Source organism: Sphingobium sp. FG125, from assembly GCF_057809795.1.
Map to the genome: position 1 here is coordinate 165,120 of NZ_JBMDKQ010000007.1, position 49,389 is coordinate 214,508.

General features: G+C 64.3%; 55 protein-coding genes and 1 tRNA gene (1 of these 56 cut by a window edge). 41 read left to right on the forward strand and 15 right to left on the reverse strand.

Annotation, left to right across the window (positions count from 1 at the left end):
* Positions 1-301: the start of a flagellin N-terminal helical domain-containing protein gene (locus tag ACODSR_RS09110; RefSeq protein WP_489075720.1), read on the reverse strand. 500 nt of this gene lie to the left of the window's left edge; 301 of the gene's 801 nt are visible here — the first part of the coding sequence; it begins with the start codon at positions 299-301; its stop codon lies beyond the left edge, outside the window.
* 334 nt (positions 302-635) lie between these two features.
* On the opposite strand from ACODSR_RS09110, the gene ACODSR_RS09115 reads away from it, so the two are divergent.
* The 26 genes from ACODSR_RS09115 to queE all read left to right on the forward strand — a co-directional run bounded on the left by ACODSR_RS09115 (position 636) and on the right by queE (position 23,761).
* Entirely contained in the window at positions 636-1,895 is a 1,260-nt protein-coding gene (locus ACODSR_RS09115; RefSeq protein WP_489075722.1) for a sigma 54-interacting transcriptional regulator, read from the forward strand.
* 14 nt (positions 1,896-1,909) lie between these two features.
* A complete protein-coding gene (fliE, locus tag ACODSR_RS09120) occupies positions 1,910-2,260 on the forward strand; it encodes a flagellar hook-basal body complex protein FliE (protein WP_489075724.1) in 351 nt (116 codons plus the stop codon).
* Between the two features lie 3 nt (positions 2,261-2,263).
* On the forward strand, positions 2,264-4,009 hold the full coding sequence (gene fliF / locus ACODSR_RS09125; RefSeq protein ID WP_489075726.1) for a flagellar basal-body MS-ring/collar protein FliF: 1,746 nt from the start codon (positions 2,264-2,266) through the stop codon (positions 4,007-4,009).
* Positions 4,002-5,018 carry a flagellar motor switch protein FliG gene (fliG, locus tag ACODSR_RS09130; protein ID WP_006957285.1) on the forward strand — a complete coding sequence of 339 codons (1,017 nt, stop codon included), beginning with the start codon at positions 4,002-4,004 and terminating at the stop codon, positions 5,016-5,018. The genes fliF and fliG overlap by 8 nt, the downstream gene beginning before the upstream one ends.
* Positions 5,005-5,652 (forward strand): FliH/SctL family protein, encoded by a 648-nt coding sequence (locus tag ACODSR_RS09135; protein WP_489075728.1) that lies wholly within the window; start codon positions 5,005-5,007, stop codon positions 5,650-5,652. The genes fliG and ACODSR_RS09135 overlap by 14 nt, the downstream gene beginning before the upstream one ends.
* Positions 5,649-6,977 (forward strand): FliI/YscN family ATPase, encoded by a 1,329-nt coding sequence (locus ACODSR_RS09140; RefSeq protein WP_489075730.1) that lies wholly within the window; start codon positions 5,649-5,651, stop codon positions 6,975-6,977. The genes ACODSR_RS09135 and ACODSR_RS09140 overlap by 4 nt, the downstream gene beginning before the upstream one ends.
* The gene (locus ACODSR_RS09145; RefSeq protein ID WP_489075732.1) at positions 6,974-7,399 is read left to right on the forward strand and encodes a hypothetical protein; all 426 of its coding nucleotides are present in this window, start codon (positions 6,974-6,976) and stop codon (positions 7,397-7,399) included. Before ACODSR_RS09140 ends, ACODSR_RS09145 begins: the two co-directional genes overlap by 4 nt.
* A gap of 1 nt (position 7,400) precedes the next feature.
* Positions 7,401-9,446, forward strand: coding sequence for a flagellar hook-length control protein FliK (locus tag ACODSR_RS09150; RefSeq protein ID WP_489075734.1), 2,046 nt, complete (start codon positions 7,401-7,403; stop codon positions 9,444-9,446).
* 27 nt (positions 9,447-9,473) lie between these two features.
* A complete protein-coding gene (locus ACODSR_RS09155; protein WP_489075736.1) occupies positions 9,474-10,094 on the forward strand; it encodes a flagellar basal body-associated FliL family protein in 621 nt (206 codons plus the stop codon).
* Positions 10,095-10,145: 51 nt separating this feature from the next.
* Positions 10,146-11,030 carry a flagellar motor switch protein FliM gene (locus tag ACODSR_RS09160; RefSeq protein ID WP_489075738.1) on the forward strand — a complete coding sequence of 295 codons (885 nt, stop codon included), beginning with the start codon at positions 10,146-10,148 and terminating at the stop codon, positions 11,028-11,030.
* A complete protein-coding gene (gene fliN / locus ACODSR_RS09165; protein WP_119749112.1) occupies positions 11,027-11,362 on the forward strand; it encodes a flagellar motor switch protein FliN in 336 nt (111 codons plus the stop codon). The genes ACODSR_RS09160 and fliN overlap by 4 nt, the downstream gene beginning before the upstream one ends.
* Positions 11,363-11,447: 85 nt before the next feature.
* Positions 11,448-11,711, forward strand: coding sequence for a FliO/MopB family protein (locus ACODSR_RS09170; RefSeq protein ID WP_489075844.1), 264 nt, complete (start codon positions 11,448-11,450; stop codon positions 11,709-11,711).
* Between the two features lie 31 nt (positions 11,712-11,742).
* Entirely contained in the window at positions 11,743-12,504 is a 762-nt protein-coding gene (gene fliP, locus ACODSR_RS09175) for a flagellar type III secretion system pore protein FliP (RefSeq protein WP_489075846.1), read from the forward strand.
* Positions 12,505-12,638: 134 nt separating this feature from the next.
* Positions 12,639-12,911 carry a flagellar biosynthesis protein FliQ gene (fliQ, locus tag ACODSR_RS09180; RefSeq protein ID WP_489075740.1) on the forward strand — a complete coding sequence of 91 codons (273 nt, stop codon included), beginning with the start codon at positions 12,639-12,641 and terminating at the stop codon, positions 12,909-12,911.
* Positions 12,912-12,921: 10 nt separating this feature from the next.
* Positions 12,922-13,704 (forward strand): flagellar biosynthetic protein FliR, encoded by a 783-nt coding sequence (fliR, locus tag ACODSR_RS09185; RefSeq protein ID WP_489075742.1) that lies wholly within the window; start codon positions 12,922-12,924, stop codon positions 13,702-13,704.
* 3 nt (positions 13,705-13,707) lie between these two features.
* The gene (gene flhB / locus ACODSR_RS09190) at positions 13,708-14,844 is read left to right on the forward strand and encodes a flagellar type III secretion system protein FlhB (protein ID WP_489075744.1); all 1,137 of its coding nucleotides are present in this window, start codon (positions 13,708-13,710) and stop codon (positions 14,842-14,844) included.
* Between the two features lie 8 nt (positions 14,845-14,852).
* Positions 14,853-15,998 (forward strand): glycosyltransferase family 87 protein, encoded by a 1,146-nt coding sequence (locus tag ACODSR_RS09195; protein WP_489075746.1) that lies wholly within the window; start codon positions 14,853-14,855, stop codon positions 15,996-15,998.
* A 56-nt stretch (positions 15,999-16,054) separates the two neighbouring features.
* Positions 16,055-16,513, forward strand: a complete 459-nt coding sequence (locus ACODSR_RS09200; protein WP_489075748.1) for a hypothetical protein — start codon at positions 16,055-16,057, stop codon at positions 16,511-16,513.
* Positions 16,514-16,583: 70 nt separating this feature from the next.
* The gene (gene fliD / locus ACODSR_RS09205; RefSeq protein ID WP_489075750.1) at positions 16,584-17,987 is read left to right on the forward strand and encodes a flagellar filament capping protein FliD; all 1,404 of its coding nucleotides are present in this window, start codon (positions 16,584-16,586) and stop codon (positions 17,985-17,987) included.
* A gap of 17 nt (positions 17,988-18,004) precedes the next feature.
* Positions 18,005-18,400, forward strand: a complete 396-nt coding sequence (locus ACODSR_RS09210) for a flagellar export chaperone FliS (RefSeq protein ID WP_489075752.1) — start codon at positions 18,005-18,007, stop codon at positions 18,398-18,400.
* A gap of 162 nt (positions 18,401-18,562) precedes the next feature.
* The gene (locus ACODSR_RS09215) at positions 18,563-19,759 is read left to right on the forward strand and encodes an aspartate aminotransferase family protein (protein ID WP_489075754.1); all 1,197 of its coding nucleotides are present in this window, start codon (positions 18,563-18,565) and stop codon (positions 19,757-19,759) included.
* A 139-nt stretch (positions 19,760-19,898) separates the two neighbouring features.
* Positions 19,899-20,825, forward strand: coding sequence for an ornithine carbamoyltransferase (gene argF / locus ACODSR_RS09220; protein ID WP_489075756.1), 927 nt, complete (start codon positions 19,899-19,901; stop codon positions 20,823-20,825).
* Positions 20,826-20,907: 82 nt separating this feature from the next.
* The gene (hslO, locus tag ACODSR_RS09225; protein WP_489075848.1) at positions 20,908-21,810 is read left to right on the forward strand and encodes an Hsp33 family molecular chaperone HslO; all 903 of its coding nucleotides are present in this window, start codon (positions 20,908-20,910) and stop codon (positions 21,808-21,810) included.
* A 146-nt stretch (positions 21,811-21,956) separates the two neighbouring features.
* Positions 21,957-22,361 carry a DUF3617 domain-containing protein gene (locus ACODSR_RS09230; protein WP_489075758.1) on the forward strand — a complete coding sequence of 135 codons (405 nt, stop codon included), beginning with the start codon at positions 21,957-21,959 and terminating at the stop codon, positions 22,359-22,361.
* 46 nt (positions 22,362-22,407) lie between these two features.
* Positions 22,408-23,100 (forward strand): 7-cyano-7-deazaguanine synthase QueC, encoded by a 693-nt coding sequence (gene queC, locus ACODSR_RS09235; RefSeq protein WP_489075760.1) that lies wholly within the window; start codon positions 22,408-22,410, stop codon positions 23,098-23,100.
* A gap of 13 nt (positions 23,101-23,113) precedes the next feature.
* Positions 23,114-23,761, forward strand: coding sequence for a 7-carboxy-7-deazaguanine synthase (queE, locus tag ACODSR_RS09240; RefSeq protein WP_489075762.1), 648 nt, complete (start codon positions 23,114-23,116; stop codon positions 23,759-23,761).
* Positions 23,762-23,895: 134 nt separating this feature from the next.
* On the opposite strand, the gene ACODSR_RS09245 is transcribed toward queE, so the two are convergent.
* From ACODSR_RS09245 to lipB, 3 genes are all read right to left on the reverse strand, one after another.
* Complete coding sequence (locus ACODSR_RS09245; protein WP_489075764.1) at positions 23,896-24,591, reverse strand: hypothetical protein; 696 nt, start codon at positions 24,589-24,591, stop codon at positions 23,896-23,898.
* Positions 24,592-24,665: 74 nt separating this feature from the next.
* A complete protein-coding gene (locus tag ACODSR_RS09250) occupies positions 24,666-24,944 on the reverse strand; it encodes a hypothetical protein (protein ID WP_489075766.1) in 279 nt (92 codons plus the stop codon).
* A 49-nt stretch (positions 24,945-24,993) separates the two neighbouring features.
* Positions 24,994-25,689 carry a lipoyl(octanoyl) transferase LipB gene (gene lipB, locus ACODSR_RS09255; protein ID WP_489075768.1) on the reverse strand — a complete coding sequence of 232 codons (696 nt, stop codon included), beginning with the start codon at positions 25,687-25,689 and terminating at the stop codon, positions 24,994-24,996.
* 80 nt (positions 25,690-25,769) lie between these two features.
* On the opposite strand from lipB, the gene ACODSR_RS09260 reads away from it, so the two are divergent.
* On the forward strand, positions 25,770-26,564 hold the full coding sequence (locus ACODSR_RS09260) for a DUF7847 domain-containing protein (protein WP_489075770.1): 795 nt from the start codon (positions 25,770-25,772) through the stop codon (positions 26,562-26,564).
* Here ACODSR_RS09260 and ACODSR_RS09265 read toward each other — a convergent pair.
* Genes ACODSR_RS09265 through ACODSR_RS09275 form a run of 3 tightly spaced genes read right to left on the reverse strand, consistent with a single transcriptional unit; the run spans position 26,546 to position 28,520 of the window.
* A complete protein-coding gene (locus ACODSR_RS09265) occupies positions 26,546-27,145 on the reverse strand; it encodes a GNAT family N-acetyltransferase (RefSeq protein ID WP_489075772.1) in 600 nt (199 codons plus the stop codon). The two genes, ACODSR_RS09260 and ACODSR_RS09265, sit on opposite strands and share 19 nt — an antisense overlap.
* Positions 27,146-27,150: 5 nt before the next feature.
* The gene (gene hemF / locus ACODSR_RS09270; RefSeq protein ID WP_489075774.1) at positions 27,151-28,053 is read right to left on the reverse strand and encodes an oxygen-dependent coproporphyrinogen oxidase; all 903 of its coding nucleotides are present in this window, start codon (positions 28,051-28,053) and stop codon (positions 27,151-27,153) included.
* The gene (locus tag ACODSR_RS09275) at positions 28,050-28,520 is read right to left on the reverse strand and encodes a tRNA (cytidine(34)-2'-O)-methyltransferase (protein ID WP_489075850.1); all 471 of its coding nucleotides are present in this window, start codon (positions 28,518-28,520) and stop codon (positions 28,050-28,052) included. Before ACODSR_RS09275 ends, hemF begins: the two co-directional genes overlap by 4 nt.
* Before the next feature lie 197 nt (positions 28,521-28,717).
* On the opposite strand from ACODSR_RS09275, the gene petA reads away from it, so the two are divergent.
* The 4 genes from petA to ACODSR_RS09295 all read left to right on the forward strand — a co-directional run bounded on the left by petA (position 28,718) and on the right by ACODSR_RS09295 (position 32,066).
* On the forward strand, positions 28,718-29,284 hold the full coding sequence (petA, locus tag ACODSR_RS09280) for a ubiquinol-cytochrome c reductase iron-sulfur subunit (RefSeq protein WP_006957600.1): 567 nt from the start codon (positions 28,718-28,720) through the stop codon (positions 29,282-29,284).
* Positions 29,285-29,295: 11 nt separating this feature from the next.
* Positions 29,296-30,588 (forward strand): cytochrome b, encoded by a 1,293-nt coding sequence (locus ACODSR_RS09285; RefSeq protein WP_489075776.1) that lies wholly within the window; start codon positions 29,296-29,298, stop codon positions 30,586-30,588.
* Between the two features lie 15 nt (positions 30,589-30,603).
* Positions 30,604-31,452, forward strand: a complete 849-nt coding sequence (locus ACODSR_RS09290) for a cytochrome c1 (RefSeq protein WP_489075778.1) — start codon at positions 30,604-30,606, stop codon at positions 31,450-31,452.
* 80 nt (positions 31,453-31,532) lie between these two features.
* On the forward strand, positions 31,533-32,066 hold the full coding sequence (locus tag ACODSR_RS09295) for an adenine phosphoribosyltransferase (RefSeq protein WP_489075780.1): 534 nt from the start codon (positions 31,533-31,535) through the stop codon (positions 32,064-32,066).
* A gap of 17 nt (positions 32,067-32,083) precedes the next feature.
* On the opposite strand, the gene ACODSR_RS09300 is transcribed toward ACODSR_RS09295, so the two are convergent.
* The gene (locus ACODSR_RS09300; RefSeq protein ID WP_489075782.1) at positions 32,084-32,704 is read right to left on the reverse strand and encodes a 5'-methylthioadenosine/S-adenosylhomocysteine nucleosidase; all 621 of its coding nucleotides are present in this window, start codon (positions 32,702-32,704) and stop codon (positions 32,084-32,086) included.
* Between the two features lie 64 nt (positions 32,705-32,768).
* Positions 32,769-32,843 (reverse strand) — tRNA-Val (locus ACODSR_RS09305).
* A 128-nt stretch (positions 32,844-32,971) separates the two neighbouring features.
* Here ACODSR_RS09305 and ACODSR_RS09310 point away from each other — a divergent pair.
* A complete protein-coding gene (locus ACODSR_RS09310; RefSeq protein WP_489075784.1) occupies positions 32,972-34,303 on the forward strand; it encodes a dicarboxylate/amino acid:cation symporter in 1,332 nt (443 codons plus the stop codon).
* Between the two features lie 10 nt (positions 34,304-34,313).
* On the opposite strand, the gene cpdR is transcribed toward ACODSR_RS09310, so the two are convergent.
* Entirely contained in the window at positions 34,314-34,691 is a 378-nt protein-coding gene (gene cpdR, locus ACODSR_RS09315; protein WP_017182848.1) for a cell cycle two-component system response regulator CpdR, read from the reverse strand.
* Positions 34,692-34,833: 142 nt separating this feature from the next.
* On the opposite strand from cpdR, the gene ACODSR_RS09320 reads away from it, so the two are divergent.
* Positions 34,834-35,727 carry an N-formylglutamate amidohydrolase gene (locus ACODSR_RS09320; protein ID WP_489075786.1) on the forward strand — a complete coding sequence of 298 codons (894 nt, stop codon included), beginning with the start codon at positions 34,834-34,836 and terminating at the stop codon, positions 35,725-35,727.
* A gap of 3 nt (positions 35,728-35,730) precedes the next feature.
* Here ACODSR_RS09320 and ACODSR_RS09325 read toward each other — a convergent pair whose 3' ends face one another.
* Both ACODSR_RS09325 and ACODSR_RS09330 read right to left on the reverse strand, forming a co-directional pair.
* On the reverse strand, positions 35,731-37,578 hold the full coding sequence (locus tag ACODSR_RS09325; protein WP_489075788.1) for an acyltransferase family protein: 1,848 nt from the start codon (positions 37,576-37,578) through the stop codon (positions 35,731-35,733).
* Between the two features lie 576 nt (positions 37,579-38,154).
* Complete coding sequence (locus ACODSR_RS09330; protein ID WP_489075790.1) at positions 38,155-39,159, reverse strand: class 1 fructose-bisphosphatase; 1,005 nt, start codon at positions 39,157-39,159, stop codon at positions 38,155-38,157.
* A gap of 219 nt (positions 39,160-39,378) precedes the next feature.
* On the opposite strand from ACODSR_RS09330, the gene ACODSR_RS09335 reads away from it, so the two are divergent.
* The gene (locus ACODSR_RS09335; RefSeq protein ID WP_489075792.1) at positions 39,379-40,164 is read left to right on the forward strand and encodes a TerC family protein; all 786 of its coding nucleotides are present in this window, start codon (positions 39,379-39,381) and stop codon (positions 40,162-40,164) included.
* An 82-nt stretch (positions 40,165-40,246) separates the two neighbouring features.
* Here ACODSR_RS09335 and ACODSR_RS09340 read toward each other — a convergent pair whose 3' ends face one another.
* The 3 genes from ACODSR_RS09340 to rnd all read right to left on the reverse strand — a co-directional run bounded on the left by ACODSR_RS09340 (position 40,247) and on the right by rnd (position 42,329).
* The gene (locus ACODSR_RS09340) at positions 40,247-40,636 is read right to left on the reverse strand and encodes a nuclear transport factor 2 family protein (protein ID WP_489075794.1); all 390 of its coding nucleotides are present in this window, start codon (positions 40,634-40,636) and stop codon (positions 40,247-40,249) included.
* 94 nt (positions 40,637-40,730) lie between these two features.
* Positions 40,731-41,012, reverse strand: a complete 282-nt coding sequence (locus tag ACODSR_RS09345; RefSeq protein WP_489075796.1) for an I78 family peptidase inhibitor — start codon at positions 41,010-41,012, stop codon at positions 40,731-40,733.
* 150 nt (positions 41,013-41,162) lie between these two features.
* The gene (gene rnd, locus ACODSR_RS09350; RefSeq protein ID WP_489075798.1) at positions 41,163-42,329 is read right to left on the reverse strand and encodes a ribonuclease D; all 1,167 of its coding nucleotides are present in this window, start codon (positions 42,327-42,329) and stop codon (positions 41,163-41,165) included.
* Positions 42,330-42,454: 125 nt separating this feature from the next.
* On the opposite strand from rnd, the gene aspS reads away from it, so the two are divergent.
* From aspS to ACODSR_RS09385, 7 genes are all read left to right on the forward strand, one after another.
* Positions 42,455-44,239, forward strand: a complete 1,785-nt coding sequence (gene aspS / locus ACODSR_RS09355) for an aspartate--tRNA ligase (protein ID WP_489075800.1) — start codon at positions 42,455-42,457, stop codon at positions 44,237-44,239.
* A 36-nt stretch (positions 44,240-44,275) separates the two neighbouring features.
* Entirely contained in the window at positions 44,276-44,647 is a 372-nt protein-coding gene (locus ACODSR_RS09360) for a hypothetical protein (RefSeq protein ID WP_489075802.1), read from the forward strand.
* A complete protein-coding gene (locus ACODSR_RS09365; protein WP_489075804.1) occupies positions 44,644-45,027 on the forward strand; it encodes a type II toxin-antitoxin system VapC family toxin in 384 nt (127 codons plus the stop codon). The genes ACODSR_RS09360 and ACODSR_RS09365 overlap by 4 nt, the downstream gene beginning before the upstream one ends.
* Before the next feature lies 1 nt (position 45,028).
* Entirely contained in the window at positions 45,029-45,820 is a 792-nt protein-coding gene (locus tag ACODSR_RS09370) for a polyphosphate kinase 2 family protein (RefSeq protein ID WP_489075806.1), read from the forward strand.
* 84 nt (positions 45,821-45,904) lie between these two features.
* On the forward strand, positions 45,905-47,218 hold the full coding sequence (locus tag ACODSR_RS09375) for a methyl-accepting chemotaxis protein (RefSeq protein ID WP_489075808.1): 1,314 nt from the start codon (positions 45,905-45,907) through the stop codon (positions 47,216-47,218).
* Positions 47,219-47,292: 74 nt separating this feature from the next.
* On the forward strand, positions 47,293-47,478 hold the full coding sequence (locus ACODSR_RS09380; RefSeq protein WP_006957563.1) for a hypothetical protein: 186 nt from the start codon (positions 47,293-47,295) through the stop codon (positions 47,476-47,478).
* 254 nt (positions 47,479-47,732) lie between these two features.
* Positions 47,733-49,337 carry a GMC family oxidoreductase gene (locus tag ACODSR_RS09385; protein ID WP_489075810.1) on the forward strand — a complete coding sequence of 535 codons (1,605 nt, stop codon included), beginning with the start codon at positions 47,733-47,735 and terminating at the stop codon, positions 49,335-49,337.
* Positions 49,338-49,389 lie beyond the last annotated feature (52 nt).

The following is a 49,389-nucleotide window of genomic DNA, read 5'->3' on the forward strand; positions in this document are numbered from 1 at the left end:
CGTTGTTCCGCTGCACGGTCAGTTCACGCATACGCTGCAGCATGTTGCTGACTTCGTTCAGCGCGCCTTCCGCGGTCTGCGCCAGGCTGATGCCGTCATTGGCGTTGCGGATGCCCTGGGTCATGCCCTTGATCTGCGACGTCATGGTCGAAGCGATGGCCAGGCCGGCGGCGTCGTCCTTGGCGCTGTTGATGCGCTTGCCGGTCGACAGGCGTTCCATTGCGGTGCTCAGCGACTTGCTGGCCATCGAGGATGCATTGGCCGAGCGCAGAGCGGCGGTGTTGGTTCCGATAACAGTCATGGTGTTTCCCTTTCCGTGTCAATCAGGTCGCTGCCATCCGTTAGAGCGCTTGCGGCCTCGAAAGGGGATAACGGCGGGGGCTGATGGGCTTTTAGGGGCCATGTCGATTTTTCTGCATTTTTCGTGTTTTGCCCGTCGCTTAACGGCCCTCTACGCGCGCGTGATATATATTAAGTGCGATACGACAGTTGCCGTGGCGGAAAATAATTGCCGGTCGGCGGCAAGTCCTACCGGCAATTAACCAATTGCTAACCATGCTAGCCCACATTGGGACCATCGAAGAAGGCCAGTGAGTACGGGGGTACAAGCTGGCCAGCCATTTGGGGACCAAGTCATGTCATCGCTCGATATGAGCCGAGGCGTTTGTGCGCTCGTTCCAGGGTTGCAGCACTGGCTGGAAAACGCCCTGTTCGCCGTCCGGGTCGTGGACGCCGCTGCACCGCGTGAAAGGGACAGCCGCCGCGTGCTGCTGGCGACCGAGATCGGCCATGCCACCCATCGCGACATCCTCATCACGCTTGTCGACGGCACGCCCTCGCTGGTGGCAGCCGCCAACGGCCTGCCTGCCCGCGTTGCCTTTAGCCTTGAGGATATGGGCTTTGCCTTCGCCCTCATCGCCGAACTGGCCCGCCCCGCCGCCATTCCCGCCGTGGGCGACAGCGCCAGCGCGCGGCTGATGACGCTGGCCGGCCGGGTCGCGCGCAGCGAAGCCACTGTCCTCATTCAGGGCGACACCGGCACCGGCAAGGAAGGCATGGCGCGCTTCCTCCACACCCAGTCGGGCCGCACGTCAGGCGACTTCATTGCCGTCAATTGCGCCGCTCTGCCTGAAACCATGATGGAAGCGATGCTGTTTGGCCATCGCAAGGGCAGCTTTACCGGCGCGGCCAATGCGTCCGAAGGGCTGTTCCTGGCCGCGGACGGCGGCACGCTCTTCCTCGACGAAATCGCCGAACTGCCGATCGCGCTCCAGGCCAAGCTGTTGCGCGCCCTTCAGGAAGGCGAAGTCCTCCCCGTCGGCGCGACCCATGCCGTGCCGGTCAATGTCCGCGTCATCGCCGCCTGCAACCGCGATCTGGCGGTCGAATGTGCCGCCGGGCGGTTCCGCGAGGATCTCTACTGGCGCCTCAATGTCATGCCGCTCGACCTGCGCCCGCTGGCCGAGCGCCCCGGTGACATCGCCGCGATCGCCGCCGCCATGCTGCTGCGCCTGTCGGATATGGGCAAGGACGGCTTTGTCTGGCCGACCGCCGCCGCCCTCGACAAGCTTATCGCCCACGCCTGGCCGGGCAATGCCCGCGAACTGGGCAATGTTCTCCAGCGCGCACTGGTGCTGCGCGATGGCGAACGGATCGATGCGCATGACCTGCATCTGGCGGGCGCGCCCCGGCAGCAGGGCCTGCGCATCGTCTCGCCCGAACCGGCGGAACCTGTCCGCCTGCGCGATGTCGCCCATCACAGCAAATTGGAAGCCATCCGCACTGCCCTGCGCGAAACCGACGGCCACCGCGCCGCCGCCGCGCGCAAGCTCGGCATCTCAGAACGCACGCTGCGCTATCGGCTCGCCGAAATGCGCGAGCTGGCGGCGGCTTGACGGGAGGATAGGGCATGACCGGCATTTCCCCGACCGACAATGTGATGGCGATCCGCAACGCCATCCTGCAAAAAAACGCCGCGCTGCGCGACGTCGCCTCGACCGGATCGGTCGGCGGCGCGAACGCCCCAATCGGTACTGCGCCCGGTGGCTTTACCGAAGCGCTCAACAGCGCCTTGCAACAGGTCAACGGCCTGCAAGGCAAGGCCGGTGAGGCCGCCGCCGCGTTCGAACGGGGCGAAACCACTGACATCGCCGCCGTCATGCTGGCCAAGCAGCAGGCGTCGGTCAGCTTCGAAGCGACCCTTCAGGTCCGCAACAAACTTCTGTCCGCCTACAAGGACATCATGAGCATGCCGGTCTAAACCATGAGCGAGAACGCACTCACCCTTGATGGCGGCGCTGCCGCCCGGCCCGCCCTCCCGACGACGGCTTCCTCCGGCTATGGATCGGCCAAGGGGATCGACGCGCTTCGGGCGCGGATCACCGGCTTCATGAAACAGCCCGCCGTGGCGAAGAGCCTGCCGCTGCTCGGCCTGTTCGGCGTCCTTGCGGTCGCTGGCCTTGCCTGGATGGCGCTGCGCGAACCGCCGCAGCGTGACCTGTTCCGTGGCCTGCCCGATACCGACAAGTCGGCGGTCGCGCAGATCCTCGACCAGAACGGCATCCCCTATGATTTCGACAATAGCGGCGCGATGACCGTGGGGGAGGGCGATTATTTCAAGGCGAAGATGATGCTCGCAGCGCAAGGCCTGCCCAAGAGCGCGCCCGACGGCAATAGCATGATCGACAGCCTGCCCATGGGCGCCAGCCGCGCGGTCGAGGGCGAAAAATTGCGCTCCGCCCGTGAAATGGACCTGGCGCGCACGATCGAGGCGATCGACAGCGTCGAAAATGCCAAGGTCCACTTGGCCGTCGAACCGCCCAGCGTATTCCTGCGCGACCGGGCCAAGCCCACCGCGTCGGTCATGCTGCGCCTCGCCAATGGCCGCACCCTTACCGATGCGCAGGTCAGCGCGATCGTCCATCTTGTCGCCTCGTCAGTCGCGGACCTGTCGCCCGACCAGATTTCGCTGGTCGACCAGAATGGCCGCCTGCTCAGCAAGAATGACAGCGATTCCGGCGATGATCGCCAGCTGGCGATCCAGAACCGGATCGAGGACCGTTATCGCCAGTCGGTCGTCGCGCTGCTGACCCCCATCCTGGGTGCGTCCAACTTCTCGACCGAGGTTCATGCCGAACTCAACTTTGCCGAGCGGCAGGCGACCCGTGAAACCTATCCGCAGGACGAAGCCCGGCTGCGCACCGAACAGGGCACCTGGGCCTCCGACCCGCGTGGTCAGGGCGCTGGTGAAGCATCGGGCATCCCCGGCGCGCTCAGCAATCAGGCACCTGTCAACCCGACCGTGACCCAGACCAATCCCAATGGTCAGGCCGTCCAGCAGGGCCAGACCGCCGCCCAGACCCCCGGCACCCCGCCCAACCCGCTGCTCAAGACCGAAGAAACCTTCAACCGCAGCTTTGAACTGGGCCGTGAAGTGTCCGTGACCAAGGATGCGGTCGGCACCGTCAAGCGCCTCTCGGTCGCCGTCGCGCTGGACAACGCCCCCGATGGCAAGGCGCGCACGCCGCAGGAAATCGCTGCCCTCGAAGCCTTGGTGAAGGGCGCGATCGGCTTCGACCAGGCGCGCGGCGACGTTGTGGCCCTGTCCTCGCGCAGCTTCCTCAAGACCGAAGAACCCAAGCCCCTATGGTATGAGGCCGAATGGGTATCGCCGCTGGTCCGCAACGTCTCCGCCCTGCTCGTCGCCCTGCTCGTCATCTTCGGGATCGGTCGCCCGCTCTTGAAGCGTCGCGCCGCAGCACAGGAGGCGGTCGCTGCCGACACGGCCCAGAATGGCCAGCGCATCGGTCGCGAAATTTCCGGCGAACTCACCAAACAGGCGGTCGAGGCACCCGATCCCAGCCGCCCGATCACGCTCGATATGATCTCCTCCACCTATGACTATGCCCAGCGCGCCGACCTCATTCGCAACTTTGTGAAGCAGGACCCCGACCGCGCCGCCCTGGTCGTCCGCGACCTCCTGAAGGAGGGGAAGAAGGAAAATGCCTGAGATCGTTCCCGGTCGGCCAGAGGCGCTCAAGGGCAGCGCCGCCGCCGCCGTCCTGCTGATGCTGTTCGATGAGGATGAGGCCGCGCAGATTCTGGCGCGTCTGGAACCTGAAGAAGTGCGCCAGCTGGGCTATGCCATGTATGACGTCGCCGATGTCGATCCTGAAGAGGTGAATGAGGCGCTCGACCATTTCGTCAACAAGGCCAAGAAGCGCACCACCATCGGCTATGGCGCGACCCGCCATATTCGCGGCGCGATGACCAAGGCCTTGGGCGAGGAACGGGCCGAAACCATCCTGGCGCGCATCACCCCGCCGACCCGCTCGACCCAGCTGGAAATGCTCAAATGGATGGATGCCAAGGAAATCGCCGCGCTGATCGAGGCGGAGCATCCGCAGATCATGGCGATCGTGCTGGCCCATCTCGAAGCGCCGATTGCCGCCGACGTGCTGCAATTGCTGCCGGTCGAATATCAGGAAGAAATTGTCTATCGCATCGCGACGCTCGGCCCCGTGTCGAATGAGGCGCTGGATGATCTGGAACAGTTGCTGCTGCGCGGCCCGGCCAAGAAGCAGGGCGCAGCATCCCAGCGCGGCGGGACGATCGAGGCCGCGGCGATCATGAACAATGTCCGCAAGGATAATGAGCAGCGGATCATGAAGGCCGTCGCCAAGCGCGACAAGATGATCGCCCAGACCATCGAGGAAGAGATGTTCGTGTTCGATAACCTCATCGACATGGATGAAAAGAATCTCGGCACGCTGATGCGCACCGTCGACAGCGCCGTGCTGGTCGTTGCCTTGAAGGGCGTCAATGACCTGCTCAAGGGCAAGATCTTCAGTTGCATGTCCGCCAGAGCAGCGCAGTCGATCGCCGACGAGATTGAGGAACGCGGCCCGATCCGCCTTGCCGAAGTGATCGACGCACAGAAACTCATCATCGCCACCGCGCGCCGCATGGCCGACGCCGGCACCATCATGCTGGGTGGCAAGGGGAATGACTTTGTCTAAAATCTGGGGTGCAGAGGCAGTGCAGGATGTCGCGCCGGTCTCGATGACGGGCGTGCGCCAGGTGGAAAGCGGCGGCTTTCGCAGCCTCTACACCTCGATCCCCGGTCAGCACACCGCCACGATGCGCCATGGTGTGATCGAGATGGAGGCGGAGGCCGATCCGATGGAGGAGGCCCGGATGGAAGCCTTCACCATGGGCTTTGACGAAGGCTGCCGCATCACCGCCCAGACCCATGCCGATGCGTCGGACGCGCACAATCGCCTCACCCAGGCGCTGGAAATGCTTAGCCCCGCGCCCAGCGGCATGTTGTCCACCATGCTCTCCGCCACCGTTGTCCGTCTGGTCGAACAGATTGTCGGCGAAGTGGAGATCGACATTGAACGGCTGGTGCAGCGCTGCGACACGGTCGCTGCCTTCATCGAGGATAATCAGGGCAAAAGCGCCCTGCATCTCCACCCTGAGGACATCGCCCTGCTGGATGCCGAGACGATCGGCGTCGCGCTGGTCCCCGACAAGGCGATGCATCGCGGCTGCGTGCGGCTCGAAACCGCCGACGGCTGGGTCGAGGATGGCCCGGACGTGCGCCTCGCCCGCCTGCGCGCCTTGATGGACGACATGGAAGGCAAGCCATGATCCGCGCCGCGCTGGCCCAGGCCGAAACCCTGTTCGATCATCTCCAGGTCCAGAACCGTACACCCCGCCGGGTCGGTCGTCTGGTCAGCCATGACGCCGGGATGCTCGAAGTCACCGGCTTTCGTCGCCCGATCGGCTCTGGCGCGCGCGTCATGGCCAGCGACGGGTCGATCTGCCGCGCCGAAGTCGTCGGCTTTCGCGGCGACCGCACCCTGCTGGTCCCGCTCGACGCCGACGCGCCGCTGGAAAATGGCATCCGGGTCGAACCCGATAGCCAGGCGAACATGGTGCAGGTCGGCGAAGGGCTGATCGGCCGCGTGGTCGACGCCATGGGCCAGCCCCTCGACCGCAAGGGACCGATCATCGCGGGCGGCGTCTGGCCATTGAATGGGGTCAAGGGCAATGTCCTTGACCGGGGCCGTGTCACCGAACCCTTCGACCTTGGCGTCCGCGCCGTCAACGCGCTGCTCACCGCCGGGCGCGGCCAGCGTATCGCCATCATCGCCGGGTCCGGCGTCGGTAAATCCGTGCTGATGGGCCAGATGATCGCTGGGGCCGAAGCCGACATCGTCGTCGTCGGCCTGATCGGCGAACGTGGCCGCGAAGTCAGCGATTTCCTCGAAACCAAATTGAAGCACACGATGCACAAGAGCATCGTCGTTGCCGTGCCCGCCGATCATCCCCCGGTGCTGCGCCTGCGCGCTGCCGCGCGCGCCACCGCCATCGCTGAATATTTCCGCGCCCGTGGCAAAAAGGTGCTGCTGCTGATCGACAGCCTGACCCGCTGCGCCCACGCCCAGCGCGAAATTGGTCTGGCCCTTGGCGAACCCCCGGCGATGAAGGGCTATCCGCCCTCCGCCCTGGCTCTTATCCCCCGGCTGGTCGAACGGGCAGGGGTGGACGCCCGCACCGGCGGTTCGATCACGGCGCTCTACACCGTGCTGGCCGATGGCGACGACACCGACGATCCGATCGTCGACGCCGCCCGCGCCATTGTCGACGGCCATTTCGTCCTCTCGCGCCATCTGTCGGAACAGGCGATCTTCCCCGCCATCGACATCAGCAAATCGCTCTCGCGCGTCATGGCCGATGTCGTGCCGGACGAACATCGCATGGCGGCGGCCAATTATCGCCGCCTCTGGGCCGCCTATGAGGAAAATCGCGATCTCATCCTGATGGGCGCCTATCGCCCCGGCAATGATCCGGTGATCGACGAAGCGGTGCAACGTCGTCAGGAAATTCTCGACTTCATCCGGCAGGACCAGAAGAGTCGTATCGACCTCGACACCAGCGCCGCCGCCCTCGTCGCGAGCTTTGGCGCATGAAGGGTCTCGTCTCCCGCCGCCAGCGCGTGCTGCGCGTGCGCCACGTCCAGCACGCCATGGCCGTCGCCGAAACCGCGCGCGCCCGTGATGAGGCCGATGGCCTCGCCCGCAATATCGAGCGCCTCAACAAGGTGCGCGGCGAATTGTTCGAGACGGAGGGGGCCGCCACCGGCGCGTCCTTTGCCGCGATGCAGGAACTCGCCACCCGGCTGGAACAGGCCGGGCGCCAGCTTGACGGCGCGCTTTATGATGCTCGGCGCAAGGTGGAGGCCAAAGAAGGCATGACTCTTGCAGCGAACCGCGAGAAGGAAATCGCCACCCGCCTCAAGGACCGCGCCCGCGCGACCCTGGAGGAGTGGCGCGAAAACAAGCTGGCAGCGCTGCCGCGCTATCGCCGGATGCAGCGGAACGGGGAAGCCTGACATGAATATGATCGCCAGCCTCAAGGCGCTTCTCTTCGCCTCCACGCCACTCGGCACCGGCAAGACTGCCCCCGCCGCGACGCCCGACGGCGCACCTGACTTCTCCGCGATGATGAACGCCGCTACCGTTGTGCCGGTCGTTACGCCGGCCACGCCAACCACATCCCCCGTCGTCGCGGGCGATCCACAAGGCGATGGCACGATGCCCTTGGCAATGCCCGTTGCCGCACCTGATCTGGGCGACAATGCGCCTCTGCCGGATGCGCCTGTCCAGACGGACGGCGAAGCCCTGCCGCTTCCGGTTGCTGCGCCATCCTTCACGCCGCCCCAAAGCGCGCCGATCACCGCCGCGCCAAAGCCGCTTACGCAAAGCCCGCTACCCATCTCGCAGCCCCAGGCCCAGCCGGTGTCGGAGCCAGCCGGGGACGCCGAACCGGCCTGGAGCGCCGAGCCGGCCCGGAACGCTGAACCAACCCAGCCGCTCGCGCAGCGCCCCGACGACCCGCCAGCGGCCATTGGCTCGGTAGCGGAACTTCTCGCCGCGTCGCACATCATCCCTGCTGAGGTGGCAGCAACGCCCGCCCATCCTCTCCCGCCGACCATGACCGATGCAGCGCCCCAACCAGCCCCGGCCCTGCCCGTGGAAAGCGATCCCACGCCCGGCAAACCGGCGTCCAAGGCGCAACATCATGCAACCCCGGCCCAGGTGGCGTCCTCGCCGGTCGCACCCCCCGCGGCATCCGACACGGCTTCCGCGACGGACCCGGAGCCTGCGTCGCCCGACGCCGAACCGGAACGCCCCGAACAGTCCGCCCTTACTCCCCCATCGCCCGCCATGGTGATGACGCCGCTTGCCGCGCCGCCGCCTTCCGTCCCCGAAGAGCAATCGCCAGACGCACCGCGCGTTGCATCCCCCGCTACGGTGCAGACCGTCGCTACAGTGCGGCAATCCTTTGCAAATGCGGACTTGGACCTGACCGCGCCGCCGACTGCACAACCCATTGATATCACCGTCGCGCCAGCCCCGGTCGTCAGCCCCATTCCGACACAAGGCGTACCCGTCGCTGCGGAAGCGGCTGACATCCGGCTTGCGCCAGCCACGGTCGCACCCGCACCAACACAGGCTGCTGCGGTCGCGCCCGCGTTCCAGCCGCTCGGCACCCCGGCAATCGCAACGCCTGCCACTCCGATCGCCCAGCCAGCCCAGCCCGAAGCCGCGCCGGACCCAGCCCCGATCGCAACACCCGTCACTATGTCCAGCTCAGTGTCGGCCAAGGCGGAAGCCCTGTCGCTGCTCCAGTTCGCGCGCCAGCACATGACCCGGCATCCCGCAGCCGCGCCTGTGGCTGAAAGCAGCACGGCCCCCACTGATGCCGTCCTTGCCCCGACAACGGACGCGATTGCCAAAACCGCTGAACCGGTCGCCCCCGCGCCCGTCACGCCAACGCTGACCGCCCAGACTGCCGCCGCCGCGCTCCCCACCGTCAATCTCTCCGCCACCCTCGGCGCGCAGGTTGTCGATATGGGCGTGTCGGGCCAGTGGATTGACGGGCTGGCCCGCGACATTGCCGGCCTGTCCGCCAATGGCGCGCAGGGCCGCTTCCAGATCAGCAGCGACCAGCTCGGCCCGATCGACGTCAATATCCGCCAGGGCATTGATGGCGCCGCGGTCAGCCTCACCGTGTCCAGCGACATGGCCGAAGCTGCGCTGCGTCAGGATAGCGACCGGCTCCGCCTCGACGCGGGCCTGTCGGCGGTCCGCATCAGCGAGGTGAAGATCGAACGCGCCCCGCAGTCGAGCGACGCTGGCCGCTCCGACCAGTCGCCCCAGCAACAGTCCGGCCAGCAGCAATCGGGCCAGCAAAACAGCCAGTCCGCCAACGGGCAGGGCGCGGGGCCGGGCATGGGCCAGTCGCAGCAGCAGGGCCGCTGGCAGCCACGCGAAAATATCGCACTCGCCCATAAAGCGGGTGGTGATCCTGCCGTTCTTAACCATGAGCAGACTGGCGACGCCGCCAGCCAAGCCATCCGCGCGCGCTATGCGTGACCAGCGCTATCCTGGGGGATATGAACGATGAGCGACGAGCCGAAGGCCAAGAAGAAAAAGGGCGGGGGCATGAAAATGATCCTGCTGATCGTCATCGCCATGGTGGTTGGCGGCGCAGGCGCTGCCGGCGGTCTCTATGCCGCTGGTTTCTTCAGCCCCAAGGATGAAGGGCCAAAGGAAGATCCCAACAAGCCCGTGCTGGTGCTGGCCGGCGAAAGCGCCGAGGAGATCGCCAAGGCCCATGCCGTCCCGCATGGCGAAGGCGCAGCGGCGGCCCATGGCGCGCATGGCAAGGGCATAGACCTGCCCGCGCCCGCCAATCCGGCCGCGTATCAGGCAAGCTATTTCCAGCTCCAGACCCCCTTCACGTCGAACATGACCGACACCGACGCCTTCGCCCAGATTTCGGTCGCGGTATCGACCTATTATGACCTGCGCGTCATCGATGCGATCAAGACGCACGAGATGGCGATCCGCAGTCAGGTGCTGATGATGCTCGCCCAGCAGCCGGAAGAGACTTTGTCGACGCCGGAGGGCAAACGGACGCTCCAGGGCAAGATCAAGGTCATTATTAACGATATATTGAAGCAAAAAACGGGTTATGGCGGTGTTGATAACGTTTATTTTACCAATTTCGTTATTCAATAGGCCTGTCTGAAAGGTCGGGAAATCCCCTGACCCGAAGGGCAGGGGACCAAGATGGACGACGTTCAGACCTACGCCTTCGGGCGGGGGGAATCGCAGGCACCAATGATGCTGTCGGGGCTGGACCGGCTGGGCGAAAAGCTTGGCCGGCGCATCCGTGCCTTGGTGGAGCCGATCTGCGGCGTACGCCCGCAGGTGGAAGCGCAGGATGCGCAACTGTTCGACTTTGCCGCCTGGTCGGCACAGGTGCCCGCCTTCACCAGCATTTCCATCTACCGCATGTCCCCGCTCAAGGGGCAGGTGCTGCTGCGCATGGACGCGGCGATGATTTCCACCCTGGTCGACTGTTTCTATGGCGGCATCGGCAATCGCCCTTTGCCGCCGCGCGGCGAATTTACGCCGACCGAGGACCGGCTGATCGCCCGCCTGTCGGAATCCCTCCTCGCCCGCCTGGTCGAAACCTGGGCCGACATATTGCCGCTGGAACCGGCGCTGATCATGCGCGAAACCGGGGTCGGCTTTGCCGCCTCTGCCCAGCCGGGTGACCAGATGGTGGTCCAGCGCTTCATGATCAGCATCACCCGCGATCAGCTTTGGCCGGTCGATCTCGTCTTTCCGCTCGCCGCCTTGCGCGCCGTCGAGCCGCTGATGGGCACCAAACTGCCTGCCGACGATGAACAGAGCGACCCCGTCTGGCAGGCGCGTATCGCCCGCCGGATGCGCGACATTCGCCTGCCCGCCCGCACCGTGCTGGCCCGCCCCAACCTCTCGCTGGCAGAGCTGATGCAGCTCAAGGTCGGCGACGTCATTCCCGTGACCATCGGCCGCAGCCTGCCGCTGATCGTGGGCAACCGCATCGTCGCGCGCGGCAGTATCGGCGAACAGGATGGCCGCGCCGCCTTCCAGATTGAAAAGATTGTACAAGGATCCGACCAATGAGTGACATGAGCGAAGCCCCCCGCATGGAGCGTGGAGAAGATCCGGTCGGGCGGATGACCAACAACCACCAGTTCAAGCTGCTGGCCGACATTCCCGTGCGCATGTCGGTGGAGGTGGGATCGACCTCGCTGCGCCTGGCTGAAGTCATGGACCTGGCCGAAGGCTCGATCGTCGAGCTGGACCGGCAGGCCGACGATCTGCTCGACATCATGGTCAATGGCGCGCTGATCGCCAAGGGTGAGGTCGTGACCGTCAATGGCCGCTATGGCATCCGCATCATCGACATTGCCGCGACCGAAAACCGGCTGGCGGGCATCGAACGACGCGGCTGATCGCACGCATCGGATTTTACGCTTGCCTTAAGGGCCGAAACTGCGGAACGCAGGGCATTAACCATAATCTGCGGGCGGCTTCATGATGGTCTGGTATTTCGTCAAATTGCTGATCCTCCTGCCGCTGGTCGGCGGCATGGCTTTTGGCGCGCTGTGGCTGTGGCGCAAATATCAGCCGGGTATGATCGGCGCGCAGGGTGACCGCTCGCTCAAATTGCTCGAAGCGCTGCCGATGGGCGCATTCGGCAAGCTTGCCGTCGTGGAGTTTGAGGGCAAGAAGATCCTCCTCTCCGTCACCCGCGGCCGCATCGAAAAGATTGCGGAAGGCGACCATGCCCGCCTGCGCTAAACCCAGATCCGTCATTCCTGCCGTCGCGGTAATGGCGATGTTGGTGGTGATGGCGCTTCTCCTTTTCACCGCCCCCGCCTTTGCCCAGACCGCGCCTGCCGCCCCGGTCGATAATGGCGGCGCGCTGAGCGGCGCCATGGGCCAGATTTCGGGCGACGGTCGCTCGCTCTCGCTCTCCCTGCAAATCCTGATCCTCATGAGCCTGCTGACGGTGCTGCCGTCGCTCATCCTCATGATGACCAGCTTCACCCGCATCATCATCGTCCTGTCGCTGCTGCGGCAGGCGCTGGGCCTGCAACAGACTCCGCCCAATCAGGTGTTGCTGGGCCTCTCGCTATTCCTCTCGCTGTTCGTGATGCGGCCCGCCATCGACGAGATCAACAAGCTGGCCTTCGACCCCTATGGCAAGGGCCAGATCACGATCGAGGAAGCGGTTGGCCGGTCGGGCAAGGTGCTGCACGGCTTCATGGCCAAGCAGACCCGCGAAAGCGATCTCAAGCTGTTCGCCGGTCTCGCCGAAGCCCCGCCCTTCCGCACGTCCGCCGACATCCCCTTCACCATCCTGCTGCCCGCCTTCGTCACCAGCGAACTCAAGACCGCCTTCCAGATCGGTTTCATGATCTTCCTCCCCTTCCTCATCATCGACCTTGTCGTCGCCTCCACGCTGATGGCGCTGGGCATGATGATGCTGTCCCCCACCATCATCTCGATGCCGTTCAAGCTGTTGCTGTTCGTGCTGGTCGATGGCTGGGCGCTGACCATGGGGAGTTTGGCGGGGTCGTTCGCGACATGATTTGCGCCATAACCCACCATCCGTTCGGGCTGAGCTTGTCGAAGCCTTCAGCCGAGCGGAGCGAGGCGAGGCCCGCGCCTTCGCTGCGCTCAGGCATACCCTTCGACTTCGCTCAGGGCGAACGGAAGTAGGGCATGGAAAACGCCGATTTCTTCATGGGCCTGGCCCAGCAGGCGCTCTGGATCACCGCGCTTGCTGCGGCGCCCATCCTGCTGCCCGCACTGGTCGCGGGCCTTGTCATCGGCATGGTGCAGGCCGCGACCTCGATCAACGAACAGACGTTGAGCTTCATTCCCAAGATCATCGTCGTGGGCGCTATGCTCGCCCTGTTCGGCGGGTCGATCATGGTGCTGATCGTCGATTTCACCCGCGAGATTTTCGAGCGGATACCGGACTTGTTGCAGTGAGGCAGGGGCAATGATCGCACCGGGCTTCGCCGGGGTAGAGGCCCAGTTGTGGGTCTGGCTGATCGCCATGATCCGCCCCGGCGCGGCCTTCATCGCGGCCCCCGTATTCGGCGCACCCGCCGTGCCGCTGCAACTGCGCCTGATCCTCAGCCTCGCGCTGGGTCTGGCCGCGCTCAACACCGTCACCATCACCCTGCCGCCCGATGGCGTCGCCAGTTTTGAAGGCGTGATGATGGTCGCGGGCGAAGTGCTGGCGGGTCTTGCCATGGGTTTCGCAGTGCAGATCGGTTACGCCGCCGCCTTCGTCGCGGGGGAAACGATCGGCAACGCCATGGGCCTTAATTTCGCGGCGATGGTCGACCCGTCGTCGGGGCAGGGGACGCAGGTAGTGGGGCAATTCCTCTCCATCCTCGCCACCTTCCTGCTGCTTGGTATGGACGGCCATCTGCTGCTCGCCGGGTTTGTGGTCAAAAGCTATCAGGCGCTCCCTCCCGGCGCGGCGATGCTGTCCAACGATACGGTCTGGCATCTGGTCGAATTTGGCGGCGCGCTGCTTGGCGCGGGCGTCACCGTCGCGCTGCCGGTCGGCTTTGCGCTGGTGCTGGTGCAGATCGTCATGGGGATGCTGGCCCGCGCCGCGCCTTCGCTCAACCTGTTTGCGGTCGGCATGCCGATGGCGATGATGGCGGGACTGGTGCTGCTGGCGATTGCCGCGCCGATCATGGGCGAAGGGCTGACTGTCGCGCTCAAGGCGGGGCTGGATCATGCCCAGTCGATCGCGGAAGGACGCTAGACCATGGCGGACAGTCCCGGCGGCGGCGAAAAGACCGAGAAACCGACACCCAAGAAATTGCAGGATGCCGCCAAGAAGGGCGACATCCTCCAGTCGCGCGAACTGGGTACGGCGCTGGTGGTGATGGCTGGCATCGGCTGGCTGGCGGTGGCTGGGCCGTCGCTCATCGACGCTTTGTCCGACATGCTGACCCAGGCGCTGCGCTTCCGGCGCGACGACATCGTCGATTTTTCTCCGGCCGAACGCGGGATGGACCTTGTGACCGGCATCGCCCTGCCGGTGGCGGGCGTGATGCTGGCGACCTTTCTGGCCGCCATCGCCGCGCCCGCCCTGCTGGGATCGCTCGGCTTCCGCCCCGGTGCCTTCGCGCCCAAGGCGTCGAAGATGAACCCCGGCGCGGGTCTCAAAAAGATATTCGGCACCCAGGGCTTGATCGAACTGCTCAAGTCGATCGCCAAGGTCGGGCTGCTCGGCAGCATCGGCGTGTGGATGATCTGGGACCGGCTGACCGCGATCATCGGCCTTGGCAAGCAGGGCATTGCGCCCGCCATGGCGGACCTGGGCAATATGTTCATCCTCACCTGTCTGGTGATGGCGGGCGGCCTGTTCCTGATCGCAGGCATCGATGTCCCGGCGCAGATCATGCAGCGCGCCAAGCGGCTCGGCATGTCCAAGCAGGAAATCAAGGATGAGCATAAGGAAAGCGAAGGCTCGCCCGAACTCAAAGGCCAGATTCGTCGCCGTCAGTTTGAAATGCTCAACGGCTCCACCCGGCAGGCCGTGGCCGAAGCCAGCGTCATCATCACCAACCCGACCCATTTCGCCGTCGCGCTGCGCTACAAGCCCGGCGTGGATGCCGCGCCGGTTGTGGTCGCGCGCGGCAGCGACGCGATCGCCGCCGCCATTCGCGAGCTGGCCGACCAGAATGGCGTGACCGTCCTGCAATATCCCGAACTTGCCCGCGCCATCTACTTCACCTCGCGCGCCGGGCAGATCGTCAATGAAGGCCTCTATATGGCGGTTGCGACCGTGCTGGCCTTCGTGTTCCGGGTCGAAAACCGCATGGCGAGCGAAATGGACCGCCCGTTCATCACCGTCCCCGACGACCTGCGCTTCGACGCGGACGGCAAGAAACGATAACGACCGTCATGGACAGGCTCCGCCTGCTCTGGATTGGCGCTGGCCTGACGCTGCTGATCTTCGTCCCGGCCTATTGCCTCACGCTCACCCTTGGTCCCGGCATCCCGCGCGACGGCACATCTTTGGTGGTCGGGCGCGATTTCCTCAATATCTGGATGTATGGCCGCGCCGCATGGCAAGCCGACCCCGCCCGCTATTACGACATGCCGACATATCTCGCGGCACTTGGCCCCGTCGTCGGCGCTGGCTATCCCGGCCAGCTCTGGTCCTATCCCCCGGTTGCGCTGCTGATCGCCGCGCCGTTCGGCCTGCTCCCCTATCTACCCGCGCTCCTGTTGTGGACCGCGTCTGGCATTGTCGGCTTCGCTGTCGCGTTACGCCTGTGGACCCGCGACTGGCGGATCATCGCGCTGCTTCTGGTTGCGCCCGCTGCGCTGATCGGCATCATGTCGGGCCAGTTCGCCCTGCTTGCCGCCGCCATCCTGCTCACCGTGCTGCGCTGGCGCGAAAGTCGCCCCTGGCTGGCAGGCGCGCTGGTCGGCCTGCTGCTGGTCAAGCCGCAGCTCGCCCTGCTGATCCCGCTGCTGTTCGTCGCGACCGGCAACTGGCGCGCCTTTGCTGCGGCTGCCCTGTCCAGCCTGACGCTGGCGGCGCTGGTTGCGCTGATCTGGGGCATCGACATCTGGCAGGTCTACGTCTCCGCCGGGATTGCCAACCAGTCGCTGGTGCTGAGCGATCCCGATCATCTCGCCGGGCCGTTCATGCCGACACTGTTCATGAACCTGCGCGTTATCGGCGTCCCCATCCCGGTCGCCAGCGCGCTCCAGATGGCGCTGGCGCTGCTTGCCGCTGTGCTGGTCTGGCACCGCTTCCGCCAGCGCCCCGCACTCCACGACCTGCGCGCCAATCTTCTGTTCGTCGCCTGCGCCGTCTCGGCCACCCCCTATATGCTCTCCTATGACACGCTGGCGCTTGCCGCCGTCGCAGTGCTGGCGCTGGCCGCGGGGCAGGGGCGGATCGGTCCTTTGCTCGCCTTCTTCCTGCCCCTGCTTCAGATCGTCGCGGGCATGGCCGGGGTGCCGGGGCCGGGCCTTATCCCCATTCTTCTTGCCCTCCATCTGTCGCGCCAGCAAAAAACCGTCGTGGTGAATTAAAGTTTAGCTGCGCTCGTCCGTACTCTCTTCACGGGGACGCATTATGATGGTGCGTCATGAGCGACTATGGTTCACGCCGCGAAGTATCGCCGATAGACCGGGCAACGCCGCGTGCACTGTCCCCGGTGCAGCCTGTCCCGCCTGCGTCAGGCGGTCGATCGGATCGCGAAGCACCTGGCGCGCGCACCACAGCGCCGCAGATCGACCGTGCGTCGATCGACGAAGATGTCGCCAGCGCCGCTGAATATGCCAAGGTCCATGTCGAGATTGCCGACATATTGGCTGACCTGCGATCGGCGACCAACCCGCCCAGCATCGATGCCGCCGCAGGCGCGATTCAGGCGCTGATGCCGGTGCCGATCATCCTGGTGCCTCTGCCGCCCGCCAGCAAGGAAGCGGTCGAACATGCCGCCGTGGTCGCCCGGCGCATGGTTGAACAGGCGGCTTATGCCCAAATGGCCCAAAGCTCGGTCAATCGCGGCACGGTCGATCAGGTGCTTGCCTCCGCCAACTGACCGCGCGCGCGAAAATCATTCCTAAAGGTCTTGTCGCTAGCGCCGTTCTTTCCTCTGAAGGGACGGCGCAATGGAATCGGTCAGCAGCAATATCACCACCGCGCTCGGCATCGGATCGGGCATCGACACCAGGTCGCTCGTGACGAGCCTGGTCGCCGCTACGCGCGATCCCAAGGAAAAGGTGATCACCGACCGGCAGAGCCTGAACAGCGCGCGGATTTCCGCGCTGGCGTCTGCCTCCAGTTCGCTCGATACCTTCGCTGATGCGTTGACCAGCCTGCTGTCTGGCACCGGCTTTGCCGGCACCCCGGCGTCCAACGACCCCAGCATCGCCTCGGTCAGCCTGCTGCCGGGTGGCGTGCCCAAAGGGTTACCGGCTCAACTCGAAGTGTTGCAACTCGCCTCCGCCCGCACCCTGGCGTCAAACCCGGTATCCGGCGCAACGGCCGCCAGCGCGGTAGGGCAGGGCGAACTGACCCTCACGGTCGGCGGCTCCACCGCAGCCATCACGATTACCGCAACCAACGACAGCTATACGGGCCTGGCCGAAGCGATCAACGCATCGGGCCTTGGCGTCACCGCATCCGTCGTCACGGATACGCAGGGGACGCGGCTGGTGATGAAGGGCGCGACCGGCGCAGCCAATGATTTCTCGCTTACATCGGTCAGCGGTGTCGATCTTGCTGCTTTCGCATGGAATGGCACGGACAGCGCGACCATGGTGTCGAAAGCCACGCCGCAAAATGCGATCATCAAGCTGGACGGGGTGGAACAACATTATGCCAGCAACACCGTGGATACCGCGATCGCCAATCTGCGGATCGACCTGAACAAGGCTGCACCGGGGACCACGGTTACACTGGCGAGTACGGAACCCACGACGTCGCTGCGCGACCTGATGGTCGAATTCGTCAACGCCTATAATACGTTGCTCAAAGGGCTGAACGCCGCAACGAGCACCGGGGCCGATTCATCGTCCGCAGGCGTGCTGAATGGCGAAGCGTCGATCCGCGACATGCGCCGTCAGCTGTCGGCGATGACATCCACGGCGCTGTCGGCCACCGGCGCGTACAAGACGCTGTCGGACATTGGCGTCGCCACCAACCGCGACGGCACGCTCAAGCTGAATACCGATACGCTGGACAAGGCGATCGCAGCCGATCCTGCCGCGATTACCCAGCTGCTCAATCCGGCCGTCTCTTCGGCTACCACGCCGGGGCTTGCAGGCCTGATGGACAGCGTGCGCGATACGATTCAGCAAAATGACGGCACATTCGTGCAGGCGCAGGCCAAATATAAGGCTTTGGCCGAAACGCTGACCGAGCAGCTGGAAAAGCTCGACACGCAAATGGCCAACTACGAAGCGCAGCTGACCAGCGTCTATTCCAAGATGGAAACGCGGCTGACCGCGCTCAAGGCGACACAGAGCTATCTCGATCAGCAGATTGAAATCTGGAACAACAGCGACAATTAACCGGGGACGCGACGACGATGTTCTATAATCAGGGTTATGCAGGCAACACGGCGGCGCGGCGCTATGCGGCGGTCCATTCGGGCAGCCGGACCGAAGGCGCGACCCCCCATGCGCTGGTCAAGATCTTGTTCGACGAACTGCTGATCGCGATGGACGCGGCGGCACTGGCCGAACGCAATGGCGACCGGATGAAAGTGTCCGACAAGCAGGCGCGGGCGATGTCGATCCTCTTCGCGCTCGAATCGAGCCTCGACTTCGACAAGGGTGGCGACATTTCCGTGGGTCTGGCGCAAATCTACCGCGAAGCACGCCGCCTGCTGCTGGTCGGGGCCAAGGAAAGGTCGGCGCAGCCGGTCGATCAGGCGCGCGAACTGGTCGCGGAAATCGCCGACGCCTGGAACCAGATCGGGTAAGGCCACAGCTACCCGAATGGCCTGTGTTGCGGGGTTGCACCCCCAACAGGGCGTCTGTATAGGCGATGCTCGCAAAGGGCGGCCCGGCGGGGGCCGCCTTTTTGCGTTGTACCATCAGTCCTTCGTGCAAGGACGCGCATCAAGCCCAGAAAGGGAAGGCTCATGTCGATTACGCCGCTCATGCCCGTTTACCCCCGGTGCGATGTTCGTCCGGTGCGAGGCGAGGGGTGCCATCTGATCGGTGAGCGCGGCGAGCGCTATCTCGATTTCGCCAGCGGCATCGCGGTGAACCTGCTGGGTCATGGCCATCCCAAGCTGGTGAAGGCGATTGCCGATCAGGCCGCGACGCTGATGCATGTGTCCAACCTCTACGGGATGCCGCTGGGCGAGAAATTCGCACAGAAGCTGGTCGATACGACCTTTGCCGACACGGTGTTCTTCACCAATTCGGGCGCCGAAGCGGTCGAGTGCGCGATCAAGACCGCGCGCCGCTATCATTATGTGAACGGGCAGCCGCACCGGCACAAGATCATCAGCTTCGACAATGCCTTTCACGGGCGGACGCTGGGGACGATTTCGGCCACCAGCCAGCCCAAGATGCGCGACGGCTTCGAGCCTCTGCTGCCCGGCTTTACCGTGGTGCCGTTCAACGATCTGGACGCCGCGCTGGCACAGATTGACGACAACACCGCCGGTTTCCTGCTGGAACCAGTGCAGGGCGAAGGCGGCGTGACACCCGCTACCCACGCATTCCTGACCGGCCTGCGCAAGGCGTGCGACGATCATGGCCTGCTGCTGATCCTGGATGAGGTCCAGTGCGGCTATGCCCGCACCGGCACCTTCTTCGCGCATGAACAATATGGCATCACGCCCGACATCATGTCGGTGGCCAAGGGCATTGGCGCAGGCTTCCCGCTGGGCGCATGCCTGGCGACCGAAGAAGCGGCCAAGGGCATGGTGTTTGGCACCCATGGCACCACCTATGGCGGCAATCCGCTTGCCATGGCGGCGGGTCTGGCGGTGCTGGAAGAAGTCATGTCGGACGGTTTTATGGACCATGTAAAGGCGATCGGCGCACGCCTGCGCGCGGCACTGGAACAGCTGATCCCCAACCATGACGGCCTGTTCCAGGACGTGCGCGGCATGGGGCTGATGCTGGGCGTGAAGCTGAGCGACAGTGTCGAGGCGCGCAGCTTCGTCGCTCATCTGCGCGACCATCATGGCCTGCTGACCGTGTCGGCGGGGCAGAATGTCGTCCGAATCCTGCCGCCGCTGGTGATTGACGAAAGCCATATCGCCGAATGTATCGAAAAGCTGTCCGCCGGCGCGCGCAGCTATGCGGAGGCCCAGGCGGCCTGAACATACACCCCGTTCGTGCTGAGTAGGGGCTGAGCGAAGTCGAAGACCCGTATCGAAGCATATTCCTTCGATACGCCATTTCGACTTCGCTCAATGGCTACTCAGGACGAACGGCGGTTGGAAGCGGAGAAAACTTCCAATGACCAGACATTTCCTGAACCTGTCCGACGCAGGCGGCGACGCCATCGCCGCAATGATTGCCGACGCCATCGACCGCAAGGCCGCGCGGGCCAGCTGGCCCAGGGGTCGCGTCGACGCTGATGCGCCACTCGCGGGTCACACGCTGGCGATGATCTTCGAGAAAAACTCGACCCGCACCCGCGTCAGTTTCGACATGGCGATCCGCCAGTTGGGCGGCACATCGCTGATCCTCGACGGGGCGACCAGCCAGCTGGGCCGGGGCGAGACAGTTGCCGACACCGCTCGCGTGCTCAGCCGCATGTGCGACGCGATCATGATCCGCACCGACGATCATGCCAAGATCGAGGAGATGGCCCATTACGCCACCGTTCCGGTCATCAATGGCCTCACTGACCTGTCGCATCCCTGCCAGATCGTAGCGGACCTGCTGACCGTGGTGGAACATGGGCTGGCGCTGCCCGGCAGCCAGTGGGCCTGGCTGGGCGACGGCAACAACGTCCTCCATTCGATCATCGAGGCGGCGGGCCTGTTGAAGTTCGACGTCCGCATCGGCGTGCCGCAGGGCTATGATCCCGATCCGGCCTTCGCCGCGGTCGCGGAAAAACAGGGCGCGCGCATCACCCTGACCCGCGATCCGGTCGCGGCGGTGGCGGGCGCGGATGTCGTCGTCACCGACACCTGGATTTCGATGGGCCAGTCCCATGCGGAAGAAAAACTGGCGGCCATGATGCCCTATCAGGTCACGCCCGCGCTGATGGCCGGGGCCAGGCCACAGGCCAAATTCCTCCACTGTTTGCCCGCCCATCGTGGCGAGGAAGTAGTGGCAGAGGTGATCGACGGCCCACAGTCACTGATCTGGGACGAGGCGGAAAACCGCATCCATGGTCAGAAGTCGGTCCTGCTCTGGGCGCTTGGAAAGCTTTAGAGCCGCCCTATATTCGGGCACTACATTCCCATTCGCCCCCGGAGAATGTCCGGGGGCGAATGGATCAAAAGGAACAAAGCTCCTGCCTTCCCCTATCGACCATGCCATCGGCTTCACCATCCCGTCGCGTCATGCGCGCGGGCGAATCGTGCGGCTGGGTCCGGTGCTGGATCAGGTCTTGGCCGCTCACGCTTACCCCCCGCCGATCGAGCGGCTACTGGCGTCCGCGCTGGTTCTGGCCGCGCTGCTGGGCAGCACGCTCAAGCAGGCGGGCGGCCAGCTGACGCTTCAGGCGCAGACCGAAAATGGCGTCGTGCGGCTGCTGGTCGCGGACTATAAAAATGGCGAGCTGCGCGGCTATGCCAAGTTCGACGCCGACCGGCTGGCCGAGCTTGGCCCTGATCCGACGCTGTTCGGCCTGTTCGGCAAGGGTTATCTTGCCATCACTTTCGACCAGTCGGTCACCGGCGAACGCTATCAGGGCATCGTGCCGCTGGATGGCGAAACGCTGGCCGATGCGGCCGAGCAATATTTCTTCCAGTCCGAACAAATCCCCAGCATCATCCGCATGGGCACCCGTCATGACGCCGGGCAGGGCTGCATAGCCGGTGGCATGTTGATCCAGCATCTGCCCGAAGGCGAAGTGGGGCGGGAGCGGCTGCATGTCCGCCACGATCACCCGGAATGGGAGCATGTCCAGGCGCTGGGGATCACGCTGGGCAAGGCGGAACTGACCGACGAGGCGCTGCCACTGACCGACATCGTCTGGCGCCTGTTCCATGAGGAACCGGAAGTGCGGGTCACCGATCCGTCGCCACTGGCCAAGGGGTGCCGCTGCGACATTGCCCATATTCGTGATGTCATCGGCCGCTTCCCGGCGGAGGAGCGGGTCGACATGGCGGACAGTGACGGCATTATCGGCGTCGATTGCGCCTTTTGCTCGCGCATCTTCCCATTGGCGCTTGACAGTTTCACGACCCATTAAGCGCAATCATTTCGCTAACGATATTTGTAATTTGGGCAAGGCCGTCCGTTCGCGCTATCAAAATGCCGTAATTGCGCGTCATGCGTCGGATGACTGGATTGCGGCTCACCCGGCGCGCGACCCATGGCGGGACACAGGCTAGGATCATGGCAAGGAACGGACTGCGGACGCTGGCCGTCGCGGCAGCGATGATGATGGCGAGTTGGGCCGGGGCAGCCCATGTCCCGACGCTCGCGGCTTTGCGTCCGCTGCAAACCGGGCAATGGGAATTGCACGAACGCGGCGAAGGCGGGGAAATACGCAAGTTGTGCGTTACCGACCTGCGCCAGCTGCTCCAGATTCGCCATGGCCGAAGGCTGTGCCGCAGTTTCGTCGTCAGCGACGCCGCCACCATGGCGACCGTCACCTATGATTGCGCGGCGGCGGGCAATGGCCGCACCGACCTGCGCGTCGAAACCCCCCGGCTGGTCCAGATCAGTTCGCAGGGGATCGCCGATGGCGCGCCCTTCGCCTTTGCGATGGAAGCCCGGCGCATCGGTGCCTGCCAATAAGCGCACCATGCTTGCACTGGCGCGTCGCGGGCGGTAGCGCGGGGCCATGGGTGCCAATGAAGGAAAATTCGCCGTCGTCCTGCTATCGGGCGGCCTTGATTCGATGGTCGCGGGCGGTCTGGCGCGTGAGGCTGGCTATCATCTGCTGGCCCTGTCGATCGACTATAACCAGCGCCATCGCGTTGAATTGCGCGCGGCTGGCAAAGTCGCGCAGGCGCTCAACGCCATGCGCCATATCGTCCTCCCGCTTGACCTGACGGCCTTTGGGGGATCGGCACTGACCGCCGATATCGCCGTGCCGAAAGGCGGGGTGGGCGACGACATTCCCGTCACCTATGTGCCCGCCCGCAACACCATCTTTCTGTCGCTGACGCTGGGACTGGCCGAAGTGGCGGGGGCCAGCGACATTTTCATCGGCGTCAACGCGCTCGATTATTCGGGCTATCCCGATTGCCGCCCCGAATTTATCGACGCCTTCCAGACCATGGCAGCCCTCGCCACCAAGGCGGGGGTGGAAGGCCACCCGATTCGCATCAACGCCCCGCTGCAACATATGAGCAAGGCGGATATCGTGCGCGAAGCCCATCGCCTGGGGCTGGATGCCGGGGTCAGTTGGTCCTGCTATGACCCGACGCCCGACGGCAAGCATTGCGGCCTGTGCGACAGCTGCCGCCTGCGCTCCAAGGGATTTGAGGAAGCGGGCCTGCCCGACCCCACCATCTACGCCACCCGACCCTGAACGGCGGCGGACGATGAGCTATGCGGTCAAGGAAATGTTCCTGACCCTTCAGGGGGAAGGGGTGCAGGCAGGGCGGCGCGCGGTGTTCCTGCGCTTTGCCGGCTGCAACCTGTGGAGCGGGCGCGAACAGGACCGGGCGCAAGCGATCTGCCGCTTCTGCGACACGGATTTCGTCGGGACCGATGGCGATGGCGGCGGCAAATTCGCCGATGCCGACGCGCTGGCCGACGCTGCGCTGGGCTTTTGGGGCGAGGGCGAGCCGGGCCGCTATATCGTGCTGACCGGCGGAGAGCCGATGTTACAGGTCGATGATGCGCTGGTCGATGCGCTCCACGCCCGCGGATTCACCATCGCGATCGAAAGCAACGGCACGCTGCCGGTCCATCCCGGCATCGACTGGATCTGCATCAGCCCCAAGGCGGGCAGCCAGGTCGTGCAGCGCGAAGGCCATGAGTTGAAGCTGGTCTGGCCCCAGCCGGGCGGCGGTCACTCGCTCACCGACGTCGCAGCAATGGAGCAATGGGCCTTCGCCCATCATCTGCTCCAGCCGCTCGATGACCCCCATGCGCAGGACAATGCCCGAGCCGCGATCGCGCTGGTCATGGACCGCCCGCGCTGGCGGCTGACGGTGCAGGCCCATAAATATCTGGGCCTGCGATAGGCGCGGACTTAGAGCGTGATGGCTTTACGGTGATCCGTTCGTTTCGAGCGAAGTCGAGAAACCCCTGCGCTCGGTTTCTCGACTTCGCTCGAAACGAACGGAGGTTGGGAGTTTCACCCAGAAATCATCGCGCTCTAAGGCTGCGTCACGCCCGTCTGCGCATTCCATTGCTGTTGGCACGCGGGCAGCAGGACGCCCTTCTTCCAGCATTGGGGAGAGAAGGAGGGCATAGCGACCCTATAGTCGTAGCCCGGCGATCCATAATATTGCTCACCCGCGACCACGAGCGACTTTTTGATCGAGGCAAGGCCGTTGCGCGCCACTTCATGCAGCGTGCCGCGATCGGCGAAGATCGCCTGCCGCCCGACGACGGTCGCCGCCTGGCAAAAGCCCTTTTGCGCCTGCACCGTAGAGTAACCCGAATAGATGCGCGTGCCATATTGGTCCGACGCGGCCTGCCCCGGCCGTCCCTTGCCTACGGTGCGCTGGAAATAACCCAGCAGCACGGTCTGCGCCGAATCAAGCTCTGCATCATGATGGGCGATCATCGCATTATAATTGCTGATCGCCAGCAGCGTCGGCTCGAACTGGCATTGCAGCGCGGCAATATTCAGCGCGGCGCGCAGATTCCACACCAGCCCGGCCTTGATCTCGGCGGCATTGGCGCCCGGCAGGCCCATCGCCGTCGCGGCGGCCGCATCGGTCAGCGGCGGCGCGGACAGGTCGGGTGGAGACCAGAAAAATTGTGCGGCGGCAGGCTGCGCCATCATTGGCGCGCCGGCCAGCGCCAGACCCGCAAGGATGGGGCGCAACGGGGAACGGAAGCTCATGAAACGATACTCTCCAACGGGACGGTATATGTCCCCCTCATATTCTCTCGATCAACACTATCAGACCTGAACCGTCACTGATCGGCCAGAACCTCGGCATCCTCGCCCTGCGCCTTTTCGGCAGCAGGCTTGGCCGCCGCAGCGCCCGCATTGTCGGCTGCATTGCCGCTCGGCAGCGCGACCGCCGTGCCTTCGCTCTGCACCCCGTCCAGATCGGTCATGGCGTCGGTCGCGGTGCCATCCACCACTTCCATATCCTTCATCTCGACCTTGTTGCCGCCCTTATCGGCACTGCCACAGGCGGCGAGTGCGAACAGCATGGCGAAAGGAACAATTTTTGCGTTCCGGCGCATCCGGCTCTCCTTCAGGCCCGGCAGCCTCCGCCCGGCGAAAGGCCAGACCCTAGCGGTCCGTCCCGCATTGCTCAACCCCCGTGCCGCATCGGCCCAAGCGATTGAGAAAAGCAGGGAAATGCGCGTACAAGGCTTCGTCCAGCGCGGCCATGGAGGCGCTGCCGCCCAGCGCGGCGATGCTGGTGACTGGATAGTCGCTGATCCCGCACGGCACGATGCCGGTAAAATGCGACAGATCGGGATCGACATTGATCGAAAAGCCATGGAGCGTGACCCAGCGTCGCACCCGGATGCCCAGCGCGCCGATCTTCGCCTCGCGCCCCTGCGCGTCGTCGGTCCAGATGCCGATCCGCCCCTCCGCCCGCCGCGCGGCCACGCCGACATCGCCCAGCGCCGCGATCATCCAGCCTTCCAGATGATGGACGAAATTGCGGACATCCTTGCCGCGTTTGCCAAGGTCGATGTTGAGATAGCCGATCCGCTGCCCCGGCCCATGATAGGTATAGCGCCCGCCGCGCCCGGCATCATACACGGGAAAGCGCGGGTCGATCAGTTCGGCGGGATCGGCGCTGGTTCCCGCGGTGTAGAGCGGCGGATGCTCGATCAGCCAGACCCGCTCACCCGCCTCGCCCGCATGGATCGCGGCGGCCCGCGCCTCCATGTCCGCCAGCGCTTGCGGGTAAGCGACAGGCAATCTGTCCACGCGCCATTCAACGTCAGCGGGAAAGGGAGGAGTTTGGCTCATGACCCTTCCTTGACTTGGGCCGGACGAGCGATCAAGTCTCCACCCGATTTTACGCAGCTATCAGGCAGGCAATTCAAGATATGGCGACGATGTCGATCGGCAAGGCGTGGGAGGAGGCAGTGGCCTTCGTCGCCCGCGAAGCCACATTGCTGTTTCCGGTGGCGCTGCTGTTCGTGGCGCTGCCCGGCCTGATCCTGCAGGAAATGACCCCGCCGGAACTGGCCGCCTGGTCGCTGGCACCGACCGCCTCTGCCATGCCAGCGGTTCCGGCCAGCTACTGGCTGGGGCTGACGGTTGCGATTCTCCTCGTCTGGTTCGGTTCGCTCACTTTGTTCGCGCTCGCGCTGCGTCCGGGCATCAGCGTTGGCGAGGCTCTGCGCCTCGGCTTCCATCGCCTGCCAGTGCTGATCGGTACGGCCTTGGCCGTCATCGGCGCGCTGCTGGTGGCTGCGCTGGCAGTCGTGATCGTGATGGTCCTGTTATCGTTGGTGTCGAAGGCGCTGGCGGCGGGCGTCGCGGCCCTGTTGGGATTCGGCCTGGCCGGGGTCGCGCTGTTTGCCAGTATCCGTCTGATGCTGCTCAATCCGGTGGTGATCGACGGCAGTGCGGGCGTCATGCCCTCGCTGCGTCAGGCATGGGCGCTCACGCGCGGCCATTTCTGGCGGTTGCTGGCCTTCATCCTGATCATCACCCTGTTGTCGGCGGTTGCGAGTACAGCGTCGCAGGCGATATTTGGCCTGCTCGGCAGCCTGATTGGTGGCGCGGAAGCGGCGCGGCTGGCTGGCGGGGTTGCCGCCGCCGCCATCTCGACCGTGATTCAGGTCTACATGCTGGTCATGATCGCCCGCCTCTACCGTCAGGCGTCGGCGGCCTGATCCAGCAGCGGCACATGCGGCGCACAGTCACGTGGTACAATGCCGGCAAGGCGCGGATCGGCAAATGTCTCGATCTCGCGCTTCGTCGCCACGAACCCGGCCTTGACGTAAAATCCCAGCGCCGCCGGACTATCGAGGGTGCAGGTGTGGACCCGTAAGCGCTCCACCCCCTTGCGCCACGCCAGCGCCTTGGCCTGCGCCATCAGCCATTGGCCATGACCTTTGCCATTTAATCGCGGCACCAGCCCGAAATAGCTGAGGTCGCAGTCGGGCATAGAGCGGAAATCCAGCTCCAGCAGCCCGACCTCTATGCCGCGCGGGTCAGTCACGGCGTAAATCTCTACCGCCGGATCATGGATGATCGCAGCCAGTGGTTCGTCGCGCATCACCAGCCGCGAAAACCACAGCCATGGCTCACCCACCCGGCGGAACAGGGCGCGATAGGTGTCGAGTTTCGCCACCTTCCACCGCACCAGTTGCAACGGCGCGGGCGGGATCGGCGCGGGGCGAGGGCGTTCGCGCATTTCCAGATGGGTGACGACCGCCGCCACCATGCCCGGTTCGACCGCAATCAGCGCCATCGCGCCTAGCTCCAGCTGGCCATCGGCGGCAGGCTCATCAGGATCGCGTCGATATTGCCCCCGGTCTTGAGGCCGAACAGCGTCCCCCGGTCATGCACCAGATTGAATTCGGCATAACGGCCGCGCCATTCCAGCATCGCGGCATAGTCCGCCTCGCTCCATGCATCACCCATGCGCCGCCGCACGATCGGCGGATAGGCGTCCAGAAAGGCGTCGCCCACCGCGCGGGTGAAGGCGAAGTTCGCGTCGAATCCTGCATCGTCGGCACATTCGAGATGATCGTAGAAAATCCCGCCGACCCCGCGATGGACGCCGCGATGGGGAATGTAGAAATAGTCGTCGGCCCATGCCTTGAAGCGCGGATAATAGGCCGCGTCATGCGCGTCGCAGGCGCTTTTCAGCACATCATGGAAATATGCGGTATCCTCCTCGCGCGGCAAAGGCGGGTTCAGGTCCGCGCCGCCGCCGAACCAGCTTTTGGTCGTCACCAGATAGCGCGTGTTCATATGCACGGCGGGGACATGGGGATTGGCCATATGCGCGACCAGGCTGATGCCGGTGGCGAAGAAGGCGGGATTTTCGTCCGCGCCATGGATCGTCTGGGCGAATCCGGGGGCGAATTCGCCGCCAACGGTGGAGACGTTGACCCCGACCTTCTCGAATATCTTGCCCTTCATCACGCCGCGAACGCCGCCACCGCCTTCGCCCGGTGCCTGCCCCTCGGCCTCCCTGTCCCAATGGGTGTAGGCAAAGCTGGCATCGCTACCCGCCTCCCGCTCGATCGCCTCGAACGCGGCGCAGATTCGGTCGCGCAGCGATTCGAACCATGTGCGCGCGGCCTGCTGCCGGGAATCGAGGGCAAAGGGAACGGTGGGCACGCGGGCTGGGGTTATTGGGGCAGGGGTCATTGCGGGAACTTTCCGGTCTGGCGCAGGGCTTCGGCGACGGCGATGCCCGTGGAAACGGCGATATTCAAGGATCGAAACCCCTCCGCCATGGGGATGCGGATGCGAATATCGGCAATATCGCGCACCGCCTCCGGTACGCCCGCGCTTTCCGATCCCATCAGCAACACATCGTCCGCGCGGAATGCGACGTCGGGCAGGCGCTGGGACGCATGGGCGCTCATCAGCAGCAGACGGCGGCCCTGCGCCCGCCGTTCCGCGTCGAACGCCGCGAAATTGGCGTGGCGCGTGACATCGGCTGACGCGCCATAATCCATGGCGGCGCGTTTGAGGCGTGCGTCGGAGAAAGCGAATCCGGTCGGCATGATGATGTCCACCGGCACGGCGAAACAGGCCGCCAGGCGCAGGATCGCGCCGACATTGCCCGCTATTTCGGGTTGGTAAAGGGCTATACGCATGACCCGCGCCATAATGCAGCGGGGCAAATTGTCATAGGGTGCGTGACTTTGCTGTTGGCAAAGAGCGCGCACTGAGGTTATCAGGCCCGCGAACCACGCCGGGGGGAAGGCGGGGCCATTTCGCATGGCTATCCGAATTCCTTGATATAAAGGTGCCGATAACGGTGCTGCGGCGGGATCAGGGACGTTCTTGCAAGGGTTTGAGATGCATGGCGATCGTTGAACATACAGACAGCACGGGTCTATCCGGCGATGATGGGGTGCGTCGTCGCGATTTCATCAACATCGCTGCGGTGAGTTTTGCAGGCGTTGGCGCTGTCGCCGTCGTCCTGCCACTGATCGACCAGATGAACCCCAGCGCCGACGTGCTGGCGCTTGCATCGACCGAAGTCGATCTTTCGGCGATCCAGCCGGGTCAGGCGATCAAGACCACCTTCCGCAGCCAGCCGCTCTTCGTGCGCCAGCTGACGGAAAAGGAAATCGCCGAAGCCGACAAGGTGGACGCCTCCACGCTGCGCGATCCGCAGACGCTGGAAGAGCGCACCGTCGACGGCAAGAAGCAGTGGCTGGTGACCATGGGTGTCTGCACCCATCTGGGCTGCGTGCCGCTGGGCGCGGGCGAAGGTGAGAATAAGGGCGAATATGGCGGCTATTTCTGCCCATGCCATGGTTCGTCCTACGACACCGCTGCGCGCATCCGCAAAGGCCCCGCGCCCAAGAACCTGGAAGTGCCGAAGTTCAGCTTCACTTCCGACACCGCCATTCTCGTAGGCTGAGGTAAGAAACGATGAGCTTTCCCTGGGCTGAGCAATATACGCCGAAAAATCCGGTGATGGTGTGGATCGACGAGAAGCTGCCGCTTCCGCGTCTCGCCTATAACGCTGTGGGTGCGGGCTATCCCGTGCCGCGCAACCTCAACTATTTCTGGAACTTCGGCGTATTGGCCGGTCTGGCGCTGATGATCCAGATCGTCACCGGCGTGATCATGGCCATGCATTATGGCGCGAACGATCTCGTCGCGTTCAGCACCGTCGAACAGACGATGCGGGACGTGAATGCGGGCTGGCTGATGCGCTATGCGCACGCCAACGGTGCCAGCTTCTTCTTCATCGTCGTCTATCTCCACATCTTCCGCGGCCTCTATTTCGGGTCCTACAAGGCGCCGCGCGAGATGGTGTGGCTGCTCGGCCTCGTCATCTTCCTGCTCATGATGGCGACCGCCTTCATGGGTTATGTGCTGCCCTGGGGTCAGATGTCCTATTGGGGCGCGAAGGTGATTACCGGCCTGTTCGGCGCGATCCCCGTGGTCGGCGAACCGATCCAGACCTGGCTGCTGGGCGGCTTTGCCCCCGGCAACGCCTCGCTCAACCGCTTCTTCTCACTGCACTTCCTGCTGCCCTTCGTGATTGCCGGTGTCATCATCCTGCACATCTGGGCGCTGCATATTCCGGGCTCCTCGAACCCGACTGGCGTGGAAGTGAAGGGACCGCAGGACACTGTGCCGTTCCACCCCTATTACACTGCCAAGGATGGCTTCGGCGCGGGCGTGTTCCTCATCGCCTTCTGTGCGCTGCTGTTCTTCGCCCCCAACTTCCTGGGCCACCCGGATAACTATATCGAGGCGAACCCGCTCTCGACCCCCGCGCACATCGTGCCGGAATGGTATTTCTGGCCCTTCTACGCCATCCTGCGCGCCTTCACCGTGGACTTCTTCTTCGTCCCCGCAAAGCTGTTGGGAGTGCTGGCGATGTTCGCGTCGATCCTGCTGCTCTTCTTCCTGCCCTGGCTCGACACCTCGCCGGTAAGGTCGGGCAAATATCGGCCGACCTTCAACAAGTTCTTCTGGATCCTTTGCCTCGACGTGGTGATCCTGGGCTGGTTGGGCGGTGCGCCGGCGGAAGAGCCTTTCGTGATGATGAGCCAGGTCGCGGCGGCCTATTATTTCGCCCACTTCCTGATCATCCTTCCGCTGATCTCGCGCTTTGAAAAGCCGCTGCCGCTGCCCGGCTCGATCACCGAGGCTGTGCTGGCAAAATATGGCAAGACCGACGGCGCAACCGTCGCGGTCCCGGCCGAATAAGGGGTAGACAAGACCATGGTTCGCATTGGCGCATTCCTCGTCGGCCTCTTCTTTGCAGGCTGGCTGTTCATCTCCTTCCTGATCGGTGCGGTGGCTTATGTCTCCGAACCGCCAGTACCGACCGTGGAAAAGGCTTTCCACAAGTTGCCCAAGCATGTGGCCTATTCGTTCGACGGGCCGCTGGGTCATTATGACAAGCAGCAGCTGCAGCGTGGCTTCCAGGTGTTCAAGGAAGTTTGCTCGGCCTGCCACAGCCTCAAATTCGTGGCGTTCCGCGATCTTGAAGCGCTCGGTTATAATGAAGCCGAAGTGAAGGCGATAGCCAAGCAGTGGGCGATCAAGACCCCGTCGGTCGATCCGGCCACGGGCGAAGCCTCCACGCGCGAGCCTGTGCCGTCCGATTATTTCCCCAAGCCCTTCGCGAACAATGTCGCGGCGGCGGCGGCGAACAACAACGCGATCCCGCCAGACCTCTCGCTGATGACCAAGGCCCGCCATCATGGCAGCGCCTATGTCTATTCGCTGCTGACCGGCTATCAGGCGCAACCGGCTGAACTGCTCAAGGAGTTCCCGGATGCCAAGACGCCGGAGGGGCTGCACTACAACCCCTATTTCGCCAACCTGAACCTCGCCATGGCACCGCCGCTGACGGCGGAGGGTCAGGTGACCTATGGCGACGGCACGAAGCCGACGGTCGACCAGATGGCGCAGGACGTCGCGGCGTTCCTGACCTGGACTGCCGAACCGAAGCTGGAAAACCGCCACCGTGCGGGTCTGGCGACGCTGATCTTCCTGCTGATCGCGACGGGCCTGGCTTATATGTCCTATCAGAATATCTGGGCGGACAAGAAAAAGGCCGCCTGACCGGCCGGTCCGACAGGACAAGCATAGCAAAGGGCGCGGTTTCTTTTGAGGAAGCCGCGCCCTTTCTCTATAGCGACGCCATGACCAGCGACCTGACCGACCTCATCCGCACCATTCCCGACTTCCCCAAGCCGGGCATCCAGTTTCGCGACATCACGACGCTGCTGGCCGATGGGAAGGGGCTGCGTGATCTGACCACACGACTGGCCGATATCGCCCGCCCGCTCGACCCGGACCTGATTGTCGGCATCGAGGCGCGCGGCTTCATCCTGGGCGCGGTACTGGCGCTTGCGCTGGGCAAAGGCTTCGTGCCGGTGCGCAAGAAGGGCAAGCTGCCCGGCAAGACGGTCGGCATCGACTATGTTCTGGAATATGGCACCGACCGGCTGGAACTGCATGAGGGCCAGGTGCCGCAGGGCGCGCGCGTGCTGCTGGTCGATGATTTGATCGCCACTGGCGGCACGGCGCTGGCCGCGGCGCAGCTGCTGCGCGAACAGGGGGCCAGCGTCCTGATGGCGCTGTTTGCGATCGACCTGCCCGATCTCGGCGGCATGGCGGCGTTGGAAGCGGACGGCATCGTCGCACAGGCGGTCATGACGTTTGAGGGCGACTAACTAACCTCCGTCCGTCGCTATTTCGCCAGCGCCCCCGGCAACTGATCCACCGCCGCTGCCAGCCGTTCGTCCAGCAGGCCCAGCAACGCCGTCCAGCCATGGATATGCGCCAGCTCGCCCGGCCCATCGGAAATGCCGCGCAGCCCCATCAGCGGCACGCCATAGCGGGCGCAGGCGCGGGCGACCGCGAACGTCTCCATATCCACCATGTCGGCGTCGATCGCGGCATACTCATCGCCACCCACGATATTGGCCCCGGTCGACAACCGCGCAGTCGGCAACGTCAATGGCGTCACCAGCGGCAGATCGATCGGATGATCGACAAAGGGCGTCACGCCCTTCACGAACCCCAGTCGCGACGCATCCATGTCGCGCCACGACACGCTGGCGACCTGCACCACCTCGCCCAGCGCGCAAACCCGCGATCCTGCCGATCCCAGACACACGACCAGATCGGGCAGGGCATCCACCCGCGCCATGTCGTGCAGTGCAATGCCGGTCGCCAGTGCCGCCTCGATCGGACCCACGCCCGTCATTAGCGGCGCGAATCGGGCGCGCAACTGCGGCCCATATTCCGCATCCGCCGCCATCACGAACAACAGGCGCTGGCCCGAAATCGTCTCGCAAACCGGGATCATCTGGTCCTCCGCCTGTGGCAAAAGAGAAAGCCCGCCACCTGAAAACAGGCGACGGGCTTTGTCATGGTGGGCGTAGCAAGGATTGAACTTGCGACCCCTGCGATGTCAACACAGTGCTCTACCACTGAGCTATACGCCCACGGGAGTTGGGCCAATAGCCGGGGGACTGGACCTGCGCAAGCGGGAAATTGCAAGGGTGCGACATTCTTCTGGACAGCGCAGGGACGGCCCATATGCTGCGGCGCAAACAGGGGGACGCCAAGACATATGCTGCCATCGCCATCCTCGCCGATCCAGACGACGCCGCGTCTGCCATGGTATCGCCAGCTCTATGTCCAGGTGCTGATCGCGATCGCGCTGGGCGTCGCGATCGGCCATTTCTTCCCCGATATGGGCGTGCAGTTAAAGCCATTGGGCGACGCCTTCATCAAGCTGGTGAAGATGATCATCGCGCCGGTCATTTTCCTGACTATCGTCACCGGCATTGCCGGGATGAAGGAATTGGGCGCAATCGGCCGGGTCGCGGCCAAGGCCTTCGCCTATTTCCTGACCTTTTCGACACTCGCCCTCATTGTCGGGCTGATCGTCGCCAATCTGGTGCAGCCCGGCGCGGGTCTCAATATCGATCCGGCCAGTCTGGATGCGGGCAAGGTCGCCGACTTCGCGCACAAGGCGCATGAAACCACGCTCACCGGCTTCCTGATGAGCATCATTCCTTCGACCATGGTGTCGGCGGTCGCGGACGGCAACATCCTGCAAGTCTTGTTCGTCGCCATCCTGTTCGGCATCGCGCTGACCATGATCGGCGACAAGGCCGCGCCGCTGATGGCGGTCCTCGAATCGGCCAGCCACGCCGTGTTCAAGCTGGTCGCCTTTCTGATGAAGGCGGCGCCGGTCGGGGCGTTCGGGGCGATGGCCTTCACCATCGGCGAATATGGCGTCGGCACGCTTGCCAATCTGGCCGGGCTGGTCGCGACCTTTTACCTGACGTCGCTACTGTTCGTGCTGGTGGTGCTGGGCACTGTCGCCCGGCTGGCGGGCTTCAACATCCTGCACCTCATCCGTTACCTTAAGGCCGAATTGCTGTTGGTGCTGGGGACATCCTCGTCCGAAGCCGCGCTGCCCAGCCTCATTGAGAAGATGGAGCGGGCCGGGTGCCGCAAGTCGGTGGTCGGGCTGGTCGTGCCGACCGGCTACAGCTTCAACCTCGATGGCACCAATATCTATATGACGCTGGCGGCTTTGTTCATCGCGCAGGCGTGCAATGTCGACCTGACCCTGCAACAGCAGGTCTTGCTGCTGCTGGTGGCGATGATCTCGTCCAAGGGCGCGGCGGGTGTGACCGGCGCGGGCTTCATCACGCTGGCGGCGACATTGTCGATCGTGCCGTCGGTGCCGGTGGCTGGCATGGCTTTGATATTGGGGGTCGACCGCTTCATGAGCGAAGTCCGCGCGCTCACCAACTTCATCGGCAATGCCGTCGCGACGGTGGTGGTATCGGCTTGGGAAAAGGGGCTGGACCGGGAGCGATTCGTCGCCGCCATGGCCGGCATCCCGCTCAATCCCACGCCCGATATGGAGGAAGTGATCGAGGATTGAGGGGCCGGGTTCAGTTCAGCCCGGTCAGGCTCTCGCTACCGAACATCCGTTCGACCTCCAGCACCAGATCGCGCAGATGGAACGGCTTGGACAGCACCTTGGCCTGCGGCACGGCCTTTCCGGCTTTCAGTGTCACGGCGGCAAAGCCGGTGATGAACATGATCCGCATGTCCGGGGCTACGGACGCTGCGTGCTGCGCCAGTTCGATCCCGTCCATTTCCGGCATCACAATATCGGTCAGCAACAGGTCGAACCGGTCCGACGCGATATGCGGCAGGGCTTCCGTGCCGGTCGCGACGGCCACGACCTCATAGCCGGACCGCTCCAGCGCGCGCGCCAGATAGACCCGCATACTCTCATCATCTTCGGCCAGTAATATGCGAACCATTGCGCCAGCTACTCTTGTTGCCGTTTCCGGCTTGTCCCCCATGCCCCCGTCAGGGTGGCGTCCCTGACCGATATATGCGACAAGGTGTAAAGATTATCCAGCCGAGTAACCATTTTTGGGCAAGCTGGTGAAAGGAGCCTCGTTGGATCGTCCCGCGCCGCATCCTCCCGCCCGGACAGAGGCGGGTTTCGACCGATTTGGCCCCGCCATCCCCGACCGGCCCATCATTCTTTCGGTGCCCCATGCCGGGCGCGACTACCCGTCCGATTTACTGGCCCAGGCGCGCGTGCGGCGGCACCAATTGCAACGGTTGGAGGATCGCTGGGCCGACCTGCTGGTCCATCCGCTGATCGCGCGCGGCTTTACTATGGTCGTCGCCCGCGCCCCCCGTGCGCTGATCGACCTCAATCGCCATGAGCGCGAAATCGACCCTGCCATGCTCGTCGGCGTGCCGCGCGATGCCGCGCTTCAGAGCAGCGTCAAGCTGCGCGGCGGACTGGGCCTCATTCCCCGCCGCATGGTTGGCGCGCATGAATTGTGGCACAAGCCGGTGGCGTGGAGCGAGGCGCAACGCCGGATCGAAACGATCCACCGCCCCTATCATGCCGAACTGGCCCGGTTGATGACGGCGGCGCGTGACGCGCATGGCCATGCGATCCTGATCGACCTCCATTCCATGCCGCCCTTGCCGCCACCTGCCGCCGGGCAGGCCGCGCCGGGCATCGTGCTGGGCGATCGTTTCGGACGCAGCGCCTCCACCCGGCTGATGACGCTGGCGGGCGATGTCGCCGCTGGCCATAGCATCGTCGCGGCGCAAAATCATCCCTATGCGGGCGACCATCTGATCGAACGCCATGGGCGACCCGAAAGCGGGCTGCACGCGATCCAGATAGAGGTGGATCGCAGCCTTTATCTCGATGAGGCGCTGGACCAACCGGGACCGGGTCTTGCCCGGATGCAGGGGATCATCACGGCGATCGCCCAAGCGCTGGCGAACGAATTGCCGCGCGCTGACTATGCGCTGGCGGCCGAATAGGGTTCAACCACCCCGCGCAATCACCAGCCGCGCGCCTGCTACGCTCAGATGATGCGAATCGAAATAGAGCGGCTTGCCGTCGCGCTCGATCGCGCAGTGCCGGGCATCGCACAGCGCCGAGACCGGATCGATCAGCTGGACCCCGCGCGCCTGCCATCGCGCAAACAGCGCCCGCAAATGAACGGTGCGCCCGTCCACCCAGGATCGCGCGACACCCTCCGCCTGTGTCAGTTGCCCGGCGCGCGCCAGATGAGCGAGACGGCGCGGCACGTCGAAGGGCTGCGGCGGCACCGGGCCGATCAGCACGACCTCTCGTCCCTCCGCCCGGATCGCGGCGATGGTGCGGTCCAGTCTGGCGACAAAGCCGGGATCATCAAAATCACCATTGGCCCAGAACGCGGCCAGATAGACGCGGAGGATGGCCGGATCGGCGCGCAACGCCGCAAAGGCGGCGCGATTGGCCGCCGCACAGCGCGCATCCTTGGGCGCGTCATAGCCCAGCACCGGCGGGCAACTCGACGTCGTGCGCTGCACCAGCGCCCGGCCTTGCGCCTTCGCCTCCAGCGCCAGCGCATAGGCGAGTTCCACCCCATGGCTGTCGCCCCACAGCATCGCATCGGGCGCACCCGCCGCGCCCAGCACGCAGGCGCGCGCGCCACGGGCGAATATGTCGTGGCAGCGTTTGCGCTCCGGGCTGATGTCGTTACGCCCCGCCGCCTGCGCCAGCACCGTCGGCGCAAATCGCGATGGCCATGGCCCCGCCGCCAGCAGGGCCAGCGACAGGCCGCACAGCAGCGCCATCGTCGCGTCGGTAAAGCGAAAAATCGTCCGCGCCGGCATCGCCTGCGAATCGCGAAACGGGCGTTCGACAAAGCGCCAGGACAGGATCGCCGCGATCACCGACCCGGCGATCACCGCCATGCAGGTCCAGCCCGCCACCGCCATGTCGGTCGCATATTCGGTGAACACGATGACCGGCCAGTGCCACAGATAGAGCGAGTAGGAGACAAGCCCCACGCCCACCAGCGGCGACCAGCCAAGTACCCGCCCGGCGCTGGTCCCCGGCGCGCTATGGATCAGCGCGGCCGCACCCAGTACCGGGGCGAGGGCGGCGAAGCCGGGAAACAAAGTGTCGCGATCATAGCAAGCCACCGCCAGTGCAATGGCGGCGATCCCGCCCCATGCCACGCCCTCGCGCAACCAGCGGCCCCGCAACGCTGGCACAGCCCCCAGCGCCAATAAAGCCCCGGCAAATAGCTCCCACGCACGGGTCGGCAGCAGGTAGAAAGCGAACCCGCTGGTATCGCGCTGCATCGCGATCGACAGCGCCAATGATCCTGCCGCAATGGCCACGACCACCCCGGTGCGCCAGCGCGGGGCGAAGCGGGCGATGATCATCAGCAGGATCGGGAAGCCGATATAATATTGCTCCTCCACCGCCAGCGACCAGGTGTGGAGCAGCGGCTTGACGTCCGCGCCGCCCGCAAAATAGCCAGTGTCGGTGAAGAACCACAGGTTGGACGCAAACAGGGTCGCGGCCAGCGCGGATCGCGGCACCCCCTCCAGATCGCCGGGCAGATAGAGTAAGGCGCTTAAGCCCAGCACGATCAGGATCATCAGCCCCAGCGCCGGGACGATCCGCCGGAAGCGCCGCTCGTAGAAGCGCGCCAGCGAGAAGCGGCCTTCATCGACTTCGCGGGCGATGATGCCGGTGATCAGATAGCCCGATATGACGAAGAAAATGTCGACCCCGACATAACCGCCGCCAAAGCCCGGCACATGGGCATGGAACAGCAGCACCGGCAGAATCGCCAATGCCCGCAGTCCGTCAATGTCGCGGCGATAATGCATTGGCCTGAGCGTAAGGACAAAGCCCTGACATTTGCTTTATCCGCGACTCGATTCGGCCCGCGGATGGTTAAAATGTCGGCAAGCGATTGCAATTTTCGCAATCGCGCCTTCACCCTTCGCATTTGCGAAAATTACGCCTGGACGACATAAATACTGTGCCTTTCAGGCATCCTCTCCTAAACTTTTTGGGCTGGTCTGCGGATCGGCCCTTTTTTTGGTCTCGGCTTGGGCTAGGCGAATTGGGCTACAGCCGCGCCATATAAAATGTTTCTGGAGAGGGGCCGCCGGTAAGACCGGCAAGGCGAGGCCATAGCAAGGGGGATTGAGCGACACTTCGCTCTCCCCCACTTTCTTGATCAACAGTCGAAATCGAGCAGCTTTGCACCGCTCCTTATCCTCCCCTTGCAGGGGAGGTGTCAGCGCGAAGCGATGACGGAGGGGTGTTGCCCTATCGAGAGGGTGACACCCCTCCGTCTGGCCTGCGGCCATCCACCTCCCCTTAAAGGGGAGGATGATGTGCAGTCTAAATCGCTTCTGGCTCTCAAGCCTTTGCCAAACAGGAACGCCGCCAGGCGACTATTCCCGTCCATAGGCGGTGACCAGTTCGACCTCCGCCTTGTCGCCCAGCACCACGCCGACGCGCTGGTGCAGGCTGGTGGCGTCGACGTCCATGATCGGGATGAAACCGTCCGTGGCCGCGCCACCTGCCTGCTCGATCAGATAGCTCATGGGATTGGCTTCATACATCAGGCGCAGCCGCGCCTTGCCCGGCGTGCGGTGGTCGGCGGGATACATGAAGATGCCGCCGCGCTTGAGGATGCGGTGGACGTCTGCGACCATGGAGGCGGTCCAGCGCATGTTGTAATCCACGCCGCACGGCCCTTCGGCGCCCATCACACGCTCCTCGATATAGCGGGCGACGCCGGGCGACCATTGGCGGCGGTTGGACATGTTGATTGCAAATTCGCACTTGCCCTGCGGCATCTTCATGTCGCGATCTGTCATGACCCAGCTGCCGATTTCGCGGTCCAGCGTGAATTCATGCACGCCGGTGCCGACGCTCAGCACCAGCAGCGTCTGCGGCCCGTAAATGGCATAGCCCGCAGCGACCTGCGCCCGGCCGTTCTGGAGGAAATCCTCCTCCGTCACTTCGCGCCCGGCACATTCGTCGGGGGCTTTGAGCACCGAAAAGATCGTGCCGACCGACAGATCAACATCGATATTGCTGGACCCGTCAATCGGATCGAACAGCAGCAGATATTCGCCCTTGGGATAGCGATTGGGGATGCGGTGGATCGTCTCCATCTCCTCAGACGCCATGGCGGCCAGATGCCCGCCCCATTCATTGGCGTCGAGCAGCAATTCGTTGGCGATCACGTCCAGCTTCTTCTGCACCTCACCCTGCACATTTTCGCTGTCCAGACTGCCCAGCACTTCGCCCAGCGCACCCTTGCTGACCGAATGGCTGATCGTCTTGCACGCGCGCGCCACGGTTTCGATCAGCAGGCGCAATTCAGCGGGCAGCGCATTGGCCAGCCGCTGCTGTTCGATCAGGAAACGGGTGAGGGTGGTTCTGGCCATGGGCTGCCTTTCGCTTGGGGCATGAAGGCCGCAGCGACAAGGCCGCAGCATGAAGAGAAGAACGGGTATTCGCTAAGCGACTCGATCGTCCCCGTCCAGTCGCATGGGCTTTGGTTTTCTTCATGACAACGTCGTCATGTATCAAAGTGTGTCGCGGGGAACCGGCGGACCTTCCTGTCGTTACGATGGCGTGCCGAAAAACCGGACGGAAGGATCAACATGGACAGCCTGCTTACCGCCTTTACCGATCCCACCGCTTTGGCCGCGCTTGTCGCGCTGGTAGTGATGGAAGTGGTGCTGGGCATCGACAATCTGGTGTTCATTTCGATTCTGACCAACAAGCTGCCCGAACATCAACGGCAAAAGGCGCGCCGCATCGGCATTGGTCTGGCGCTCGGTATGCGCCTTGTCCTGCTGTCCATGATCGCGTGGATCGTCGGCCTGACTGCGCCGGTGTTTGATCTGGGGATTGTCGGCCCGCTCAACCAATATGGCGCGCCGACATTCGAGACCGAATTTTCCTGGCGCGACCTGATCCTGATTGCCGGTGGCCTGTTCCTGATCTGGAAGGCTACCAAGGAAATTCACCACAGCGTCGATCCGTCGGGCGGTGACGATGTGCTGGACAAGAAGAGCGTGGCCACGATCACTTTCGGCAGCGCGATCGTGCAGATCATCCTGCTCGACATGATCTTCTCGCTCGATTCGATCCTTACCGCCGTGGGCATGACGGACAATCTGGCGGTCATGGTCATCGCCGTGCTGGTGGCGGTGGGCGCAATGGTGCTGGCCGCCGACCCGCTCGCCAACTTCATCGCCCGCAATCCGACCGTGGTGATGCTGGCGCTCGGCTTCCTGCTGATGATCGGCGCGGTGCTGATCGCCGACGGGTTCGGCGTGCATGTGCCAAAGGGCTATATCTATGCGGCGATGGCTTTCTCGACGCTGGTGGAATGCCTGAATATCTTTGCCCGCCGGGCGCAGGCGCGAAAGTCTGCGCAATAAGGGGACAGGGCGCTATTGAGTGGCGCTGTTCCCCGTCCCGCACGTCGCCGGGGAACAGGCAGACGGTCCGCAACGATCCCGATCAGGCCAGCGTCAGGAAAATCTCCGCCTCGATCATCCACGCGCCACCCATTTCGCGCCACTTCGCGCTATAGGTGCCGGAAGCGAGCATTGCGCCGCTGCCCGTCGCCAAGCCCTGCCAATGGCCCTGTTCCATCGCGATCGGCTCCACCGGAGAGACAAGGATCGTGTCGGGCGTGCGAGTGTAGATGAGCCGCTCTTTGGCCGCAAATTCGCGTTTCCAGGTGATCAGTTGCGCCTTGCGTCCGGTGATGAGCGCGCTGTCGGTGCCGGCGACCAGCACGACATTGGGGGCAAGCAGCGGACCGATGGCGCTCAGGTTCGCATCGGCCAGCGCGCGGTTGAAGGTCGCGCGGGCCATGCGGATGGCAAGGTCGGCGGTCGCGGTCATGGATAACTGTCCTAAGGCCCGTTCGTTTCGAGCGAAGTCGAGAAACGGGGCGTGTCGGCTTCTCGACTTCGCTCGAAGCGAACGGCTGTCGTGTTTACCCGCAGCGCGCCGATGTGATCAGCATCGCCTCGTCATAGCTGACGGTCAGCCTGTCGGGGCGGAAGTCCATGGTCATCGCCATGCCGGGGCCGCCCCAGCGCAGCGTCTTGGCACCCGATGCGGCCAGCAGGGCCGCGCCGGTTTCCGCGTTCGCCTTCTGCCCGGTGAAGCGGGCCAGTGTGTCGTGGTTACACGGGCCGTTCGTGGCGGTTGGCGGGGTCGTGGTGGCGCAGGCGGTGAGCGCAAGCGCGGCGGTCAGGGACAGGATGCGGTGCATGATGTTTTTCTCCTTACCCAATTTCCATTCCCCGTTCGGGCTGAGCGAAGTCGAAGCCTTCTGCTGACCCCGGATTTGATCCGGGGGAAGTGGCTTCGACTTCGCTCAGCCTGACCCCTCGACACGCTCTGGGCGAACGGGTGTGGGGGATCACTCCGTCCGCGTCATCTTGAGCCGCCCGCCCTTGACCGCGAAGGCCAGCCGCCCCTCGACCAGATCAACGGCGTCGCGGCCATATTGTTCATAGCGCCAGCCTTCCAGGATCGAGAGGTCGTTGCGCACGCCCGCCGCCAGCGCTTCGATATCGTCGCTGCGCGCCAGCAGGCGGGAGGCAACGTTGATGTCGCGCGACCGGATCTTGAGCAGCAATTTGAGCAGGTCGGCGACCAGCGCGCCATCCTTGCCCAACCCCGGACGGCGGGGTTCGCGGTCTGGCATTTCGTCTTTGCCCAGCGGCTGATGCTTGGCCAGCGACGCCATCAGCCGTGCGCCAATGTCGTTGGTGCGCCAGGTCGCGGACAGGCCGCGCACTTTGCCCAGATCGTCCTGCGTGCGAGGCGGGTGGCTGGCGATGTCGGCCAGCGTCTCATCCTTGACGATGCGGCCGCGCGGCAGATTCTTGTCCTGCGCCTCCATCTCGCGCCATGCCGCCAGCGCTTTGAGGCGACCCAGCACATCGGCCTTCTTACTGGCGATGCGGACGCGCTTCCACGCATCTTCGGGCAGCGTTTCATAATGGCTGGGATCGCTGATCCGCTCCATTTCCTGGTCCAGCCAGTCGCCGCGCCCGGTCTTGCGCAACTCTTCCAGCATCTTGGGGAAAATCTGGATGAGATAGGTGACGTCGCCGATCGCATAGTCGATCTGCCGCTTGTCGAGCGGGCGGCGCGCCCAGTCGGTAAAGCGCGCGCCCTTGTCCAGCTGCACGCCCAGCCATGCCTCGACCAGATTGCCATAACCAATCTGTTCGCCCAGCCCCAACGCCATCGCCGCGATCTGCGTATCGAACATCGGGTGCGGGGTTTTGCCGGTCAGGTTGTGGACGATCTCGATGTCCTGCCCGCCGGCATGAAAGATTTTCAGCACATCCTCATTATCGACCATCAGGTCGAGCAGGGGCTGGAGGTCGATTCCCTGCGCCTTGGGGTCGATGGCGGCGGCTTCGTTCGCGTCGGCCACCTGGATCAGGCAGAGTTCGGGCCAATAGCTGTTTTCCCGCATGAATTCCGTGTCGATGGCGACATAGGGGGATTTGGCGATACGGGCGCAAAAATCGGAAAGTGTCTTGCTGTCGGTAATCAGCGGATGGATTTGCATATGGTCATCGATCTTATTATGGGCAGGCCCGCTCCCTGGCGGGCTGGTCGTAGTGACCTTATGCCCATAGCCTGCCGTCAGGGCTTTGTCATTTCCGTAAAACGAAGCTGAAAGACCAAAACGCCATGCACGCCTATCGCACCCACACCTGCGGCGCCCTTCGTGAAGCCGATGTCGGCACGGCCGTGCGCCTGTCCGGCTGGGTGCATCGCAAGCGCGACCATGGCGGGGTGCTGTTCGTCGATCTGCGCGACCATTATGGCATTACCCAGGTGGTGGCAAAGGCGGACAGTGAGGCGCTGCGCGTGCTGGAGGGGCTGCGGCTCGAATCGGTGGTGACGATCGACGGCGCGGTCGTGGCGCGCGGGCCGGAAGCGACCAATCCCAAGATGGAAACCGGCACGATCGAGGTCGTAGCCGACGCCGTCACCGTCCTGTCCACCGCCGCCGAACTGCCGCTGCCGGTGGCAGGCGAGCAGGACTATCCCGAAGATATCCGCCTGCGCTACCGCTTCCTCGACCTGCGGCGCGAGACGCTGCACGCCAATATCGTCAAGCGCACGAAGATCATCTCGGACATGCGCCGCCGGATGGAGGGCGCAGGCTTTACCGAATATTCGACGCCGATCCTGACCGCGTCCAGCCCCGAAGGCGCGCGCGACTTTCTGGTTCCCAGCCGCATCCATCCGGGCAAATTCTACGCCCTGCCACAGGCGCCGCAGCAATATAAGCAGTTGCTGATGGTCGCGGGTTTCGACCGTTATTTCCAGATCGCCCCCTGCTTCCGCGATGAAGATCCGCGCGCCGACCGGCTGCCGGGCGAATTTTACCAGCTCGATCTGGAAATGAGCTTCGTCACCCAGGAAGAAGTGTGGGACACGATGGAGCCGGTGATCGCCCAGGTGTTCGAGCAATTTGCCGACGGCAAGCCAGTGACGCCTGCGGGCAGCTTCCCGCGCATCCCGCACGCGCAGGCGCTGCTGAAATATGGCAGCGACAAGCCGGACCTGCGCAACCCGATCATCATCCAGGACGTGACCGACCATTTCGTGGGTTCGGGCTTTGGCATCTTTGCCTCGCTGGTCGAAAGCGGCAGCGTGATCCGCGCGGTCCCGGCACCGGGCGCTGGCGCTGGCAGCCGCAAATTTTTCGACGAGATGAACAATTGGGCGCGGGGCGAGGGCTATTCGGGCCTTGGCTATATCAACATCAAGGATGGCGTGCCGGGCGGCCCGATCGCCAAGAACCATGGCGAGGAAGCCACCGCCAAGCTGGTCGCGGCGCTGGGCCTTGGCGCCAATGACGGCGTGTTCTTTGCCGCTGGCAAGGAATCGCAGGCAGCCAAGCTGGCTGGCCTAGCCCGCACCCGCGTGGCCGAGACGCTGGACCTCATCGACAAGGACCGGTTCGACCTGTGCTGGATCGTCGATTTCCCCTTCTACGAATATGATGAGGATACAAAGTCGGTCGACTTCGCGCACAACCCCTTCTCGATGCCGCAGGGGGGGCTGGACGCGCTGAACAATCAGGACCCGCTGACCATCAACGCCTTCCAATATGACATGGTCTGCAACGGCTTCGAGATCGCGTCGGGTTCGATCCGCAACCAGTCGCCGGAACTGATGGTCAAGGCGTTCGAGCTGGTCGGCCTCAGCCAACAGGATGTCGAGGATCGCTTCGGCGGCCTGTATCGCGCGTTCCAGTATGGCGCGCCGCCCCATGGCGGCATGGCCGCGGGCGTCGATCGCATCGTGATGCTGCTGTGCGGGGCGCAGAATCTGCGTGAGATCACGCTGTTCCCGATGAACCAGAAGGCCGAGGACCTGCTGATGGGCGCGCCCAGCGCCGCCGAGTTCAAGCAGCTGCGCGAACTGCATGTCCGCGTGGTGGAGCCGCAGGCGAAGGGGTGATTGCGCCAGCTGTGAAACTGTGATACTGCGTTAGGCATGAAGAATGTCACCATCGCTCTGGATGACGAAACCCACCGCAAGGCGCGTATCCGTGCGGCGGAACTCGGCACGTCGCTATCGGCGCTGGTGAAGGATTATCTGGCCAGCCTGAGCGACACGGGCGAGTTGCAGGAGGTGCGGGACATGCCGATGCCATATATCGCGCCGCCGCAGCAGGCGCTGTCCCCGCCGCCGGTCGACGGGCCACCATGGCTGGTCGATGGCAAATGGGTCTATACGCGGGACGGCAAGCCCCGGCAGCCCGGTGCCTTGCGGGGCATGTGGATCGCCGATGACTTCGAAGAGTGGCCAGCCGACATATGGGAATCGTTTGAACGCTGGGATCATGATGATCCGAAGCCTGAATGAGGCTGCTGCTCGACACGCATGTGGTACTCTGGTGGCTGCGAGATGATCCCAGATTGGGATCTCGCAGTCGTGCCATGATCGCCGGCGGGAACAACGAAATCCTCGTTAGCATTGCCACGCCCTGGGAAGTCGCGATCAAATATCGGATCGGTAAGCTCGACGAGACCAGTACGGCCGTGCTCGATGCCATCGATAGTGCGGGAATGTCGGTGGTCGATATTCGCCGACCGCACCTCGAAGCGCTGGAAAAGCTGCCCAAGGGACACGGCGATCCATTCGACCACCTCATTCTGGCGCAGGCCCGCACAGAAGGTGCTACGGTGATGACAGGTGATCGCCAGATGACGACCTATGGCATCCCCTGCATTGGAATCAGCTAAGATGACCATCGACCTTGCGACCCAAGAATCCGCGCCGAAATTTGACGGCGATTATGACGCAACGCTGGCCGCGCTCCAGCAACGGCTGGCCAAGATTCAGGTCGCGCATATCCTGCACAAGCGGCGCAGCGTCATATTGCTGGAGGGCTGGGACGCTGCGGGGAAGGGCGGGATCATTAAGCGGATGTCGGCCGACTGGGACCCGCGCTTCTATCAGGTCCATCCCATCGCCGCCCCCAATGAGGTGGAGCGGGACCATCATTTCCTCTGGCGCTTCTGGACGCGGCTTCCCGCCAGCGGCAATATCGCGATCTTCGACCGCAGCTGGTATGGCCGGGTGCTGGTGGAGCGGGTCGAGGGCTTTTGCAGCAAGGCCGACTGGAAACGCGGCTATGATGAGATCAATGCCTTTGAAAAGCAGCAGATCGACGCGGGCATGAACATCGTCAAACTGTTCGTCCACATCACGCAGGAGACGCAGGACAAGCAACTGGCCGAACGGCTCGACACGCCGTGGAAGCGCTGGAAAACCGGCGCGGACGATTATCGCAACCGGGCGAGGCGCGCGGATTATCTGGACGCGATGCACGCCATGTTCAAAAAGACCGATACGAAGCATGCGCCCTGGCATGTCATCGACAATAATCACCGCAAGGGTGGTCGCATCGCCGCGCTGACCTATGTCGCGGAACGGCTGGAGGCGCTGGTGCCGATGGATTTCCCGGTCGCTGACCCGGCGGTGGTGAAACTGGCGAAACAGGCCTTTGGCTACCAGCCCGGTGAATCTGTGTAAAAGACAGTAAAAACAGATACTTGTAACAAAAGTGTCATGAAATTCTAACGGCTCGTTTACCATTGGGCCGCTATGGCTTTGGCCATGTTTCACGCCCCTATATCTCCACCGGAGGCACCCGGTCTGGCCGAGCTGCCATTGGCGCAGGACAAGCCGGTGATCCGACTGGGGCGTCCGCTCAGTGAGGCGGTGGATTGTTTCCAGCAGGATTCCGCCCTGCGTCTGCTGCCAGTGCTGGATGCAGGCGACCGGCCGGTCGGCGCGATCTACGAGCGCGACATGCGTCGCATCCTCTTCAATCCCTTCGGCCATGCCCTGCTGCGCAACCCCAGTTTTGGCGGGCGGCTGGACGATCATGTCCGCCCCTGCGCCCATGTGGACCGGCGCGTGAGCGTGGACCGGCTTGTCGATCTCTACGCCGCGCAAGGGACGGGGTGCGAGGGGCTGATCGTGACCGATGATGGGCGCTATGCCGGGGTGCTGGATGGCACTCTGCTGCTTCGACTGACCGCGCAGCGCGACACGCGGGTGGCGCTGGCGCGGTCGGAACGGGTCGAACAGATCCGTCGCGAAAGCGCCAGCTTTCAGGGCGATGTCGCCCTGCTGATCGCGGACATGGTGGCGATGGCCGACCAGCTGTCGGCGCTCGCGAGCCAAGCGGCGGAGCGCGCGGCGGGCGATGGCGCGGACAGCGCGGCGATGGCGGTGGCCGCTGCGCAGACGGCCGATCGTTTGGCGGGCATCGCGGCGGGCGGGGTCGAACTGGGCCAGATATTCCAGGCGATGGAGAGCGAGGCCCGCGATGCAGGCGCTGCAATGCGCGATGCCGCCGCGCGCAGCCGCGCGGGCATGGCGCAGGGGGAGGCGCTGCGGACCGAAACGGAAAATATCGGCGAGGTCGTCGCCCTGATCGACAGCATCGCGGGGGCAACAGCGATGCTGGCGCTCAACGCCAGCATCGAGGCGGCGCGGGCGGGCGAGGCAGGGCAGGGCTTTGCCGTCGTCGCGCGCGAGGTAAAGTCGCTGGCGCAGCAGACGCGCGATGCCGCAGCGGGCATAGCCGGGCGGATCGCGCATGTCCGCGCGACCGTGGCCGATGTGGCGGCGGGGCATATGCATATGGACGCGGCCATGACCCGTGCCGACCGCCTGTCCGCAGCGCTCTTTGACGCGGTCGCCCGGCAGGCCGCCTTCAGCCGCGCCATTGCCGACAGCGTGGCGGAGGCAGGGTCCTCCAGCGACCATATCCGCACCGGGGCGCAGGCGATCAGCGGCAATGCGGATGCGACAGTGATGGGTGCGCGGGCGATGCAATCGGTCGCGCAAAGGCTGGCCGGGGAAGCCCATCGGCTGGAGGCGCGCGCGGGTGGTTTCATCATGGCGATCCGCGCAACCTGACGATCGGCAGAAATCCCTCTGGCATCGCGCGCAAATGGCGATAGGCTGTGCTTCCATAAAAAGGAGAGGAAGCCATGCTCGTCATGTTCGTGGGCACTGACCGCACCGAAACCGCCGTCAACGCGTCGCAAGTCACCTTCGTCTCGTCGGTCAATGACGGCACCCGCATCCGCTTTGGCGAAGGCCGCAGCGTAACCGTGACCGAACCGATCGCCGAAGTGCTGGACAGCCTCAACCGGTCGCTGCGCCCGCACGATTAGCGGGCTGGCGTGAGCGACGATAGTGGCGCTCCATAAGGCTCCTCCCCCTTTGAGGGGGAGGCTGGGTGTGGGTGTGCTGCCGCCGGCGTGGACGCTCGGCTTCGCCTCGCTCCCCCTCCCTCGACCCCTCCCCGTCGGGGAGGGGAGATGAGGCACAAGCATCGTCGCGCGACGGAATGACCTGACATATCGCCCGCCCGGCTTGCGGCGGGCGACCTTTTCGCGCCATGGTCGCGGGCGGAGAGGGAGAGGCGATGCCCCGCGATTTCGGTGCCTATGATTATATCATCCTGGGCGCTGGCAGCGCGGGGTGCGTGTTGGCCAACCGGCTGAGCGCGAACCCGTCAACCCGCGTCCTGCTGCTGGAGGCGGGCGGCAAGGATGACTGGCTGTGGATCAAGGTGCCGGTCGGCTACCTTTATTGCATCGGCAATCCGCGCACCGACTGGTGCCTCAAGACGGAAGAGGAAGCGGGGCTGGGCGGCCGGTCGATCGGTTATCCGCGTGGCCGGGTGCTGGGCGGCTCCTCCTCGATCAACGGTATGATCTATATGCGCGGCCAGGCGCGCGACTATGATGGCTGGCGGCAGGCGGGCAATATCGGCTGGGGCTGGGACGATGTGCTGCCCTATTTCAAGCGGGCACAGGACCATTTCGGGGGGCCAAGCGAGGCGCATGGCGCGGGTGGCGAGATACGGGTGGAGCGGCAAAGGCTGCGCTGGGACTTGCTGGAGAAGTTTCGCGAAGCCGCGCGGCAATATGGCGTGCCGCACAGCGATGATTTCAACGGCGGCGACAATCTGGGGTCGGGCTATTTCGAGGTGACGCAGAAGCGCGGGCGGCGCTGGAGCGCGGCAGATGCTTTCCTGCGCCCGGCGATGAAACGACCTAATCTGCGCGTTGTCACCGGGGCGAGTATCGACCGGGTGATCATCGAGCAGCGGCGCGCGACCGGGGTACGCTTCCTGCTGGATGGCGAGGCGTGCGCGGCACGGGCCGAGGGCGAGATATTGCTGAGCGCAGGCGCGATCGGGTCACCCGCCATTCTCCAGCGGTCGGGCATCGGCGATGGCGGCAAGCTGGCGGCGCTCGGCATCGAGCGCGTCCATCATCTACCGGGCGTGGGCGAGAATTTGCAGGATCATCTCCAGATCCGCTGTGCCTGGGCTGTGACCGGGGCAGTGACGCTCAATACGCGGGCTTCATCGCTGTTGGGCAAGGCGTGGATGGGGATGGAATATCTCGCCCGCCGGTCCGGCCCGATGGCGATGGCGCCGAGCCAGTTGGGGCTGTTTGTGAAATCCAACCCACGGTTCGAGACCGCAAACCTGCAATATCATGTCCAGCCGCTCAGCCTTGCCGCATTCGGCGGCGCGCTCGATCCCTTTCCCGCCTTCACCGCCAGCGTGTGCAATGTGCGACCGCAAAGCCGGGGCAGCGTGTGGATCGGATCGCCCGACCCGATGGCCGCGCCCGCGATCCGGCCCAACTATCTATCCGCAGCGGAGGACCAGCAGGTCGCAGTGGAGGCGGTGCAGGTAACGCGTGCGATCGTGGGTCAGGCGGCGCTGGCCCCCTACGCCCCGCGCGAATTCCGTCCCGGCCCGGAGCGGCAGGATGACGCCGCGATACTGGAAGGCGTCGGCGCAATCGCCAGCAGCATCTTCCATCCCGTCGGCACCGCCGCGATGGGCACGGGATCGTGCGCAGTCGTGGACGCGCAGTTGCGGGTGCATGGCATAGACGGTCTGCGCGTGGTCGATGCGTCGGTGATGCCCACGATCACGTCCGGCAACACCAATGCGCCGGTGATGATGATCGCGGAAAAGGCGGCGGCGATGGTGCTTGAAGCGAGATGATTTTCCTTGATCCGTTCGTTTCGAGCGAAGTCGAGAAACCTGTGCGCTACGT

What these genes read in the sequence shown, in the direction of transcription:
- ACODSR_RS09375 (WP_489075808.1), top strand. Translation starts at nt 45,905, where the DNA reads ATGTTTCACGCCCCTATATCTCCACCGGAGGCACCCGGTCTGGCCGAG.
- fliE (WP_489075724.1), top strand. Translation starts at nt 1,910, where the DNA reads ATGACCGGCATTTCCCCGACCGACAATGTGATGGCGATCCGCAACGCC.
- ACODSR_RS09260 (WP_489075770.1), top strand. Translation starts at nt 25,770, where the DNA reads ATGGCGACGATGTCGATCGGCAAGGCGTGGGAGGAGGCAGTGGCCTTC.
- fliQ (WP_489075740.1), top strand. Translation starts at nt 12,639, where the DNA reads ATGGAAAACGCCGATTTCTTCATGGGCCTGGCCCAGCAGGCGCTCTGG.
- ACODSR_RS09330 (WP_489075790.1), bottom strand. Translation starts at nt 39,159, where the DNA reads ATGGCCAGAACCACCCTCACCCGTTTCCTGATCGAACAGCAGCGGCTG.
- ACODSR_RS09145 (WP_489075732.1), top strand. Translation starts at nt 6,974, where the DNA reads ATGAAGGGTCTCGTCTCCCGCCGCCAGCGCGTGCTGCGCGTGCGCCAC.
- ACODSR_RS09245 (WP_489075764.1), bottom strand. Translation starts at nt 24,591, where the DNA reads ATGAGCTTCCGTTCCCCGTTGCGCCCCATCCTTGCGGGTCTGGCGCTG.
- rnd (WP_489075798.1), bottom strand. Translation starts at nt 42,329, where the DNA reads ATGCAAATCCATCCGCTGATTACCGACAGCAAGACACTTTCCGATTTT.
- ACODSR_RS09370 (WP_489075806.1), top strand. Translation starts at nt 45,029, where the DNA reads ATGACCATCGACCTTGCGACCCAAGAATCCGCGCCGAAATTTGACGGC.
- ACODSR_RS09325 (WP_489075788.1), bottom strand. Translation starts at nt 37,578, where the DNA reads ATGCATTATCGCCGCGACATTGACGGACTGCGGGCATTGGCGATTCTG.
- ACODSR_RS09215 (WP_489075754.1), top strand. Translation starts at nt 18,563, where the DNA reads ATGTCGATTACGCCGCTCATGCCCGTTTACCCCCGGTGCGATGTTCGT.
- fliP (WP_489075846.1), top strand. Translation starts at nt 11,743, where the DNA reads ATGGCGATGTTGGTGGTGATGGCGCTTCTCCTTTTCACCGCCCCCGCC.
- fliF (WP_489075726.1), top strand. Translation starts at nt 2,264, where the DNA reads ATGAGCGAGAACGCACTCACCCTTGATGGCGGCGCTGCCGCCCGGCCC.
- petA (WP_006957600.1), top strand. Translation starts at nt 28,718, where the DNA reads ATGGCGATCGTTGAACATACAGACAGCACGGGTCTATCCGGCGATGAT.
- lipB (WP_489075768.1), bottom strand. Translation starts at nt 25,689, where the DNA reads ATGAGCCAAACTCCTCCCTTTCCCGCTGACGTTGAATGGCGCGTGGAC.
- ACODSR_RS09170 (WP_489075844.1), top strand. Translation starts at nt 11,448, where the DNA reads ATGGTCTGGTATTTCGTCAAATTGCTGATCCTCCTGCCGCTGGTCGGC.
- ACODSR_RS09335 (WP_489075792.1), top strand. Translation starts at nt 39,379, where the DNA reads ATGGACAGCCTGCTTACCGCCTTTACCGATCCCACCGCTTTGGCCGCG.
- ACODSR_RS09360 (WP_489075802.1), top strand. Translation starts at nt 44,276, where the DNA reads ATGAAGAATGTCACCATCGCTCTGGATGACGAAACCCACCGCAAGGCG.
- ACODSR_RS09340 (WP_489075794.1), bottom strand. Translation starts at nt 40,636, where the DNA reads ATGACCGCGACCGCCGACCTTGCCATCCGCATGGCCCGCGCGACCTTC.
- ACODSR_RS09310 (WP_489075784.1), top strand. Translation starts at nt 32,972, where the DNA reads ATGCTGCCATCGCCATCCTCGCCGATCCAGACGACGCCGCGTCTGCCA.
- ACODSR_RS09290 (WP_489075778.1), top strand. Translation starts at nt 30,604, where the DNA reads ATGGTTCGCATTGGCGCATTCCTCGTCGGCCTCTTCTTTGCAGGCTGG.
- queE (WP_489075762.1), top strand. Translation starts at nt 23,114, where the DNA reads ATGAGCTATGCGGTCAAGGAAATGTTCCTGACCCTTCAGGGGGAAGGG.
- aspS (WP_489075800.1), top strand. Translation starts at nt 42,455, where the DNA reads ATGCACGCCTATCGCACCCACACCTGCGGCGCCCTTCGTGAAGCCGAT.
- ACODSR_RS09195 (WP_489075746.1), top strand. Translation starts at nt 14,853, where the DNA reads ATGGACAGGCTCCGCCTGCTCTGGATTGGCGCTGGCCTGACGCTGCTG.
- hemF (WP_489075774.1), bottom strand. Translation starts at nt 28,053, where the DNA reads ATGACCCCTGCCCCAATAACCCCAGCCCGCGTGCCCACCGTTCCCTTT.
- flhB (WP_489075744.1), top strand. Translation starts at nt 13,708, where the DNA reads ATGGCGGACAGTCCCGGCGGCGGCGAAAAGACCGAGAAACCGACACCC.
- ACODSR_RS09200 (WP_489075748.1), top strand. Translation starts at nt 16,055, where the DNA reads ATGAGCGACTATGGTTCACGCCGCGAAGTATCGCCGATAGACCGGGCA.
- ACODSR_RS09365 (WP_489075804.1), top strand. Translation starts at nt 44,644, where the DNA reads ATGAGGCTGCTGCTCGACACGCATGTGGTACTCTGGTGGCTGCGAGAT.
- ACODSR_RS09155 (WP_489075736.1), top strand. Translation starts at nt 9,474, where the DNA reads ATGAGCGACGAGCCGAAGGCCAAGAAGAAAAAGGGCGGGGGCATGAAA.
- ACODSR_RS09275 (WP_489075850.1), bottom strand. Translation starts at nt 28,520, where the DNA reads ATGGCGCGGGTCATGCGTATAGCCCTTTACCAACCCGAAATAGCGGGC.
- ACODSR_RS09380 (WP_006957563.1), top strand. Translation starts at nt 47,293, where the DNA reads ATGCTCGTCATGTTCGTGGGCACTGACCGCACCGAAACCGCCGTCAAC.
- ACODSR_RS09295 (WP_489075780.1), top strand. Translation starts at nt 31,533, where the DNA reads ATGACCAGCGACCTGACCGACCTCATCCGCACCATTCCCGACTTCCCC.
- ACODSR_RS09265 (WP_489075772.1), bottom strand. Translation starts at nt 27,145, where the DNA reads ATGGCGCTGATTGCGGTCGAACCGGGCATGGTGGCGGCGGTCGTCACC.
- ACODSR_RS09210 (WP_489075752.1), top strand. Translation starts at nt 18,005, where the DNA reads ATGTTCTATAATCAGGGTTATGCAGGCAACACGGCGGCGCGGCGCTAT.
- cpdR (WP_017182848.1), bottom strand. Translation starts at nt 34,691, where the DNA reads ATGGTTCGCATATTACTGGCCGAAGATGATGAGAGTATGCGGGTCTAT.
- ACODSR_RS09230 (WP_489075758.1), top strand. Translation starts at nt 21,957, where the DNA reads ATGGCAAGGAACGGACTGCGGACGCTGGCCGTCGCGGCAGCGATGATG.
- queC (WP_489075760.1), top strand. Translation starts at nt 22,408, where the DNA reads ATGGGTGCCAATGAAGGAAAATTCGCCGTCGTCCTGCTATCGGGCGGC.
- ACODSR_RS09115 (WP_489075722.1), top strand. Translation starts at nt 636, where the DNA reads ATGTCATCGCTCGATATGAGCCGAGGCGTTTGTGCGCTCGTTCCAGGG.
- ACODSR_RS09150 (WP_489075734.1), top strand. Translation starts at nt 7,401, where the DNA reads ATGAATATGATCGCCAGCCTCAAGGCGCTTCTCTTCGCCTCCACGCCA.
- fliD (WP_489075750.1), top strand. Translation starts at nt 16,584, where the DNA reads ATGGAATCGGTCAGCAGCAATATCACCACCGCGCTCGGCATCGGATCG.
- argF (WP_489075756.1), top strand. Translation starts at nt 19,899, where the DNA reads ATGACCAGACATTTCCTGAACCTGTCCGACGCAGGCGGCGACGCCATC.
- fliR (WP_489075742.1), top strand. Translation starts at nt 12,922, where the DNA reads ATGATCGCACCGGGCTTCGCCGGGGTAGAGGCCCAGTTGTGGGTCTGG.
- ACODSR_RS09250 (WP_489075766.1), bottom strand. Translation starts at nt 24,944, where the DNA reads ATGCGCCGGAACGCAAAAATTGTTCCTTTCGCCATGCTGTTCGCACTC.
- ACODSR_RS09160 (WP_489075738.1), top strand. Translation starts at nt 10,146, where the DNA reads ATGGACGACGTTCAGACCTACGCCTTCGGGCGGGGGGAATCGCAGGCA.
- ACODSR_RS09345 (WP_489075796.1), bottom strand. Translation starts at nt 41,012, where the DNA reads ATGCACCGCATCCTGTCCCTGACCGCCGCGCTTGCGCTCACCGCCTGC.
- ACODSR_RS09135 (WP_489075728.1), top strand. Translation starts at nt 5,005, where the DNA reads ATGACTTTGTCTAAAATCTGGGGTGCAGAGGCAGTGCAGGATGTCGCG.
- fliG (WP_006957285.1), top strand. Translation starts at nt 4,002, where the DNA reads ATGCCTGAGATCGTTCCCGGTCGGCCAGAGGCGCTCAAGGGCAGCGCC.
- ACODSR_RS09285 (WP_489075776.1), top strand. Translation starts at nt 29,296, where the DNA reads ATGAGCTTTCCCTGGGCTGAGCAATATACGCCGAAAAATCCGGTGATG.
- ACODSR_RS09385 (WP_489075810.1), top strand. Translation starts at nt 47,733, where the DNA reads ATGCCCCGCGATTTCGGTGCCTATGATTATATCATCCTGGGCGCTGGC.
- fliN (WP_119749112.1), top strand. Translation starts at nt 11,027, where the DNA reads ATGAGTGACATGAGCGAAGCCCCCCGCATGGAGCGTGGAGAAGATCCG.
- ACODSR_RS09140 (WP_489075730.1), top strand. Translation starts at nt 5,649, where the DNA reads ATGATCCGCGCCGCGCTGGCCCAGGCCGAAACCCTGTTCGATCATCTC.
- ACODSR_RS09300 (WP_489075782.1), bottom strand. Translation starts at nt 32,704, where the DNA reads ATGATCCCGGTTTGCGAGACGATTTCGGGCCAGCGCCTGTTGTTCGTG.